This window comes from Bifidobacterium pseudolongum subsp. pseudolongum DSM 20099 (assembly GCF_000771225.1).
Lineage (GTDB): Bacteria > Actinomycetota > Actinomycetes > Actinomycetales > Bifidobacteriaceae > Bifidobacterium > Bifidobacterium pseudolongum.
In genome coordinates, this window is the sequence record NZ_JDTZ01000005.1 from 173,014 (window position 1) to 230,684 (window position 57,671).

General features: G+C 61.3%; 50 protein-coding genes and 1 pseudogene (2 of these 51 only partly in view). 27 read left to right on the forward strand and 24 right to left on the reverse strand.

What is annotated here, in order from left to right; translation table 11 throughout:
- The 4 genes in view from OU02_RS05410 to pknB are tightly spaced (each overlapping or abutting the next) and all read left to right on the forward strand, a layout consistent with a single transcriptional unit that may run on beyond the window.
- Positions 1-149 carry the final stretch of an FtsW/RodA/SpoVE family cell cycle protein gene (locus tag OU02_RS05410; RefSeq protein WP_080720549.1) on the forward strand. Its footprint begins 1,420 nt before the window's first position, so the window shows 149 of its 1,569 coding nt (coding positions 1,421-1,569); its start codon lies beyond the left edge, outside the window; its stop codon occupies positions 147-149.
- Positions 146-1,612: a peptidoglycan D,D-transpeptidase FtsI family protein gene (locus OU02_RS05415; RefSeq protein WP_033489195.1), complete on the forward strand. Its 1,467-nt coding sequence runs from the start codon at positions 146-148 to the stop codon at positions 1,610-1,612. The genes OU02_RS05410 and OU02_RS05415 overlap by 4 nt, the downstream gene beginning before the upstream one ends.
- The gene (locus tag OU02_RS05420; protein ID WP_080720548.1) at positions 1,609-2,640 is read left to right on the forward strand and encodes a serine/threonine-protein kinase; all 1,032 of its coding nucleotides are present in this window, start codon (positions 1,609-1,611) and stop codon (positions 2,638-2,640) included. Before OU02_RS05415 ends, OU02_RS05420 begins: the two co-directional genes overlap by 4 nt.
- Complete coding sequence (pknB, locus tag OU02_RS05425; protein ID WP_033489197.1) at positions 2,637-4,727, forward strand: Stk1 family PASTA domain-containing Ser/Thr kinase; 2,091 nt, start codon at positions 2,637-2,639, stop codon at positions 4,725-4,727. The genes OU02_RS05420 and pknB overlap by 4 nt, the downstream gene beginning before the upstream one ends.
- Before the next feature lie 102 nt (positions 4,728-4,829).
- Here pknB and OU02_RS05430 read toward each other — a convergent pair whose 3' ends face one another.
- Genes OU02_RS05430 through OU02_RS05440 form a run of 3 tightly spaced genes read right to left on the reverse strand, consistent with a single transcriptional unit; the run spans position 4,830 to position 7,413 of the window.
- Entirely contained in the window at positions 4,830-5,507 is a 678-nt protein-coding gene (locus OU02_RS05430; RefSeq protein ID WP_051918340.1) for an anthranilate synthase component II, read from the reverse strand.
- A 34-nt stretch (positions 5,508-5,541) separates the two neighbouring features.
- Positions 5,542-6,639: a class E sortase gene (locus OU02_RS05435; protein ID WP_033489199.1), complete on the reverse strand. Its 1,098-nt coding sequence runs from the start codon at positions 6,637-6,639 to the stop codon at positions 5,542-5,544.
- Positions 6,640-6,675: 36 nt separating this feature from the next.
- Positions 6,676-7,413, reverse strand: coding sequence for a DUF881 domain-containing protein (locus OU02_RS05440; RefSeq protein WP_033489201.1), 738 nt, complete (start codon positions 7,411-7,413; stop codon positions 6,676-6,678).
- Between the two features lie 105 nt (positions 7,414-7,518).
- Here OU02_RS05440 and crgA point away from each other — a divergent pair, with 105 nt between their 5' ends.
- Entirely contained in the window at positions 7,519-7,998 is a 480-nt protein-coding gene (gene crgA / locus OU02_RS05445; protein ID WP_033489202.1) for a cell division protein CrgA, read from the forward strand.
- Positions 7,999-8,010: 12 nt separating this feature from the next.
- On the opposite strand, the gene OU02_RS05450 is transcribed toward crgA, so the two are convergent.
- The gene (locus OU02_RS05450; protein WP_033489358.1) at positions 8,011-9,231 is read right to left on the reverse strand and encodes a THUMP-like domain-containing protein; all 1,221 of its coding nucleotides are present in this window, start codon (positions 9,229-9,231) and stop codon (positions 8,011-8,013) included.
- Between the two features lie 456 nt (positions 9,232-9,687).
- Positions 9,688-10,491, reverse strand: a complete 804-nt coding sequence (locus OU02_RS05455; RefSeq protein WP_033489204.1) for a rhomboid family intramembrane serine protease — start codon at positions 10,489-10,491, stop codon at positions 9,688-9,690.
- Between the two features lie 197 nt (positions 10,492-10,688).
- Here OU02_RS05455 and OU02_RS05460 point away from each other — a divergent pair, with 197 nt between their 5' ends.
- Together OU02_RS05460 and OU02_RS08330 are read left to right on the forward strand one after the other, a co-directional pair.
- Positions 10,689-10,916, forward strand: coding sequence for a hypothetical protein (locus tag OU02_RS05460; RefSeq protein WP_033489205.1), 228 nt, complete (start codon positions 10,689-10,691; stop codon positions 10,914-10,916).
- A 318-nt stretch (positions 10,917-11,234) separates the two neighbouring features.
- Entirely contained in the window at positions 11,235-11,981 is a 747-nt protein-coding gene (locus OU02_RS08330) for a DUF805 domain-containing protein (protein WP_051918338.1), read from the forward strand.
- 185 nt (positions 11,982-12,166) lie between these two features.
- On the opposite strand, the gene OU02_RS05470 is transcribed toward OU02_RS08330, so the two are convergent.
- Complete coding sequence (locus OU02_RS05470; RefSeq protein WP_033489206.1) at positions 12,167-14,620, reverse strand: glycogen/starch/alpha-glucan phosphorylase; 2,454 nt, start codon at positions 14,618-14,620, stop codon at positions 12,167-12,169.
- 275 nt (positions 14,621-14,895) lie between these two features.
- Here OU02_RS05470 and OU02_RS05475 point away from each other — a divergent pair, with 275 nt between their 5' ends.
- Positions 14,896-15,303 (forward strand): sterol carrier family protein, encoded by a 408-nt coding sequence (locus tag OU02_RS05475; RefSeq protein ID WP_033489208.1) that lies wholly within the window; start codon positions 14,896-14,898, stop codon positions 15,301-15,303.
- A 105-nt stretch (positions 15,304-15,408) separates the two neighbouring features.
- Here the strand turns inward: OU02_RS05475 and OU02_RS05480 are convergent, their stop codons facing one another.
- Positions 15,409-15,774, reverse strand: coding sequence for a DUF3073 domain-containing protein (locus tag OU02_RS05480; protein WP_033489209.1), 366 nt, complete (start codon positions 15,772-15,774; stop codon positions 15,409-15,411).
- A gap of 146 nt (positions 15,775-15,920) precedes the next feature.
- Here OU02_RS05480 and trpS point away from each other — a divergent pair, with 146 nt between their 5' ends.
- Positions 15,921-17,024, forward strand: coding sequence for a tryptophan--tRNA ligase (gene trpS, locus OU02_RS05485; RefSeq protein ID WP_033489210.1), 1,104 nt, complete (start codon positions 15,921-15,923; stop codon positions 17,022-17,024).
- Here trpS and OU02_RS05490 read toward each other — a convergent pair whose 3' ends face one another.
- Positions 17,025-18,764, reverse strand: a complete 1,740-nt coding sequence (locus tag OU02_RS05490; RefSeq protein ID WP_033489212.1) for a threonine/serine exporter family protein — start codon at positions 18,762-18,764, stop codon at positions 17,025-17,027.
- Between the two features lie 326 nt (positions 18,765-19,090).
- Between OU02_RS05490 and OU02_RS05495 the strand changes: the two genes are divergently transcribed.
- Together OU02_RS05495 and OU02_RS05500 are read left to right on the forward strand one after the other, a co-directional pair.
- Positions 19,091-21,847, forward strand: a complete 2,757-nt coding sequence (locus tag OU02_RS05495) for a phosphoenolpyruvate carboxylase (protein ID WP_033489213.1) — start codon at positions 19,091-19,093, stop codon at positions 21,845-21,847.
- 498 nt (positions 21,848-22,345) lie between these two features.
- A complete protein-coding gene (locus OU02_RS05500) occupies positions 22,346-23,596 on the forward strand; it encodes a Fic family protein (protein WP_033489214.1) in 1,251 nt (416 codons plus the stop codon).
- A gap of 21 nt (positions 23,597-23,617) precedes the next feature.
- On the opposite strand, the gene OU02_RS05505 is transcribed toward OU02_RS05500, so the two are convergent.
- The 4 genes from OU02_RS05505 to OU02_RS05520 form a co-directional block, all read right to left on the reverse strand.
- Positions 23,618-24,481: an aldo/keto reductase gene (locus OU02_RS05505; protein ID WP_033489215.1), complete on the reverse strand. Its 864-nt coding sequence runs from the start codon at positions 24,479-24,481 to the stop codon at positions 23,618-23,620.
- A gap of 338 nt (positions 24,482-24,819) precedes the next feature.
- Complete coding sequence (araA, locus tag OU02_RS05510) at positions 24,820-26,337, reverse strand: L-arabinose isomerase (RefSeq protein ID WP_033489216.1); 1,518 nt, start codon at positions 26,335-26,337, stop codon at positions 24,820-24,822.
- Between the two features lie 121 nt (positions 26,338-26,458).
- Positions 26,459-27,151 carry an L-ribulose-5-phosphate 4-epimerase gene (locus OU02_RS05515; RefSeq protein WP_022857911.1) on the reverse strand — a complete coding sequence of 231 codons (693 nt, stop codon included), beginning with the start codon at positions 27,149-27,151 and terminating at the stop codon, positions 26,459-26,461.
- Positions 27,152-27,203: 52 nt separating this feature from the next.
- Positions 27,204-28,823 (reverse strand): xylulokinase, encoded by a 1,620-nt coding sequence (locus tag OU02_RS05520; RefSeq protein ID WP_033489217.1) that lies wholly within the window; start codon positions 28,821-28,823, stop codon positions 27,204-27,206.
- A 306-nt stretch (positions 28,824-29,129) separates the two neighbouring features.
- On the opposite strand from OU02_RS05520, the gene arfA reads away from it, so the two are divergent.
- The gene (gene arfA / locus OU02_RS05525) at positions 29,130-30,671 is read left to right on the forward strand and encodes an arabinosylfuranosidase ArfA (RefSeq protein ID WP_033489218.1); all 1,542 of its coding nucleotides are present in this window, start codon (positions 29,130-29,132) and stop codon (positions 30,669-30,671) included.
- Positions 30,672-30,735: 64 nt separating this feature from the next.
- Here the strand turns inward: arfA and OU02_RS05530 are convergent, their stop codons facing one another.
- From OU02_RS05530 to OU02_RS05540, 3 genes and pseudogenes are all read right to left on the reverse strand, one after another.
- On the reverse strand, positions 30,736-31,071 hold the full coding sequence (locus OU02_RS05530; RefSeq protein ID WP_033489219.1) for a hypothetical protein: 336 nt from the start codon (positions 31,069-31,071) through the stop codon (positions 30,736-30,738).
- Positions 31,072-31,125: 54 nt separating this feature from the next.
- Positions 31,126-31,824 (reverse strand): annotated as a pseudogene (locus OU02_RS05535) (ATP-binding cassette domain-containing protein); the annotation flags it as partial.
- 82 nt (positions 31,825-31,906) lie between these two features.
- Positions 31,907-33,145 (reverse strand): ROK family transcriptional regulator, encoded by a 1,239-nt coding sequence (locus OU02_RS05540; protein ID WP_051918337.1) that lies wholly within the window; start codon positions 33,143-33,145, stop codon positions 31,907-31,909.
- Positions 33,146-33,366: 221 nt separating this feature from the next.
- Here OU02_RS05540 and OU02_RS05545 point away from each other — a divergent pair, with 221 nt between their 5' ends.
- The 4 genes from OU02_RS05545 to OU02_RS05560 are packed head-to-tail and all read left to right on the forward strand — an operon-like array spanning position 33,367 to position 37,608.
- On the forward strand, positions 33,367-34,539 hold the full coding sequence (locus OU02_RS05545; protein WP_033489362.1) for a substrate-binding domain-containing protein: 1,173 nt from the start codon (positions 33,367-33,369) through the stop codon (positions 34,537-34,539).
- Positions 34,540-34,569: 30 nt separating this feature from the next.
- The gene (locus OU02_RS05550) at positions 34,570-36,126 is read left to right on the forward strand and encodes a sugar ABC transporter ATP-binding protein (RefSeq protein WP_033489220.1); all 1,557 of its coding nucleotides are present in this window, start codon (positions 34,570-34,572) and stop codon (positions 36,124-36,126) included.
- Complete coding sequence (mmsB, locus tag OU02_RS05555) at positions 36,123-37,337, forward strand: multiple monosaccharide ABC transporter permease (RefSeq protein WP_033489221.1); 1,215 nt, start codon at positions 36,123-36,125, stop codon at positions 37,335-37,337. The genes OU02_RS05550 and mmsB overlap by 4 nt, the downstream gene beginning before the upstream one ends.
- A 31-nt stretch (positions 37,338-37,368) precedes the next feature.
- Positions 37,369-37,608 carry a hypothetical protein gene (locus OU02_RS05560; protein WP_033489222.1) on the forward strand — a complete coding sequence of 80 codons (240 nt, stop codon included), beginning with the start codon at positions 37,369-37,371 and terminating at the stop codon, positions 37,606-37,608.
- Between the two features lie 61 nt (positions 37,609-37,669).
- Here OU02_RS05560 and OU02_RS05565 read toward each other — a convergent pair whose 3' ends face one another.
- The gene (locus OU02_RS05565) at positions 37,670-38,782 is read right to left on the reverse strand and encodes a LacI family DNA-binding transcriptional regulator (protein ID WP_033489223.1); all 1,113 of its coding nucleotides are present in this window, start codon (positions 38,780-38,782) and stop codon (positions 37,670-37,672) included.
- A 100-nt stretch (positions 38,783-38,882) separates the two neighbouring features.
- On the opposite strand from OU02_RS05565, the gene OU02_RS05570 reads away from it, so the two are divergent.
- A complete protein-coding gene (locus OU02_RS05570; RefSeq protein WP_033489224.1) occupies positions 38,883-39,566 on the forward strand; it encodes a carbonic anhydrase in 684 nt (227 codons plus the stop codon).
- Between the two features lie 140 nt (positions 39,567-39,706).
- On the opposite strand, the gene OU02_RS05575 is transcribed toward OU02_RS05570, so the two are convergent.
- Positions 39,707-40,612, reverse strand: coding sequence for a DUF559 domain-containing protein (locus OU02_RS05575; RefSeq protein ID WP_033489225.1), 906 nt, complete (start codon positions 40,610-40,612; stop codon positions 39,707-39,709).
- Between the two features lie 254 nt (positions 40,613-40,866).
- On the opposite strand from OU02_RS05575, the gene OU02_RS05580 reads away from it, so the two are divergent.
- The 5 genes from OU02_RS05580 (at position 40,867) to OU02_RS08340 (ending at position 45,731) form a co-directional block, all read left to right on the forward strand.
- Entirely contained in the window at positions 40,867-42,201 is a 1,335-nt protein-coding gene (locus OU02_RS05580) for a hemolysin family protein (RefSeq protein ID WP_033489226.1), read from the forward strand.
- A gap of 98 nt (positions 42,202-42,299) precedes the next feature.
- Positions 42,300-42,782 carry a Dps family protein gene (locus OU02_RS05585; protein ID WP_033489227.1) on the forward strand — a complete coding sequence of 161 codons (483 nt, stop codon included), beginning with the start codon at positions 42,300-42,302 and terminating at the stop codon, positions 42,780-42,782.
- Positions 42,783-42,905: 123 nt separating this feature from the next.
- Positions 42,906-43,478 carry a hypothetical protein gene (locus OU02_RS05590; protein WP_033489228.1) on the forward strand — a complete coding sequence of 191 codons (573 nt, stop codon included), beginning with the start codon at positions 42,906-42,908 and terminating at the stop codon, positions 43,476-43,478.
- 482 nt (positions 43,479-43,960) lie between these two features.
- Positions 43,961-44,497 carry an alpha-amylase family protein gene (locus OU02_RS09240; protein ID WP_051918336.1) on the forward strand — a complete coding sequence of 179 codons (537 nt, stop codon included), beginning with the start codon at positions 43,961-43,963 and terminating at the stop codon, positions 44,495-44,497.
- A gap of 211 nt (positions 44,498-44,708) precedes the next feature.
- A complete protein-coding gene (locus OU02_RS08340; RefSeq protein WP_051918335.1) occupies positions 44,709-45,731 on the forward strand; it encodes a carbohydrate binding domain-containing protein in 1,023 nt (340 codons plus the stop codon).
- Between the two features lie 252 nt (positions 45,732-45,983).
- Here OU02_RS08340 and OU02_RS08835 read toward each other — a convergent pair whose 3' ends face one another.
- Positions 45,984-46,121 (reverse strand): hypothetical protein, encoded by a 138-nt coding sequence (locus tag OU02_RS08835; protein WP_155266378.1) that lies wholly within the window; start codon positions 46,119-46,121, stop codon positions 45,984-45,986.
- Positions 46,122-46,388: 267 nt separating this feature from the next.
- On the opposite strand from OU02_RS08835, the gene OU02_RS08560 reads away from it, so the two are divergent.
- From OU02_RS08560 to OU02_RS05615, 4 genes are all read left to right on the forward strand, one after another.
- The gene (locus OU02_RS08560; RefSeq protein ID WP_080720544.1) at positions 46,389-47,741 is read left to right on the forward strand and encodes a hypothetical protein; all 1,353 of its coding nucleotides are present in this window, start codon (positions 46,389-46,391) and stop codon (positions 47,739-47,741) included.
- A 29-nt stretch (positions 47,742-47,770) separates the two neighbouring features.
- Positions 47,771-49,894, forward strand: a complete 2,124-nt coding sequence (locus tag OU02_RS05605; RefSeq protein ID WP_033489230.1) for a coiled-coil domain-containing protein — start codon at positions 47,771-47,773, stop codon at positions 49,892-49,894.
- Positions 49,875-50,459 (forward strand): hypothetical protein, encoded by a 585-nt coding sequence (locus OU02_RS05610; RefSeq protein ID WP_033489231.1) that lies wholly within the window; start codon positions 49,875-49,877, stop codon positions 50,457-50,459. Before OU02_RS05605 ends, OU02_RS05610 begins: the two co-directional genes overlap by 20 nt.
- A 101-nt stretch (positions 50,460-50,560) precedes the next feature.
- Positions 50,561-51,697, forward strand: coding sequence for an ATP-binding protein (locus OU02_RS05615; protein WP_033489232.1), 1,137 nt, complete (start codon positions 50,561-50,563; stop codon positions 51,695-51,697).
- Positions 51,698-51,759: 62 nt separating this feature from the next.
- Here OU02_RS05615 and OU02_RS08735 read toward each other — a convergent pair whose 3' ends face one another.
- Positions 51,760-52,314 carry a hypothetical protein gene (locus OU02_RS08735; protein ID WP_152593149.1) on the reverse strand — a complete coding sequence of 185 codons (555 nt, stop codon included), beginning with the start codon at positions 52,312-52,314 and terminating at the stop codon, positions 51,760-51,762.
- 45 nt (positions 52,315-52,359) lie between these two features.
- Between OU02_RS08735 and OU02_RS05630 the strand changes: the two genes are divergently transcribed.
- A complete protein-coding gene (locus tag OU02_RS05630) occupies positions 52,360-53,022 on the forward strand; it encodes a DUF1287 domain-containing protein (RefSeq protein WP_033489235.1) in 663 nt (220 codons plus the stop codon).
- Positions 53,023-53,288: 266 nt separating this feature from the next.
- Here OU02_RS05630 and OU02_RS05635 read toward each other — a convergent pair whose 3' ends face one another.
- The 5 genes from OU02_RS05635 to OU02_RS05650 all read right to left on the reverse strand — a co-directional run.
- Positions 53,289-53,720 (reverse strand): hypothetical protein, encoded by a 432-nt coding sequence (locus tag OU02_RS05635; RefSeq protein WP_160248855.1) that lies wholly within the window; start codon positions 53,718-53,720, stop codon positions 53,289-53,291.
- A gap of 259 nt (positions 53,721-53,979) precedes the next feature.
- On the reverse strand, positions 53,980-54,237 hold the full coding sequence (locus tag OU02_RS05640) for a hypothetical protein (RefSeq protein ID WP_033489237.1): 258 nt from the start codon (positions 54,235-54,237) through the stop codon (positions 53,980-53,982).
- Positions 54,218-55,417 carry a zinc ribbon domain-containing protein gene (locus tag OU02_RS08345; RefSeq protein WP_152593150.1) on the reverse strand — a complete coding sequence of 400 codons (1,200 nt, stop codon included), beginning with the start codon at positions 55,415-55,417 and terminating at the stop codon, positions 54,218-54,220. Before OU02_RS08345 ends, OU02_RS05640 begins: the two co-directional genes overlap by 20 nt.
- A 13-nt stretch (positions 55,418-55,430) precedes the next feature.
- Positions 55,431-56,501, reverse strand: a complete 1,071-nt coding sequence (locus OU02_RS08740; protein ID WP_152593151.1) for a hypothetical protein — start codon at positions 56,499-56,501, stop codon at positions 55,431-55,433.
- Positions 56,502-56,596: 95 nt separating this feature from the next.
- A protein-coding gene (locus tag OU02_RS05650) for a DUF2075 domain-containing protein (protein ID WP_033489238.1) crosses the window boundary here: on the reverse strand, positions 56,597-57,671 show its 3' portion. It continues 1,061 nt past the right edge of the window; the window shows 1,075 of its 2,136 coding nt (coding positions 1,062-2,136); its start codon lies off the right edge, out of view; the stop codon is at positions 56,597-56,599.

Here is a 57,671-nt window from a genome sequence, read left to right on the forward strand (position 1 = left end):
ACACCGCCGACATGCCCGTCGTGCCGCTGGCCCCGCGGCATGGCGCGCACGCGGCCCCGCCGGCGCCGCCCGTGCAGGACGGCGAGGCGACCGAGGTGGTGGCGCCGCTGCGTTCCACCGACGCCACCACGGGAGGTGACGAATCATGAACAAGAGCCTGAGGCAGCTGTTCACCGCTGTGCTCGTGCTGTTCGTGGTGCTCGGCATCTCGTCGTCGATCATCATGACCGTGCAGTCGAACTCGCTTTCGCACGACGCGCGCAACACGCGTTCGCTCTACCACATGTACGGGGCGCCGCGTGGCGCGATCCTCGCCTCCGACGGCACCGTGCTCGCCAAATCGGACCCCGTCAACGACGCGTTCTCGTACCAGCGCTCGTACGCGAACGGCGCGCTCTATGCACCGGTCACCGGGTATTTCTCGGTCACGCAGAACGCCGACCGTGGCATCGAAGCCTCCGAGAACGACCTGCTGACGGGTGAATCGAACGCCCTGTTCTGGCAGCGGATCAAAGCCGTGTTCACCGGTGAGGAGAACCGCGGCGCCTCGATCGAGACGTCGATCAACACCACGTTGCAGACCGTGGCGGCGCAGGAGCTCGGCGACCAGGACGGCTCCGTCGTGGCGATCGAACCGAGCACCGGCCGCATCCTGGCCATGGTCAGCTCGCCGAGCTACGACCCCAACGCGTTGGCGACGCATGACACCGGTTCCGCGAGCAAGGCGTACACCGAACTGGTGAACGACGAGTCCAACCCGATGCTCAACCGCGCTACGAGCCAGCTCTACCCGCCCGGATCCACGTTCAAGACCGTGGTGGCGGCCGCCGCGCTCGAATCAGGCAAATACCAGCTCGATTCGCAGATCCCGGCCGGCTCCGCCTACACGCTGCCCGGCACGCAGACCGAGCTGACGAACTCGTCGTCGCTCGGCGACGGCTCGGACGGCAAGATCTCGCTCAAGAGCGCCATGGCATATTCGTCGAACACCGCGTTCGCGCAGCTCGGCGTGGCGCTCGGCGACGAGACGGTGTCGGACATGGCCAAGAAACTCGGCTTCGATTCGACGATCACGATCGACGGGTCGGATTCGACCGGCCTGCCGATGCGCGCCGTGGCTTCGCGCTTCCCGCAGAACGTGGCCGGCGACAAGCTCGCGCTCGCCTCGATCGGGCAGGGCGACACACTCGTCACCCCGCTGCAGAACGCCATGGTGGCCGCGGCGGTGGCCAACAAGGGCAAGGTCATGAAGCCCACGCTCGTGGACCGTGTGCGGTTCAGCGACCTTTCGGTGCTGCCGGACACGAAACCGCAGGTGATGAGCACGGCGTTCAGCGAAGACACCGCCAAGAAACTGACCGAGGCGATGGAGGCCGTGGTGACGGAAGGCAACCCGAACCTCGAGATCCCCGGCGTGCGCGTGGCGGCGAAGACCGGCACCGCACAGATCGGCGTCGACAACAGTTCGATCGACGGCTGGACGATCGGGTTCGCGCCGGCGGACAACCCCAAGATCGCAGTGGCGGTCGTCGTACACAATGTGGATTTATATGGATCATTTGCAGCAGGACCAATCATGACGGCAGTAATGAAGGAGGCGTTGAAGCAATGAGACTCATTGAAGGACAGCTGATTCACCGCCGTTACCGCCTTGATTCGCGGCTCGCGCAAGGCGGCATGGGCGAAGTGTGGAAAGGGTTCGACATCCAGCTCGGGCGCCCGGTGGCCATCAAGGCGTTGCGCACCGACACGACGAACCAGGAATCGAAACTGCGCAGGCTGCGTGCCGAGGCGCGCAATTCCGCGAATCTGGCGCACCCCAACATCGCTGCGCTGTTCGAGTATTACGAGCACGACGGCATCGGGTTCCTCATCATGGAATACGTGCCGAGCAAATCGCTCGCCGACCTGTTCCACGAGCTCAACGGCCCGATGGACCCCACCGAACTGCTGCCGATCCTCGTGCAGGTGGCGCGCGGCCTGTTCGTGGCGCATTCGCACGGCGTGATCCACCGCGACGTCAAGCCGGCGAACATCATGGTCTCCGAGAACGGCGAGGTCAAGATCACCGATTTCGGCGTCTCGTACTCCACGAACCAGGAGCAGATCACGCAAGACGGAATGGTCGTCGGCACCGCGCAGTACATCTCGCCCGAGCAGGCGCAGGGCAAGCACGCCACGCCGCAGTCCGACATCTATTCGCTCGGTGTGGTGGCGTACGAAGGCCTGTGCGGGCACCGCCCGTTCACCGGCGCCACGCCAGTCGACATCGCGGCCGCGCATGTGAACAACCCGGTGCCGCCGCTGCCGGCGAGCGTCGACTTCCAACTGTCGCAATTCGTGATGTCGATGCTGTCGAAGGACCCGCTCGACCGCCCGAACGACGCGCTGACTGTGGCGCGCATCCTCACGCGCATCCAGCGCCGTCTGCTCGACCAGCAGACAAGCGCTGCGGACGCGACGATGATCACGTCGAGCGCGCGCATGCCGCGCCGCGTGGTGAGCGCCCCGCACCATGACCCGCTCACGACCGACCCGGCCGGCATGCTGCCGCGCACGACCGATGAGGACCACGCACAATCACTCTTCCATTCGACTCTACGACCTGGCACACGCCTGCAAGCGAAGGAGCAGCAATGAGCAGCACAATGCCAACCACTCTTGACGGCGGTCGTTACCAGCTGGGCCAGCTCATCGGGCGGGGCGGCATGGCCGAGGTCCATGTCGCACTCGACACGCGCCTGGGCCGCACCGTGGCGATCAAGATCATGCGCCCCGACCTTGCGCACGACGAGATCTTCCTGACGCGCTTCCGCCGCGAGGCGCACTCGGTGGCGCAGATGAACAACCCGAACATCGTCAACATCTACGATTCAGGCGAAGAGGTCGTCACACTCGACAACGGCCAGACCGAGCACCTGCCCTATCTGGTGATGGAGTATGTGAGGGGCCAGACGCTGCGCGACATCATCAAGGCGAACGGCCCGCTGTCGCAGCGCGACACCGAGCATGTGATGATCGGCCTGCTCTCCGCGCTCGAGTATTCGCACCGCATGGGCATCATCCACCGCGACATCAAGCCCGGCAACATCATGATCTCCGAGCAGGGCGTGGTCAAGGTCATGGACTTCGGCATCGCCCGCGCGCTCGACGATTCGGCCACCACGATGACCAAGTCGCAGGGCGTCGTCGGCACCGCGCAATACCTCTCCCCCGAGCAGGCGCGCGGCGAAAGCGTCGACATGCGCTCCGACCTCTACTCCGCGGGCTGCGTGCTCTACGAGATGCTCACCGGCCGGCCGCCGTTCACCGGCGACTCCGCCGTGGCGATCGCCTACCAGCATGTGTCCGAAGTGGCCACCAAACCGAGTGCGATCGTGCCCGGCCTGCCGGTCATGTGGGATTCGATCTGCGCGAAGGCCATGGCCAAGGACCGCCAGAACCGCTACGCGACGGCCACGGAGTTCAAAAACGACATCCTCGCGTTCATGAACGGCGGCATGCCGGTGGCCGCCGCGTTCAACCCGCTCACCGACCTGACCAACATGAAGGCGCGCAAGCAGGCCGAAGACAACGCGAACACCGTGCCCTACACGTCGCCGGTCACCGAACCGGGCGCGCCCACGCAGGCGTTCAACCCGGTCACCGGGCAGTTCGAGCAGGTCGGCGCGCCCGCAACGGGCACGCAACTGCCGACGCGCGCGCAGCAACGCGCGGCCATGGCGCAGAAGAAGCATAAGAAGAACGTCGCGATCGCATGGTCGATCATCGGCGTGCTCGTGGTGCTCGGCCTGCTCTCCGGATTCCTCGTGTGGAACCACAAGCGCAACGAGCCGCAGTTCGTGACCGTGCCGACGTTCGGCGAAAGCACGACCGAGGCGCGCGCACGCAAGCAGCTCGAGGACCTGGGCCTGCGCGCGAGCATCAAGCAGGACACCGATTCGTCGAAGCCCGAAGGCATGTTCACCAAACAGGACCCAGCGGGCGGCAAGAGCGTGCAGAAGGGCAGCACGGTCAACGTGTGGTTCTCCACGGGCCCGCGCTCGATCAAGGTGCCCGACGTGACCGGCTATTCGCAGGACATGGCGCGCGAGGCACTCGAAGAGGCTGGGTTCGAGGTGAACCCGGCCGTGCAGACCGAAGACAGCGCCACGGTGACGAAGGATTGCGTCACGCGCACCGACCCGGCTTCGGGCACATCGCAACCCAAGGGCTCTACGATCAGCCTGTGGGTCTCGTCGGGCATGACTCGCATTCCGGACGGCATCGTCGGCCTCTCGCAGAACGACGCCGTCAAGAAACTCACCGACATGCACCTGACGACCACGGTGCTCACCGAGGCCTCCGACACCGTGCCGAGCGGTTCGGTGATCAGGCTCGACCCCGACCAGGGCGCGTCGGTCACGCAAGGCAGCGTCGTCACGATCTGGGTCTCCACCGGCAAGGAGAAGGTGCAGGTGCCAAGCCTGAACGGCATGACACTCAGCGAGGCCAAGCAGGCGCTGCAGAACGCCGGACTGACACTCAAGCTCGTCGACGGCAGCAACTCGAGCGATGACGCCACGGTGGACTCGTTCTCGCCGAACGCCGGCGAAAGCGTCGACAAGGGCTCCGAGGTCACGGTGAAGACGAAGGCGCCGGACAAACCGAGCCCAAGCCCGAGCGAAAGCAGCTCAAACAGCGGCAACGACAACAACGGCGACTCGGGCAACAACAACGGCCACTGATCCGTTGGGGCTGCCAACACTGTGATTGCGGGGCGTGTGCACACTGCACACGCCCCGCAATCACATCGGGCCGCATTCGCGGACCCCGGACGAATCCGTCTGTCAGCGCACGATCTTGGGCTGCAGGCCGATGCTGCGCTCCACTGCGCTCTCCTGGCCGCACTCAGCGAGCCAGTTGGCGAACACACGGTAGCCGTCCTGCGTCATCACCGATTCGGGGTGGAACTGCACGGCGACCATCGGCAGTTCGCGATGGCGGATGGCCTGCACGATGTGGTCGTCCACCGTCCACGCGGTCACCTCGAGCTCGCCCGTCACCGACTGCGGCTCCACGGCGAGCGAATGGTAGCGTGTGACGACCATCGGGTTCGCCACGCCCGCGAAGATCTCGTCGTCCACATGCTCCACAAGGCTCGTCTTGCCGTGCATGATCGTCGGCGCGTGGCTCACCGTGCAGCCGAACACCTCGGCGAGCGCCTGCATGCCCAGGCACACGCCGAACATCGGCTTGCGTTCGCGCGCGCACAGCCGGATCACGTCTTCGCTCACGCCGGAGTCGGCGGGCGCACCAGGGCCGGGCGAGATCAGCACGCCGTCATAGCCGTCGAGCGCGCCGTCCGCCTGCACGTCGAAGGCGTCGTTGCGCACCACGGTCACCTCGGCGCCCAAGGTCTTCAGATACCCGACAATCGTGTATACAAACGAATCGTAATTGTCTATCACAAGGATGCGCGCGGCGTCATCCGCGGCTCCGGTGGTGTGGTCGTTGGCCTGTTCCATAGCATTCATCTTAGGGCTCTCTCTTGTCTGGTCGTCAGATCGTCACGTAATTCGACATCTGTTTGAGGAACTCGATATTGCCGGCGGCCCACGGGAATCCCCACTGGAACAGCGCGCACACCGCGGCGAACACGAGCAGCAGCACGAGCAGCCAGCGCACCGGCGCGGCGCCCGGCTGGTGGCGCAGCAGCCAGCCGTAGATGTCGGCGTCGGGCAGCGGCGTGCGGCCTTCTCGGATCGCACGCAGCGCCGGCCAGCGCCATGCGACGGCGGCGGCCGCGAACACGAGCGCGTAGACGGCGAGCGCGCCCCACACGTACGGCGCGAGCGAGCCGATCGATGTGAAGAACGACTGTTTCTCGTTGTTCACGAACTGCACGGCGCCGTCGGGGCCCTCCTTGGCGAGCTCCTGCGGAATGCCGTCGGCCACCTTGGCCCAGTATGCGAGTTCGCCGAAGCTGATCCAGCGGTGCGTGGGCGTCGTGTATTTCGGCTCGCATGTGGTCATCGTGATCATGCGCTTGGTCGGCGCTTCGCCCGGGTGTTCGGGGTTCGGCCCGATCACCGAACCGTCGTCCGGGGTCACGATTGTGTAGTTCGTGTATTGGTAGACGTACCAGTAGTCCTGCGAGCGGATCACGATCGCGTCGCCCGGCTGCAGCCGGTCCACGTCGCCGAGCGGCTGGCCGTAGCCGTTGCGGTGGCCGGCGATCGCGAAATTGCCCACTTGGCCGGGCATCTGCGAGATCTCGTAATGCCCCAGCCCGTGCTGGTTGAGTTCCACGAGCGACGTGCCCTGCACCAGGTTGCGCTCCCACTGGTCGCCGAAGCGCGGAATGTACACGCGCGCCATCAGCTCGCCCGCGCGCGCGGATTCGGGTTGCACAGGCGGCTCGCCTTGCTGCGGCTGCGCGATTGTGAGCGCGCCGCCGGCGTCGGGCTGCGCCCAGGCGACCTGTTGGCGCGTCTCTTCCTGCACATGCGCGGATTCCACGCCCGTCCACCACTGCATCCATGCGACGTACAGGCCGCAGATCGCGGCGAAGGTGAGCAGGACCTCGGCGATGATTGTGACAATCGACCGCGAGACGCTGTGGCGCGGCGCGGGCGCGGATTGCTGGCTGTGTTTCATGATTCCCCTCGTGTATCTCCCTGTTGATGTACGGGACTACTCATCCACGCGCGCGTACTGCAGCGGCTGCAGCAGCAGCGGTGTGCCCGCGAATTCCAGGCGCTCTTCGTCCTTGACCTCGTACCCCAGGCCGAACGCGCCCACATACTGTTTGTAAATCTGCACGGCCTGCGAATTGTCGAGCGCGTACTTCATCAGTTCGGGCGGGCCGATCGCGGAGATCGTGAACGGCGGCGAATACTTCTTGCCCTGCAGCAGCAGCACATTGCCCGAGCAGATCACCGCGGACGTGGGCAGCAGGCGTTGCCCCATCACTTCCATCGATTCAGCGCCCCCGGCCCACAGCGCGTTGACCACGGCCTCCACATCCTGCTGGTGCACCACGTATTTGTCCCAGTCCACACTTGAGCCTGCGGTGTCGGCCACGCTTTGCCACATCGACGAATCGTTGAGCGTCACGGTGATACCGGGACCCTCCACCGCCGGGAGCATCGTGCTCGAGCCTGCGTTCTCGCTCGCCGTGGACTTGCGGCTGTCCTCCTGCGCGCTCAGGGCGCCCACCTGCGCACTGAGCTCATTGACCTCCTGCTGCAGCCTGTCGGCCTGTTTCACACGGTTCTCCACGAGTTCCGCGGCGTCGGATGAGACCGTGGTCGTGCGGTTGACGCGCATGTTGGTGACGAGCAGAAAGCCCGCGAATATGATCACCAGGAACACGGAAATACTGCCGATCAGTGTTTTCCGTGTGCCGTGCTTGGGTGTACGCTTCGCCATGCCGCCTCCGAAATATGGTGATTTTGCTCAAATGGCCGTTGTGGACTTCGCGTTTCGAGTGCAACCACTATGATAACCAGTAGCCTATTAAAGGAGATAAGACAAATGGCTGACGAAGAGCTGCACACAACACCCACGGATGGCCAGACTGAGGTTGAGGCGAGCGTGACGGTGGAGGAAGCCGAGCCAACCACTGCCGATCAGGGCAAGGGCGCGCACGACGACCACCCCACGCTGGCCGAGGCCGCCACCTATGTGGAGAACGACGAGATTCCGCTCGGCAAGATCCAGAGTGTGCTCGATTCCACGGTGGACGAATCCCAGCTGACCCCGCAGATGCGCCGCATGATGCAGCGCCAGAAGGAGAACTCCAAGCGTGTCGAAGAGAGCATCAAGGGCACCAAGGCCAACCCGAGCTGGTATGTGCCGCTGTTCTGCACGCTCATGGTGATCGGCCTCGTCTGGGCCGTGGTGTTCTACCTGACCAACAACACCTACCCGATTCCGGGCATCGGCTTCTGGAACCTCGCCATCGCGTTCGGCTTCATCCTGGTCGGGTTCCTGATGACCGTGGGCTGGCGCTGAGCGCCCCCATATTCATGTGGTTGCGGGCGGGGCTTTGTGCGCGAGGATCAGCACATGGCGCCCGCCCGCGTCCGTTGTGGCGAACAGATAGTTGCTGCCACCGTCTTTGAGTTTGAGTCTCCTGCGCAGCTGCGGCGCGGTGAGCGGGAAATTGCGCACGGTGATGTTCGCGTGCGTCACGCCTTCCAGCAGCGCTTTGAGTTCGCGCTTGCCCATGCCGCCTGTGCGTGCGATCTCGAACGCGCGCCCGGGCACCGCCCCCACCGGCTGTTCGCCCACGAACAGGTGGCTGTTCGGGCCGATCTGCGCAAGGCCGGGGCATTGCCGTTGCAGTGCGGCGAACGCACCCGCCTTCATGATCGACGCGTTCGGCTCCACCAAATAGCGCATCCGCTCGATTGACCCGGCCGGCGCGATCGACGGCCGCTGGTCCTCGGCGGTGGTGAATGTCACCGTATCGCCGTCATTGATGCAATCCACGCGCACATCATCATGCGGCGCGCGCGTGAGCATGAGTAGCAGCTCCTTGCACTCGTTGCCCGTGGAGACCACGGCCACGCGCTGCACCGCCCCGCCGAAGTCCTCGACCGTCTTGCGCCAGTCGAGCATCGGCGAGAGTTTGACCATCACCACCGGCGCCTTGGCGAGCAGTTCGCCGCGCAGGGCGAGCACGTCCGGCGTGCAGTCCTCGATCGCATAGGTGCGCGATCCGTGTGCATCGCGGCGCGCGGGGTCCACATAGATCATGCTGGCGGGCGGCATGGCGCGCAGGAACTCCACGCCGTCGGCGCACTCCACGCGCACGTTGCGCACGCCGAGCGCGTGCAGGTTGTGTGCGGCGAGCGCGCACAGCTGCGGCTGGCGTTCCACATACACCGCCTCGTCGAACTGCTGCGCGAGCGCCCAGAAATCCACGCCCAAGCCGCCCGTCAAGTCCACAAGCCGCGTGGGGTGCGGCAGGCCGGCGATGAGCTCACAGGCCAACCGGGCCTTGGTGCGCGCGGTGAACTGCGACGAGCACTGCTCCATCGGCACATGCGCGGGGTAGACCACACCGCTGCACGCCGCCCACGCGGGCAGTTTGGTACGTGCGATGCGCCGTCCGGCGATCTGGTCGAGCGCGAACGGCAGGTCGAGCCCCGGCTCGCCGCGTTTGGCGTGCAGGGCGAGGTCGTGAGGGTCCTCGCCGGCATGCGTGTCGATGAACGCGCGCGTGGTCTCGGATATGTGGATTCGCGCGATGTCGCTCGCGTGCGGCGCGGCATCACGGGGGATATGGTTCGGCATAGCACCATTGTAGGAACATCATTCCCAGCATCATTCCCAGACGAACGTCATACGGAGAGCCACATAGCATGGCGTCCGCCTGGCTGGGGCAGACGGACGCCATATACACAGGGCCAGCATGTCTTCTGACATAACGTGAAATGTGGATAACTGAATTGCCACTATATATGGGATTCACTGTATTGAGAATCCCTAATTATACTTGGAATTCCGCCGATTCTCAGTAATGTGGATAACTTCTGTCCACATTGTCCACAAGTGGAAAACCATAGAGATATCAACATTTGTGGATTATCCTGTGGATAACTTTTGCCTGAATCCTCACGATATCCCCGACTTATCCACACAGTTTTCCACATCTGTGGATAACTACATGCGTGTAATTCCTTCACATTGCATCATTCACCCCAGATTGGCGGTCCAGACCGCATTCTGCAACGCCGGATTCCCCGCGTTGCAGAATGCGAACATCACCACCATGATCCCCACGAACACACCGCCATATATGCCGATGCGCACAAGCGTCGATTTGCGCCGCAGCGCGGGCACGCCGTCGATTGTGAGCAGCGTGAGCAGACCACCCACGACGAATCCGCCCAGATGCGCCTGCCAGGCGATGTTCGGCGTGATGAGCGGCATCAGGAAGTTGATGCCCATCCAAATGAGCATCGAGCGCAGGTCCTCGCCCACCTTGCGGTAGACCACGAGACACGCGGCGAACAGACCGAACAGCGCGCCCGACGCGCCATACGACGCGGTGAGCCAGTTGAACTGGTTGCCACTCAACGCGGCCCACACCATCATGCCCATGCCGCCGCCGATGCCCGAGACGGCATACAGCACCAGATACGCCCAGTGCCCCATGAGGCGTTCGAGGAACGGCCCAACCGCCCATAATGTGAGCATGTTGAACAGGATATGGAATATCGACCGTGGTTCGTGCAGAAACATCGACGTGATGAACGTCCACGGCTCGCGGAACGCGGAAGCCGGCTGGAACATGCCGAACTGCAGCAGTCCGTTGAGCAGCTGCGGCGCCAGGAAACTCAGCAGCAGCTCCACGATCCACAGCGCGATGCACACCAGCATGATCGCAACGGTCGCCACGGGGTCGTTGTTGCGCCAGCGGGTGCAGATGGATCGCGCGGAAAACACCTGCCGCATACGGGGGGAATCGGGGAACAGACTGAAACGTTGATGTGCCATACCCGCCACCCTACCAATGCGCACAGCCCGACCGGTTCCCGCGCGCGGATGGGGTAAGCTGGAAGGCGGGTGTACATGCCAGCCGAACCCGACTTGCCATCAGCACAATGCGGTCGCACAGATGCGGCCTTGGCTTTATGATGGAGAGCAGAGTTGGCTGGGGACACCGGTCAACGCCAACATGGAAAGGAGCCGTCATGGAGAATCATAAGTCTTCAAACGGTTGGAAGTTCTTCGCGCTGCTCTTCGGCGCCCTGCTCGCCGCAGTCGTGGGCGTCTACGTCTACAAGCAGCAGAACCCAGATTACGATCCGTGGGAGGAACCGTGGGAGAACAGCTCTTCCCCCGTTGATCTGACGCTCGCGAAAGGCAAGACGGAAGACGACCGGAACAAGGCCGACGCCCCTGCCGCAGACGCCGCCTGATGGTTCGGATACTGATTGGGGTGGCGCATAGCGCCAACGCCCCAGCATGAAGGCCGCACCGCTGTGGTGCGGCCTTTCGCATTGCCCGCACATGCGGCGACAAGGACGTCGACATGCCACGGCGATGCAACCGTTTTCGGACACCGAATTGCCGCGAAAATCAGTGTGCCATATACTCAGAACCACCATATTGCTGTGTTGCGATCATCGCTGTTTGCAAACGTTAGCGGCACTGTACAACACTGACACCAAGGAGAGCCAATCAGGACCGACCCGTTTGCCACGCCTGACCCGCAAGCGCCCCAGGAGCCGACCCCCGTGTACGACTCCGCGAATCCTGCAGGCAGCGCGCCGCGGGCGCCGCAGCCGAACGAACCCGCGCCGGTTCTCTACGGTGAGTCCGTCACGTTCACGGAGACGAGCACGCCTGCACCGAACTCGTCGCCGGCGTACGGTGCGCCCGCAGACCCGTCTGCAGCGACGTTCAGCGCACCCGCGTACAGCGCGTCGGTGGATCCGAACGCCGCGGCATTCAACGCACCTGCTTACGGCGGCGCCCCTGCGGCTGAACCGCCGATCAACATGCTGTGGTATGGCATCGACTTCCTGAACGCGATCAAGCGTTTCTTCACCAAGTACGCCACGTTCTCGGGCCGCGCCTCGCGGGGTGAATTCTGGTGGGTCATGTTGTTCCTCTTCCTCGTCTCCTTCGTGTTCAACCTGCTCACCCGCGCGTCCAGCTTCTTCAACGTGCTGAGCGCGATCTGGGGCCTCGCCATACTCGTGCCGCAGATCGCGCTCGCCGTGCGCCGTGTGCACGACGCGAACCTGCCGGGCGGCTGGGTCGCGCTCCCCTACGGCATTGAGGTAGTGGGTGCCATGGTGATCTCTTTCTCGATGGTCGGCACCGTGGCGTCGGGCCTGAGCGGCAGCAGCAGCGGACTCGGCGGCGGCGTGGTTGGCATGCTGATCGGCGCACTGATCGTGCTCGGCGGCGCGGTGACCGCGATCGTGCTCTTCGCCAAGCAGAGCGATCCGCAGGGCGCACGCTTCGACCGCCGATAAGCGGCCAATCATACAATCAAGGGCGCATCCTTTGGGATGCGCTTTTTCATGCCCCATGGACCACCCACCCCACTGTACCCCGCCCATTCCCTCCTAATTACGGGCAGTGCTCGTGCCGCCACATAAGAAGACGCCCCGGGCTTACAAACCCGGGGCGTCTTTTCTCAGTCGCTAATGCGCACGGCTCACTTGAGCGGGCCAGTCATCCACACGCGCTCGAGGTAATCCTCAATGGAGCGGTCGGAGCTGAAGTAACCGGAGTTGGCGACGTTGATGATCGCCTTGCGGTTCCACTCGAGCTGATCGCCGTAGAGGGTCTCGATCTCGGACTGGATGTCGTGGTACGCCGTGAAGTCGGCGAGCGTCATGAACCAATCCTTCGTCAGCCAGTCGGAGACGAGCGGCGCGTAGGTCTCTTCGTCGCCGTCCGAGAACGCACCCTTGGCGACCATGTCGATCGCGGCCTTCAGGCGCGGGTCAGCCTCGTAGTACTTCGCCGGATCATAGCCGTCGGCGTACATCTTCTCGACCTCGTCGACGGTCATGCCGAAGAGGAAGAAGTTGTCGGCGCCAACGCGCTCGCGGATCTCGACGTTCGCGCCGTCGAGCGTGCCGACGGTGAGCGCGCCGTTGAGGGCGAACTTCATGTTGGAGGTACCGGAGGCTTCCTTGCCGGCCTGCGAGATCTGCTCGTCGAGCTCGGTCGCCGGGATCAGGTACTGGGCCACGCGGATGTTGTAGTTCCACGGGAACACGACCTTGAGCTTGCCCATGACGTCCGGATCGTTGTTGACGACCTTGGCCACGTTGTTGATGAGCTGGATCGTCATCTTGGCCAGATAGTAGCCCGGGGCCGCCTTGGCGCCGAAGATCACGGTGCGCGGGGTCACGTCTTCGATCTTGACCTTGCCGCTCTTGATGTCGGCGTAGGTGGCGATGACCTCGAGGATCTTCAGTGCCTGACGCTTGTACTCGTGGAGGCGCTTGATCATCGTGTCGAACATCGTGGTCGAGTCGATGTCGAAGCCATACTCACGCTTGGCGAAGTCGGCGAACTTGATCTTGTTGTCGTACTTGACCTGCGCGAACTTCTTCACGAACTCGTCGTCCTGGGCGAGTGGCTCGAGGTTCTTGAGCAGCTCGAGGTCCTCGAGCCACTTGTCGGTGCCGAGGCCCTCGGTGATGAGGTCCGAAAGGCCCGGGTTCGCGAGCTTCATGAAGCGGCGGGGGGTCACGCCGTTGGTCACGTTGGTGAACTTCTTCGGGAACAGGTCCGAGAAGTCGCGCAGTGTCACGTCCTTGAGCAGCTGCGAGTGCAGCTCGGCCACGCCGTTGACGTGCTCGCCGGCGTACGAAGCGAGGTACGCCATGCGCACCGACGGGTTCTCGCCGTCGGTCACGATGCGCATGCGCTCGACCTTGGCCTCGTCGTCGGTCATCTCTTCGAGTTCGTGCATGAACTGGTCGTTGATCTTGTTGATGATCTCCATGTGGCGCGGCAGCAGCTTGGAGATGAGGGCGACCGGCCAGACCTCGAGCGCCTCAGGCAGCAGCGTGTGGCAGGTGTAGTTGAAGGTCTTGGTGGTGATGTTCCACGCGGTGTCCCAATCGTAGCCGTACTCGTCGAGCAGGATGCGCATGAGCTCCGGAATGCCGATCACCGGGTGGGTGTCGTTGAGCTGGAAGCAGATCTTGTCCGGGAACGTGGTCAGGTCCGGCTTGTCCTGGTTCGGGTAGAACACGCGGATCGCGTCGTGAATCGAAGCGCTCGCGAAGAAGTACTGCTGCTCGAGACGCAGCTCCTTGCCGACCTCGGTGGAATCCTCCGGGTACAGGATCTTGGAGATGTTCTCGGCCTTGACCTGCGGCTTGACGGCGTCGAGGTACTCGGACTTGTTGAAGGTGAGCAGGTCGAACTCGTCGTAGCTGCGGGCCTGCCACAGGCGCAGCGTGTTGACACGGCCGGACTCGTAGCCCGGAACCATGTAGTCGACCGGGATGGCGCGGACCGACCAAGCCGGCTTCCACACGCGCTTGCCGTCCTCCTCGACGACCTCGCCACCGAAGCTCACGCGCTGGTCGCGCTCATAGTCGATGTGGCCCCACGGGTCTTCGTTGGCCAGCCAGTAATCCGGACGCTCGACCTGACGGCCTTCCTCATCGAATTCCTGACGGAAGATGCCGTAGCGGTACTGGATGCCGTAGCCGAATGCCGGCACACCCAGCGAAGCGAGCGAATCGATGAAGCACGCGGCGAGACGGCCGAGGCCGCCATTGCCCAGGCCCGGCTCGTACTCGGCGTCGGTCACCTGCTGCGGGTCGAAACCGAGTTCCTTGACCGCGGCTTCGAACTGCTCGGTCAGGCCGGAGTTCAGCAGCGCGTTGCGCAGCTGCTTGCCCATCAGGAACTCCGCGGACAGGTAACCAACGGCCTTGGTGTTGCCGTTGACCATGTCCTGCTGGGTCTTCATCCAGGAATCCATCAGGTGTTTGCGCACGGCGGTCGCCGCCGCGACGTACACGTCTGCCGGCTTGGCCTGTTCGGGCGTGACGCCCTGCGTGTACTTAAGCTCATTACGGATTTCGTCCGCGAACTGCGCCGCGGTTACCGAGGACTTCGGTGCCGTAAGTTCGGTCATATCTATGACTCCTCTGAACATGTCATTTTTCTGTGAACGCACACTGGAATGGACCTGCTCTTGTCTTGTTCGTTTTCCAGACGGTCACTCCCGATATGCATACGTTCTCAAACTCAAAATCATAGCATAAGCCCGCAGCAAACCCACCCCATGCGCACACCAGTCCGCATTGCGGGACGAGCGACCTTGCATTGCGCCACAATGCGCGTCATATACAACGGTACCACGCGCGCTCAGGCCCCCCAACAATCCATGCCCGCGCGCACAATGACCCCATGGCAGTCATTCGCAAAACAGACATCACCACGGGCATGCAGGCGTTCGACGACTGGTGCGCCGCCGCGCGCGCGCTCGAAGGCACCGCCCCGCGCACAGACATCGCCCCGCGGCTGCCGCGCCCTACGATGGCGCTCGCCGTACGGTACTCGCTGCACATGCTCGAACTCAAGGCCCCCGGCCCCGGCGTGGAAGTGCGCGTGGCGCCGTGGGGCGCGATCAAGATCCTTGACGGCCCGGCGAGCGATCCGCACAACCTCACCCCGCCCGATGTGATCGAACTCGACCCGGATGTCTGGCTGCGCGTAGCGGGCGGCATCACCACATGGGCAGAAGAGCGCGAAGCCGGGCATATCTCGGCGGTCGGCGAGCGCGACGACCTTTCCGCGCTGCTGCCGCTCGGGTGACGGACAACATCATATATGCATGTGGGTGTGCACGAACCACCGCTGGGTTCGTGCACACCCACATGCGCCTATATCAATCGCATCGACTCGGCCCACGGCCCCCGCTCATTGAGGGTCCGTATGGCCGGCATGCTTGAATGTGTCCGGCACTGGCATCGGAATCGGCTTGCGTGGTTTGGGGGCCGGAGTGACCGGCATCTCCCCGCTCGTGGCTTTCGCCGCCGCTTCGGCCGCCCACTTGGCGTACTCGTCGAGGTCGTCTTCGGTCTCGGTGACCTCATGCTCGGCCTCGTCCTGCTGCACACCGTGCGCATACTCGTCTTCGACGGCGGCGAACGGGTCATATGAACCGGTACCGGGCTCGTGCGCGCCCAACTCCTTGGCAAGCTCGTCATAATCCGTGTCAGTGGTCAGGTATTTGAGCTTCCTAGCTATCTTCTGCTGCTTGGCTTTCTGACGTCCGCGGCCCATCTGACCCCCTGGGATTAACTGTTTGCTATCGATTCATCACATAAGAGAGTACCACTTATTATGACTTGTGTTGTTGTCTGCTCAGATTTCTACGATGAGACCACTACGATTTCCCGTTTTTTCTTGGCATAAGGACGTTGAAGAGCATGGCTGAAGCACACGAGGCGCGACTGACCGCCGCAGGCAATGAGATGAGCGCGAGTTTCCTCGCAGCGAAGAAACGCTCGGACGAAACGCTCGCGAAACTCGAGGAGAACCCTGGCGCATTCACCATGCTCACCGGCGACCGCCCGACCGGCCGCCTGCATCTGGGCCACTTCTTCGGTTCGATCAAAGAGCGTGTGGCCATGCAGAACCGCGGCGTCAACACGAACATCATCATCGCCGACTATCAGGTGATCACCGACCGTGACACGACCGAGCATATCGACGACAATGTGCTCAACCTCGTGATCGACTACATGGCCGCCGGTATCGACCCGGAGCGCACGATGATCTTCACGCACTCCGCGATCCCCGCCGAGAACCAGCTCATGCTGCCGTTCCTCTCGCTTGTCACCGAGGCGGAGCTGCACCGCAACCCCACCGTCAAATCCGAGATGGAATCGTCGGGCCACGCGCTTACCGGCCTGCTGCTCACCTACCCGGTGCACCAGGCGTGCGACATCCTGTTCTGCAAGGCGAACGTGGTGCCGATCGGCAAAGACAACCTGCCGCACGTCGAGATCACGCGCACGATCGCGCGCCGCTTCAACGAGCGTTATGCGAAGAAGAACCCGATCTTCCCGGAGCCGGCCGCGATCCTCTCCGACGCCCCGGAGATCCCGGGCCTCGACGGCCGCAAAATGAGCAAGTCCTACGGCAACTCGATCATGCTCGGTGCCACGGCCGAAGAGACCGCCAAGCTCATCAAGAAGAGCCCAACCGATTCCGACCGCAACATCACCTTCGATCCGGAAAACCGCCCGCAGGTGGCGGCGCTGCTCACCACCGCCGGCCTCGTGACGGGGCGCGACCCCGCGGAAATCGCCGAGGAGATCGGCAACGGCGGTGGCGGCGCGCTCAAGACGTATGTGACCGAGTCCGTGAACGAGTTCCTTGCCCCGCACCGCGAGCGCCGCGCGGAACTGGCGAAAGACATGGACACGATCCGCGACATCCTGCACGACGGCAACCGCCGCGCGAACGCGATCGCGAACGAGACGCTCGACGAGGTGCGCGAGGCGATGGGTATGCGCTACGACCGCTGATCACACGTCATAGCGCCATGATTTGTCGGTGATCACACGCGCCATCGCCAAGCCGATCGGCAGGCAGATGATCACCATGAACGCGCGGAACGCCCAGTCGAGCGCGAGCAGGGTCTCGAACTGCCCAAGGTGGAACATCGCCTGGTACATATACATGCCGGGCACCATGATCACGATCGACGGCACGGTCAGGCAGATGCGCGGGTAGCCCAAATGCGGCGGCAGCAGGCGATGCCGCACCGCGGAGCGCCACGCGGACGCGAGCAGGCCGGCGAGCATCGCGCCGACGAATGCGCCGGCCTCCGGGGCCAGCCCGTAATCCACGAGTTCAAGCCGCAGGGTGTCGGTGATCATGCCGATCGTGGCCGCCACAAGGCACATGCGCTGCGGTGAATTGAACATCATCGAGAAGCCCCAGACACCGACGAACGCGAACAACGCGCGCAGGGCGCCGTTCACCCACGGGTCGAGCTGCGGGGATTCGAACCCCTGCGGGTTGAGATGCACGAGGGATGCGATCATCCACCCCGCGAGCGTGGCCATCAGGATGATGCACAACACGTACATCACCCGTTGCATGCCCGAGGGGAAATCGATCTTCGCCATGTCGAGCCCGCCCGTGATAAGCGGGAAGCCGGGGATGACGAACAGCATCGCGCCGATGTACGCCGTGTCATGCTGCAGCGCGACGGGATTGAACAGGCCGATGAGGCGCAATGTGCCCACGCACGCGAACGCGGCCACGGCCACGCACACGAAGGTCACGAAAAACTGATTGAGATGGTGCGCGAACAGACGGCGCCGCAGCCACTGGCCGAGTCCGGCACCGACGAACGCGCCGATCATGTCATACGGCGCACCGCCGAGCAGAAACACGAAGGACGCGCACGCGCACGCCGACGCAAGGCCGGAAAGCGCCGGCGAATACAACGGTTTGCGTCGTTCGATCATGTCGAGCCGATTGTGCACGTCGCGCACGGTGATCTCATGGTTCGTGTGTGTGCGCTCGCCGGCCGGCGCTTGCCGGCGACCCCGCTGGCCGCGCGGCAGATCCAGCTGTTCGGCGCGTTCGCTCGCGTCATCGCCGCGGCCGGCCGCCTTGACGAGCGCGTCGATGACGGTCTCATTGACTTCACCGCCGCCATCGGTTGAGCCATGCGCGGCGAGCGCGGCCTCGTAATCCTCGACGGCGGCGTCGGACGCGGCGGCGCGCTCCGCGACATGCGCATGGTGCCGTTCCTCCCGCAGCTGTTTCGCCATGTCCGCGGAGACCTGCGACGCATCACGCATGTCGAGATGCTGCATGAGGCCCGCGGAGACCTTCGTCTCCCTGTGGTACATCGAGCCGGTGCCAAGGTTCACGCTGAACCAGTCCGCGAAATGCTCGAGCAGCCAGATGCGCTCGGTGTTCACGCCTGTCGTCGGCAGATTGACGACCTCCGTGATGCGGTCCTTGCCGTCCGTGCATGTGGCCTGGATGTCGGTGAGATTGACGTCGGCGCGCACATGCACGTTGAGCGGGTAGGCGATGCGGTGCATCATTTCGCGCACACGGAAGCTGCCGGTGCCCGCCCCCAGGTCGAGCATGCCCACGCGCACGATCACGCTCGCCTTGGCGGCGATCCCCGCGTCGGCGATCGGTTTGTCCCAGTCGCGCTCGATGTCTTCCATGTCGAGCGGAATAGAGTGGGAATGGTATTTTCCTACGGCAGTGGCGCCGCTCTTCACTTCTTCCTGCATGGTTCCCAATGTAGTCTCTCCCCCACTTTTTGCGAGTAATGCAAAAAGTGGGTGCATGTTCACGTTCACAATGCAAATTGTGCGCGCTGTGGTCCGCACTTTTTTGGGGGTTGCCAAAAAAGTGGGAGACCCAGGCCCGCGCCAATCTCACATCATGACCCAAAAGGCGCCGGTGTAACACAACTGTCGATTCCCCGCGCATACAATGTGCGTGCAACTGAACTGAACTAGGGCTGTGGGCTCGCAACGGCCGGCCAACACAACTGCGGAGGAGCCGCAGAGGACCGACTGACCGAGCAACCCGATGTTTGGAGAAGGAGGTCTGAATGACTGATCAAGAGCAACCACTCACTCCCGCGGATACCGGCGTGGTCACGTCCGGTCTGGGCACAAAAGCCCCCGAGGAACGCAAACTCCCCGACTCGTTGAGCAACGACATGGAGTTGTGCCTGGAGATCCTGCGCGGCGTGCTCGCCGAATACGACGAATCCCTGCTCGCCACGTTCGACACCGTGCGCCAGTATGCAGTGGACGCCAGCGCCGAGCGATTCTCCGGTGTGCTCACCGACACCCACCCGGAACGCGACGATCTGGAGATGGCCGTCAAGACCATCGATGCGATGAACCTGCACGATGCGCAGCTGCTCGCCCGCGCGTTCGCCACCTATTTCCATCTGGCGAACCTGTGCGAGGAGAACTACCGCGTCTCCGTGCTGCATGAGCGCGAAGCCAAGGTGGACGACAAGCAGGCGATCGACCCCGCCAACGAAATGACGAAGGCCTACCACCAGCTGATCGCCGAGATGGGCCCCGCCCACGCCAAGGAACTGCTGGAACACCTCGAGTTTCACCCGGTCTTCACCGCGCACCCCACCGAGGCGCGCCGCAAGGCCGTGGAAGGCAAGATCCGCCGTATCGCGGAGCTGCTCAGCGTGCACAAGTACCTCGGCGGCTCCGACAAGAAAGAGAACCTGCGCCGTCTGTACAACGAGATCGACGCGCTGTTCCGCACATCCCCGATCGCACTCAAGAAGCCCACGCCCGTTGAGGAAGCGGACACGATCCTCGACATCTTCGACAACACGCTCTTCCATACGATCCCGCAGGTCTACCGCCGCTTCGACGACTGGGTCCTCGGCGATGAGGCCGGCCTCGTGGAACCGGTGTGCCCCGCGTTCTTCCACCCCGGCAGCTGGATCGGCTCCGACCGCGACGGCAACCCGAACGTCACCGCCAAGGTGAGCCGCCAGGTGGCCCGCAAGTTCAGCGACCACGTGCTCGCCGCGCTTGAAGAGGCCACACGCACCGTGGGCCGCAACATGACGATGGAGGCCGAGACCACCCCGCCGAGCGACGAGCTGCGCGCGCTGTGGAACCAGCAGAAGGAGATCAGCGAACGCCTGACAAGCAAGGCCTCGCTCATCTCGACCAAGGAGATGCACCGCGCGGTGCTGCTCGTGATGGCCGACCGCCTGCACTACACGATCAAGCGCGACCACGACCTCATGTACCACACGTGCGACGCCTTCCTGTCCGACCTGCGTGTGGTGCAGCGTTCGCTGGCCGAAGCCGGCGCCAAGCGCGCCGCGTACGGCCCCCTGCAGGACCTGATCTGGCAGACCGAGACCTTCGGCTTCCACATGGTTGAGATGGAGTTCCGCCAGCACTCCGTGGTGCACGCACGCGCACTCGATGACATCCGCGAGCACGGCCTGCACGGCGAGCGCGGCCAGCTCCAGCCGATGACGTACGAAGTGCTCGACACGTTCCGCGCGCTCGGCGCGATCCAGCGCCGCAATGGCGTCAAGGCCGCGCGCCGCTACATCATCTCGTTCACGAAGAGCGCGAAGAACGTGCGTGACGTCTACGAGCTCAACCGCCTTTCGTTCGCGAATCCGGAGGATGCGCCGGTCATCGACGTCATTCCGCTGTTCGAGCAGCTCGAGGATCTTGAGAACTCGGTGAACGTGCTCGACGAAATGATCAAGATCCCCGAGGTGCAGGCGCGTCTCAAGCAGACCGGCCGCAAACTCGAGGTCATGCTCGGCTACTCCGACTCGTCGAAGGACGCCGGCCCCACCACCGCGACGCTCGCCCTGCACTCCGCGCAGGAGCGCATCGCGAAGTGGGCGGACGAGAACGACATCGACCTGACGCTGTTCCACGGCCGCGGCGGCGCCGTCGGCCGCGGCGGTGGCCCGGCGAACCGCGCTGTGCTCGCGCAGCCGAAGGATTCGGTCAAGTGCCGCTTCAAGCTCACCGAGCAGGGCGAGGTCATCTTCGCGCGCTACGGCAACCCGGTGCTGGCGATTCGCCACGTCGAGTCCGTGGCCGCGGCCACGCTGCTGCAGTCCGCGCCGAGCGTGGAGAAGACGAACACCGAGATGACCGAGAAGTTCGCGCCGATGGCGAGCAAGCTCAACGAAGTTTCACATGAAACATACCTTGACCTGCTCAATACGCCGGACTTCGCGCCGTGGTTCTCGACCGTCACACCGCTCACCGAAATCGGCCTGCTGCCGATCGGCTCCCGCCCCGCCAAGCGCGGCTTGGGCGCGAAGTCGCTCGACGATTTGCGCACGATCCCCTGGATCTTCTCGTGGGCCCAGGCGCGCATCAATCTGGCCGCATGGTACGGCCTCGGTTCGGCGTGCGAGGCGTTCGGCGATCTGGACACGCTGCGCAAGGCGTATCAGGAATGGCCGCTGTTCTCCACGTTCATCGACAACATCGAGATGTCGCTCGCCAAGACCGACGAGCGCATCGCCAAGATGTATCTGGCGCTCGGCGACCGCGACGACCTGCGCGACAAGGTGCTCAACGAGATGGAGCTCACCCGCAAGTGGGTGCTCAAGATCGTGGGCGACGCATGGCCGCTCCAGCACCGCCATGTGCTCGGCCAGGCGATCCGCATCCGCTCGCCGTACGTCGACGCGCTTTCGGTGACGCAGGTGCTCGCACTGCGCTCGCTGCGTAAGAAGGTGGACAAGGAAGAGCTCTCGAAGAGCCAGCAGGCAGGGTTCATCTACCTGATACTCTGCACCGTTTCAGGCGTTGCCGCCGGCCTCCAGAACACCGGCTGATGCCAAGCAGCATGCAGTAGGCTGCCATCACGGTAACCATGGACGCGGTGACGGCAGCCTCCCTAACAAGGGGTGTGGGCCGGTTCTTTCGAACTGGCCCACACCCCTTGTTGATATAGCCCCTTATGCCCGAACACCCCCAACACTCCTGCCACCCGCCGCCCTCAACACCCCAGCGGATTCGCCGTTTTCGTCACTGTTTTCGCTGTTATGGTCATCTTTTTGCTTGATAGATGACCATAACAGCGAAAACAGTGACGAAAACGGCGAATCCCCCTAATGACAGCTTATATAGAAAAGAACCGCTACACACCACGTTTGGCGATACTCCACGCATCCTTATTCATACAAACTATAAATAAGCAACCTCGAAAGTGATGTTTTGCAGCGAATCGTGTGCTCTAATTTACACAAACCATCAATAAGAGCGAGCCGAACGCGCTAGAATACCTCGTATATCGCACGAAAACACTATGGAGTATCAATAAGGGGTGCCTGATGGCAGATGAATACAGGCCGCTCGCCGCGTTGTTCCACATGGACGCGTCCACAGCCGCGCCCGCCCATCTCAGAGAGCTCACCCACGCACGTCTGACCGCCGATTCCACATTCCGCACAGGAATCGCCACGAAGCTGGGCGAATTGTTCATCGGCATGCCGCGCGAGCTCACACGCCAGCTCAACGATGTGCTTGCGCGCGAAAGCTCGATCGCGGTGCTGTGGAACGGCATTCCACGCATCATGAAGCACAGCTACATCGTACATGCGATCAGCGAGGAGATCCTCTCCACCAACGACATCGAAGGCGTGCGCAGCACACGCAAAGAGGTGCAGGACGCCGTCGAGACGGCACAGCATGAAGCCGGGCACACCGCATCGAATGCGCCACACGACCCCTACCGCACGGTACGCTTCGAAGAGTTCGCCCGCCTCTACCTCGGCCTGACCGACGAACAGGCACAGCTGCCGCAGACGCTTGACGATCTACGCACGATCTACGACGACGTGGTGGGCGACGAGATCACTGACGACGACCGCCCTGACGGCGAACTATTCCGCAACGGCGACGTGGAGATCATCGGCGCAGGCGAGCGTGTCGTGCACACCGGCGCGCACAGCGAGGCACGCATCAATGAGCTGCTCACCCAGATGCTCGCCTTGATGAAGTCCGAGCGGATCCCCCAGCTGCTGGCGGCCACCGCCGCGCATTTCCTGTTCGAATACACGCATCCGTTCTACGATGGCAACGGCCGTATGGGCCGATACCTACTCGCACTGAATTTACGACCCACGCTCACGCTGCCCTCCGTGCTCTCGCTTTCGCGTACGATCGCCGACAACCGACAGCGGTACTACAAGGCGTTCAGCAGCGTGGAGAATCCACTCAACCATGGCGAGCTCACGTTCTTCGTGCAGATGCTACTCGAGTGCATCGCACAGGCGCAGACCGAGCTCATCGAACGGTTGACGCGGCAGTTGAACTGTTTGGGCAGGCTCAGCGCGCATTGCGACGACCTCGGGCGCGAACATCGACTGTCCGAGCATGCGCGGCAGACATTGTTCGCGCTCATGCAGGAGGCCGTCTTCGGCGGTCGGGACGGCATGTCACTTGATGCCGCCGCGCAACATCTCCACCTGTCCAAACAAAGCGCGCGCAAAACCGTGGAGGAACTCGAGCGGGCTGACCTGATCACATTCACCAAACGGCGTCCACTCACGTTCGCGTACACGGGCGAGCTGCCGGAATGACGGGCTTTGCCTCAGTACCGCTCACGCATACGTGAAGGTCATCGGGTCATGGCCGGCGCGCGTCGGGCCGTCGAGCGCGTCGATCTGCGCATGCTCTTCCGGTGTCAGCGCGAAACCGAACAGGTCGAGATTCTCACGCTGGCGCTCGGCATGCACCGACTTCGGGATGATGATCGTGCCGTTCTCGATGTGCCAACGCAGGATCACCTGCGCAGGCGTCACACCGTGCGCCTCGGCGATGCGCTCGACGACGCCGTTCGCCAGATCGGCGCCGCGTGCCATCGGTGAATACGCCTCCACCGCGATGTTGTGCGCGCGACAATACTCCACGACATCGCGCTGCTGCCATGTGGGGTGCAGTTCGATCTGATTGACGGTCGGGTACTCGCCTGTCTCATCGAACAACCGGTCAAGGTGCTCGGGCATGAAATTGCAGACGCCGAGCGTGCGCACACGGCCGTCTTCGCGCAATTTACGGAACGCCTCCCACGTTTCGCCGCTACGCCAGTCGAACGGCGTGGGCCAGTGGATCATGTACATGTCCACATAGTCGAGCTGCAGCAGTTCGAGCGAACGGTCGAACGCGCGCATGGCGGAATCATAGCCCTGCTCGGAATCGCGCAGTTTCGTGGTCATCCACAGTGACGCGCGCTTCTCACCGGTGTTGTAACCGGTCGCGGCGAGCGCGCGCCCCACGCCCTCCTCATTGTTGTATCCGGCGGCACCGTCGATGTGCCGATAGCCGATTTCCAGCGCCGATTCGACGACCGGTACCACACCTTCGTCGTCGATGCGCAGCACACCCAACCCAATTTGCGGGATCTTCGTGCCGTCGTGCAGGGTGATGAGGGGGATGTTCGGGATCTGGTCAGCGAGCGTGCTCATAAGTGCGCCTTTCTGTATATCTACGACCGATGCTAGCACCGCGCATACAGCTGGTGATCAAGTTCAGCAAGGTCCTACGCCCTGCACCACTTGCCACCCCTCCTACGCGCTGCCCTCTGGATTCGCTGTTTCGCTCACTGTTTTCGCCGTTATCGTCATCAATCCAGCGAAAAAGTGACCATAACGGCGAAAACAGTGACGTAAACGGCGAATCGTCAGCCGTCTACAGACGCCAGAGGCATAATCCCCGGAACCGGGCGCAGAAAACCGTGCGCCGGCATCCAATGGGCACCGGCGCATGGCAGGAGGAAGGAAAGGGGAAAGTAAGTCCTGATCAATCAGTGGCGGTTGCTGAGCTCGTGGTACATGTCTTCGATCTCGAGTTCGCGTTCGAATTCACGTGGCGTGGTCTCGGCGTCGATCGTCGCGAGTTCAACGCCGGCGATGCGCGCGAAGTCCTCCCACGCCTCACGGCCGACCGACGTGGTCATGCACGTGTGGTGCGAGCCGCCCGCGCGCAGCCAGCATTCGGCGGAGACCTCGAGGTTCGGCTCCGGCTTCCACAGCGCCCGCGCGCACGGCAGCTTGTCGAGCGAGCCGAGCGGCTCGACCACGTCGACGACGTTCATCAGCATGCGGAAGCGCGTACGCACGTCGGCGAGCGAGACGACGACCGCGTCCTGTTTCGGCGCCACGGTGAACACAAGGCGCACCGGGTCGGCCTTGCCGCCGATGCCAAGCGGGTGGATCTCCAGACGCGGCTTGGCGATGGTGCCGACGGACGGCGAGACTTCGAGCATGTGCGAGCCCATGATCATCTCATTGCCGGGCGTGAAGTTGTAGGAATAGTCTTCCATGAGCGAGGCGCCGCCGTCGAGGCCGTAGCCCATCACCGCGCCGATGCGCACGAGCACCGCGGTCTTCCAGTCGCCTTCGGCCGAGAAGCCCCAGCCGTACTCCGAGGGGAAGCGCTGCGGACCCACGCCCGGCAGCTGCGGCAGGGCGCCCAGGTCCTCGAAGTTGTCCACGCCGGCCGTGCAGTTGTTGGCGCGCATCATGTTCACCATCGCGCATTCCTCGCGCGCGGCGATGAACAGCGAATCATAGTCCTTGTCGAGCAGTTCGGGCGCGATCTCGTACTTCGCCTTGTAGTCCTCGATGAGGTCCTTGACTTGGTCTTCCTTGACCGCATTGTAGGCTGCGACGAGCTCGTTGACGGCCCACGTATTGATCGAGGCGCCGAACACGCGCTCCGCTTCGGTCTTGTCGCCTTCCGTCACGGCAACATTGCGCATGTTGTCGCCCCAGCGCATCACGTTCATCGTGTTCGAGGCCTGCCAGCCGGCGCACGCGCGCGCCCAGACGCCGATCTTGTCGGCGACGGCCGGGTCGGTGTAGTGGCCGACGACGATCTTGCGCGGAATGCCGAGACGCGTGACGATGTAGCCGTATTCGCGGTCGCCATGCGCGGCCTGATTGAGATTCATGAAGTCCATGTCGATTGTGTTCCACGGAATCTCGAAGTGGTGCTGCGTATTGAGCTGCAGCAGCGGCTTCTTCAGTGCCTCAAGACCGCGGATCCACATCTTCGCCGGGGAGAAGGTGTGCATCCAGGTGATTACACCGATGCAGTTGTCGTCCGCGGAGGCATCGACCATGAAGCGGCGCACGCCGTCCGACGATTTCAATGTCGGCTTAAGTACGAGCTTGACGGGGATCCGGCCGCTCGCGTTGAGCGCATCGACGATCTCGGTGGACTGCTGCGCCACCTGGCGCAGCGCCTCTTCGCCATACAGGTCCTGCGACCCGACGCCGAACCAGATTTCCTTGCCCTCGAATGGGTTGTCCATTGCCATGTTGATTCCTCACTTCACTGTGACATTGGGATTGATATTGGGTATTGGGGTTGTGTCGTTGATTGTGGATTGCCGCCGCGCGCCATGCACGGCTGTGGATCCGGTTGTGGATAACAATCGCTCAGTGCTGCCCGTACACGTTCTGGTAGCGGTCGTTGAGCTTGTCGATGTCTTCCTGCGGAATCGGGATGATCTCGCCCAGTTGGCGCGCGGCCCACATCGTGTGCGCCACTTCCTCCGTCATCGCCGCGGCCTTGACGGCGGCCTCGGCGTCCTTGCCGATGGTGAACGGGCCGTGGTTCTGCATCAGCACCGCCGGCGACTTGGGGTATTGCTTGAGCGTCTCCACCACGCCTTCGCCAATCGCCTCGGACCCGATCAGGCGGAACGGCCCGACCGGCACATCTCCGCCGAACTCGTCGCCCATCATCGTCAGGCCACAGGGAATGTTCTGCCCGGTGGCGGCCCACGCGGTCGCATACGTGGAGTGCGTGTGCACCACGCCGTACACGTCCGGCATATGGCGGTAGATGTAGGCGTGCGAGGCGGTGTCCGACGACGGCGACTCCGCACCGTCCACCACATTGCCGTCCAGGTCGCACACGACCATCGAGCTCGGCGTCAGGTATTCGTAGCGCAGACCGGAGGGCTTGATCACCATCAGGTCCGCGGTGCGCAGGCGCTGCGAGACGTTGCCGGCCGTCCACACGACGAGATTCCACTTGATGAGCTGTTCGTGCAGCGACGCGACCACTTCGCGCACCTGCTTGACTTCCGCGCGGACCTCCGGCCCATACTCTGCGAGCGTTGCCATTGTTGTTCCTTTCCGTATTGGCTGAATGACTGTTGGATTGACTGCTGGACGATTATTCGCCGCCGATCGGCATGCATTCGACCGCCGTGCGCTCCACCGGCAGCGCCTGCATGAACCGCGCGAAGAACATGCGGAATCCTTCCACATCGGCGGGTTGCGGGTCCTCCGTCACGGACTGCGCATTTGCAAACACCACTTCGTCGAGATAATCGGCGAGCGGCGTGTCCGCATGCCGCAGATAGCCGGCGAGCACCGCCATGCCCCACGCGCCGCCTTCCGACGCCGTCGTCATCACGCGGATCGGCGTATCGAACGCGGCGGCGAGGATGCGCTGCGCCACAACGGGCGTGGCGAAGATGCCGCCATGCCCCACGAGCGAATCGATCTGCACGCCCTCGTCATGGGTCATCACATTCATGCCGATCGTGACCGGCGAGAACGCGCCGAACAACTGCGCGCGCATGAAGTTCGCGAGGTTAAACCGCGCCTCCGGCTCACGCACGAACAGCGGGCGGCCCTCGGCGAGCCCGGCCAGGAATTCGCCGGTGCGGAACGGGTAGGCGAGCATGGCGCCGGCGTCCGGGTCCGCCTGCTCGCTGATCGCGCTGCGGAACAGCTCGCCGTACAGGTCGGCGTCGCTGACCGAACCGCCGTTGAGCTGGGAGAATTCGCGGAACAGGTTGATCCACGCGTTCAGATCCGAGGTGAAGTTGTTGGCGTGGCTCATGCCGGCCAGATCGCCGGCCGGGGTGGTGACCAGATCGACTTCCGGGCGCAGCGTGGACAGCTTGTGCTCGAGCACCACGGTGGCGAAGATCGATGTGCCGGCGGAGACATTGCCGGTGCGGCGGCGCACGGAGTTCGTGGCCACCATGCCGGTGCCCGCATCGCCTTCGGGCGGGGCGAGCGCAACGCCCGGCTGCAGCACGCCGGATGGGTCGAGCAGCGCCGCGCCCTCCGGCGTGAGCGTGCCGGCCGGCGTGCCCGCGACGAGCGGCTCGGGCAGCAGGTCCTCGAGTTTCCACGGTTGCGCGGCCACTTCGGGCAGCGCGTCGAATTGCTCGATGAACGCCCGCTCATAGGTCTTCGTCTCCGGGTCGATCGGGAACATGCCGGAGGCGTCGCCCACGCCCAGCACCTTACGGCCTGTGAGCTTCCAGTGCACGTAGCCGGCGAGCGTGGTGAAGTAGCGCACCGAACCGATGTGCGGCTCGTCGTTGAGCACCGCCTGATACAGATGCGCGATTGACCAGCGCTCGGGGATGTTGTATTGGAACAGCTGCGAAAGGCGTTCGTGAGCCTCGCTCGTGTTCGTGTTCTGCCATGTACGGAACGGCACGAGCAGCTCGCCGTCTTCGTTGAACGCCAGATACCCGTGCATCATCGCGGAGAAGCCGATTTGGCCGATGCGCACGAGCTTCTGCCCGTACTGCGCCTCCACGCAGTCGGCGACGTCGGCGTAGACGCTCTGCAGGCCGCGCCAGATCTTGTCCACGTCGTATGACCACAGGCCGTCCACGAGATGCGACTGCCAGCCGTAGTCACCGGTGGCGATGGTATTGCGCTCATCGTCGATGAGCACGGCCTTGATGCGCGTGGAGCCGAACTCAATGCCGAGGGACGTGCGCCCGCTGCTGATCTTCTCGGCCACCTGGTCTTGCGAATCCGACATCGTTCCTCCCGTATGAATGTGCACGTCGTTGTTGGCTATCTCTATGTTAGCGCTCACATACATGGAAACACGCCGAGGGACCAAAATAGCACTTGCCTTCGGTGAGCACCGGCAGGTCAACACGCCGAGCAAGTGTTGGCATTTCAGTCTTTGGCTGATCGTCGGCGCCCATCCTGCGTGTTGGGGGCCACACACGCGGTACTTTGAAATACACACACAGTAGCGGTACGGGCTTCGACGCCGAAACCCATGCCGATTGCGCGTGAACCTTCGTGTCGGGTACCGCAGAAAGGACAAAGAGGCCATATGACACAGCAGACTGAAACACATGCCAAGCTCGTGGTAGACGACGAATTCAAGGTCGGCCCGGTGCACGACCGGGTGTTCGGGTCATTCGTCGAGCATCTGGGACGCTGCGTATACACCGGCATCTACGAGCCAGGGCATCCCACCGCTGACGAGGAGGGGTTCCGGCAGGACGTAATCGACCTGGTCAAGGAACTGGGCGCCACCACCATCCGCTACCCCGGCGGCAACTTCGTCTCCGGCTACAACTGGGAAGACGGCGTGGGCCCCAAGCAGGACCGCCCCCGCCGCCTCGATCTGGCGTGGCATTCCACCGAGACGAACCAATTCGGCTTGCACGAGATGGCCTCGTGGCTGCGCAAGGCCGGTGGCAACGAGCTCATGGAAGCCGTCAACCTCGGCACCCGCGGCCTGGCCGAAGCACTCGACCTGTTGGAATACGCGAACGTCCCCGACGGCACGGCCCGGTCGAAGGAACGCATCCGCAACGGCGCCAAGGACCCATTCGACATCCGCATGTGGTGCCTGGGCAACGAGATGGACGGCCCGTGGCAAACAGGGCACAAAAGCGCCGAGGACTACGGCAAACTCGCCGCTTCGGTCGCGGCCGGCATGCGCATGATCGACCCAGGCCTTGAGCTGGTGGTCTGCGGTTCGTCGAGCCACACGATGGACACGTTCGGCAAGTGGGAAGAGACCGTGCTCGAACACACCTTCGACAAAGTGAACTTCGTCTCCGCGCACGCCTACTACTTCCCGCAGATCATGCCCGACGGCTCGCGCGACATGGCGTCGTTCCTCGCCTCCGGTGTGGACATGGACGGCTTCATCAAAGACGTCGGCGCCGCCATCGACGCCACCCGTTCGCGACTCAAAAGCGACCACAACGTGTACATCTCATTCGATGAATGGAACGTGTGGTATATGGGGGAAGAACCGAGCAAGAACCCCGAAGGCATTGGCAACTGGCCAGTAGCGCCCCGTTTGCTCGAAGACATTTATTCAGTGGCGGACGCGGTGGTGGTCGGGGACCTGCTCATCACATTGCTGCAGAACGCCGACCGTGTGCATGCCGCGTCGCTCGCCCAGCTCGTCAACGTGATCGCGCCGATCATGACCGAACCCAACGGCCCTGCATGGCGGCAGACCACCTTCTACCCGTTCTCGCTCACCGCCGCCTGGGCCAAGGGCGGCAGCGTGCTGGAACCCAAGATCGAATCCCCCCAATACCACACCGACCGCTACGGCGATGTGGCCTCCACGAACGCCGTGGCTGTGCGCGGAGCGGATGGCTCCGTCGCCGTGTTCGTCACCAACCGCTCGTTGGACGACGAATGCACATTCGACATCAAACTGCCGGAGGGCTTCACACCGCATGAGATCGAGGCCCGCACCCTCCATGACGACGACATCCTCGCCGCCAACACACTCCACGACCAACACCGCGTGGAACCATACACCAATGACTCCGCCTCAATGCACAGCGGAACCGTCTCGGTCACGCTTCCACCGGTGAGCTGGACAGCCATCCAGATACGTTGACACGCGTGCACACATCCGGTTTCACCTTGGTGGAACGCTCGTCGAAGAAGCACTGATCGGCCGGTCAGCGCTTCTTCGGCTTCGCTTTGCGCAACGGCGACTGCGGTTCGGCCGGCTTGAGCATGGGGAACTGCGCCAGCAGCCACCGCCGCACCGCCGGGACGCGGCAGATGCCCACGCCCACGGCGAGCGCCGCGATCGCGACCCACGATGCGATGTCCATGCTCAGCAGCATCAGGATCACCACAAGGCCGCATGCGAGCAGGCCGCCCAATTGCTGGTATTTGTTCTGTTCCTCGGTGATCTGCTCACGCTTGAGCGGCATCGATCCCAGGAACATGCCCAGCGCGCAGCAGCCAATGCCGACGACAATGGAGACGATGAGTTCAGTGGTGTTCATGTGTGCACCTTCCTTGGTTGGGCAGGGAACCGCACCATTGCGGCCCCACGAAAACTATTCCGCCTCGCCCGAGCGCGGCATGCGCGCCCGTGAGGCCCGTGCGCGCATGCGGGTGGCCACCGCGCCTTTGCTCACGCCCGAGATCTCCGCGATCACTTCTTCGTACGTGGTGTCGGCGGTGGCGTGCACAGCGCACACCGCACCGTGCCGCATGACGACGATGCGGTCGGCTATCGCGAACACGTTCGGCAGGTCGTGGCAGACCATGATCACGCTGCGTTCGGCCGACCGCAGCCGCACAATGTAATCGAGCACTTCGGCCGTCTGCGTCACCGAAAGCGAGGCCGTAGGCTCGTCGAGCACAATCAGACTGGGATTGTTGAGCAGTGTGCGCGCGATGGCCACGGTCTGCCGCTGGCCGCCCGAAAGCGAGGCGATGCTCTGCCCCGCGCGCACCGGTGTGGACAGTGTGTTGAGCACTTCGCGCGCCTTGGCGTACATGCCCGCGTCGTCGCGCACCGAAAGCCCTTGGCGCATCTCGCGCCCCAGGAAGATGTTCGCGGAGACGTCGAGGTTCTCGCAGAACTGCGGCTGTTGAAACGCCGACGCTATGCCCAGTTCCGCTGCCTTGGCCACGCTGTCGAGCCGCACCGTCTCGCCGCGCACCGCGATGCTGCCGGCGTCTGGCTGCACAAGCCCGGCCAGCACGTGCACGAGCGTGGATTTTCCAGCGCCGTTGTCGCCGACCACGGCCACGATCTGCCGCGTCTGCACCACAAGGTCGACGTCGCGCAGCGCCTCCACGTTCCCGTAGCGTTTCGAGACCTCGCGCAGTTCAATCAACGTTGACTGATGGCTCATTGCCTTCCCCCTGCTTGCCCTTCTGGGAACGGCCGCCATTGAGGGCCGCCCGTTCCACGTTCTCCATCGCCATGATGCCCGCTCCCAACGCCCCATTGATCTTCGGCAGTTTCGCTTCGAGCACCGCGATCGGTGTCAACGCATCGGGGAAGAGCAGCCGCTGCAACGCCTCACGGAACGGGTCGAGGAACACCTCGCCCGCCTGCGCAAGTTCGCCGCCGACCACCACGAGCTCGGGGTCGACCGAAATGCACAGCGTGGATACCACATTGCCGATGCGCACCGCGGCGTCGGCGATCACACGCCGGCAGCCGGGATCGCCCTCATTCGCCTTCAAGACCAGATCGTTGAGTGTGAGGTCCCCGTGGGTCACCGCAAGCAGCGACGTCAGCCGCTGCTCGTCCACGATCGTATTGAGGCAGCCACGGTTGCCGCATTGGCATATGGCGCCCAAGGGGTCCACCTGGATGTGGCCGATCTCGCCGGCGAGGCCGGTCACGCCGTGGTGCACCTCGCCACCGCGCACAATGCCGGAACCCACGCCGTCGCTCGCGTTCACGTACACAAAATCCTCGATGCCGCCGCCCGCACCCACGCGCGCCTCGCAGAACGCGCTCATGTTCGCGTCGTTGTCCACGATCACCGGCACGTCGAACATGCCGCGGAACACCGCGGCGATGTCCACGTCCCCCCAGCCGGGCAGCAGGCCGGGAACCGCGAGCATGCGCGTGCGTTTGTCGACCGGCGCGCCCAACGCCACGCCTATCGCGAGCAGTTCGTCGGCCCCGGCGTCCATCTGTTCAAGCGATTCGCGGATCATGCGCGCCGCGATGTCGAGCGTCGTGTCGGGCATGTGGTTGCGCGCGAGCGGGTAATGGTGCTCCATGTACGGCGTGCGCGTGTCGTCGCACAGCACGACGCGCAGGCCCCGGCGCGTGATGTGCACGCCGGCGACCAGGCCGTTGTGGCGCGCGAGCGTGACGAGTTGCGCGCGCCTCCCGTTGCGCACGGTGCCGTGCGTCTCGAGCTGGCCTTCGTCGGACAGCTGGTGCACGAGCGCGGAGATCGTGGCGGTGGAGACGCCCATGATCTCGGCGAGCTCCACCTGTGTCATCGCGCCGAACTTATGGATCGATTCCAATAGGTTGGCGCGGTTCGCCTCACGCAGCGAGCTCTGCGAGCCCAGCTTCCTCTTCGAGAATCGTCCTGCCATACACACCAGCATAAAGGGCGCGCGCGGGAAATCAGTCTTGGATACACGAAAATCATGGAAAATGTGCAGAAAATCCCCGTACTGAGTTCAGAACATGAACTCAGTATCAAAAAACACGCCGTGTTGAGTTTGACAACTTAACACAAGGGCGTATCCTGACTGTAGATCTCATCGAGATCGCGGCAGAGACGCTGTACATTCCGTCGAAGGAGATGGAGCAGATGAAACGCATCACCAAGATAGCAGCCTTCATCAGCAGTCTGGCGATATGCGCCGGTTTGAGCGCATGCGGATCCACCCGTTCCGGATTCGAGCAGACCGGTGGCACCCAGAAACTCGAGAAAGGCGCGACAATCGGCATTTCGATGCCAACCAAGTCCGAGGAACGCTGGAACAAAGACGGCAACAACCTCAAGAACAAGCTTGAGGACGCCGGCTACAACGTGGTTCTCAACTATGCGGACGACAAGCCCGCGCAGCAGAACGCGGACATCGAGAACATGGTGAACCAAGGCGCCAAGATCCTCGTCGTCGCATCCAAGGACGGCTCCGCCGTTGGCCCCGCCGTGGAGAAGGCGCGAGACGCCGGCGCCACGGTGATCGCCTACGACCGCCTGATCATGAACACCGACGCCGTGGACTACTACGCCACATTCCAGCTCGAGCAGGTGGGCAAGCTGGAGGCCGAATACCTCGTCGACCAGCTGGGCCTCAACGACGGCGAAAAGGGACCGTTCAACATGGAGCTGTTCACCGGGTCGCCCGACGACAACAACGCCAAATACTTCTTCAAGGGCGCGTGGGACATCCTGCAGCCGTACTTCGAAAAGGGCGTGCTCGTCTGCCCGTCCAACCACGGCGGCGGCGTGACCAAGGACTTCACCGTCGACGATTGGCAGAAGATCTCGGTGCAGTCGTGGAAGACCGAACAGGCGCAGAAAGATATGGAGTCGATCCTCGATTCCACCTATGCGAGCGGCAGGAAACTCGACGCGGTGCTCACCCCGTACGACGGCATTGCGCAGGGCGTGATCAACGCGATCGAGGCCAAGCGTCCGGACATGAAGCCGGGCACCGAATCCTGGCCGCCGATCACCGGACAGGACGCCATGGAGATCGCGGTGTCGAACATCGCCGCGGGCAAGCAGGGCGAGACGGTTTTCAAGAACGTGGACGAACTGGCCGACGCGGTGTACGACATGATCATCGAGATCGCCGAAGGCAAGAAGGTCACCGGCATCAACGGCGAATTCAACAACAACAACGTCGACGTGCCCTCCAAGCTGCTCGACCCGCAGAACATCACCGTTGAGAACCTCGACGACCTCGTCAAGGCGAAGTACCTCACGCAGGAACGCTTCGACAAGCTCACCAAGGGCGAGGCCATCCGCTAGCGGGCGGCGCGTCTGAGGGAAAGGATCGTCATGGCAGACAACAGCACGATTCTGACGATGAACAACATCGTCAAGACCTTCGGTCCGGTCAAAGCGCTCTCCGGCGTCAATCTGTCGGTGGAACGCGGCGAGATACATGCGATCTGCGGCGAAAACGGCGCAGGCAAGTCCACCCTGATGAACGTGCTTTCGGGCGTCTACCCGTACGGCTCGTATTCAGGCACCATCACCTTCGACGGCAAGGAGTGCAAGTACCGCACCATCAAGGATTCCGAAGCCGACGGCATCGTCATCATCCACCAGGAGCTCGCGCTCAGCCCGTTCCTTTCGATCGCCGAGAACATCTTCATCGGCAATGAACAGGCGAAGGGCGGCGTGATCAACTGGGACGAGACTCGCGCCAAGGCGGCCGAGCTGCTCAAGCGCGTGGGTCTGCCGGAGAACCCGGACACCAAGATCATGGACATCGGCGTGGGCAAGCAGCAGCTCGTGGAAATCGCCAAGGCGTTGTCGAAGAACGTCAAACTGCTGATCCTCGACGAGCCGACCGCCGCACTCAACGACGAGGACTCCGCCCACCTGCTCGACCTGGTGCGCCAGCTGCGCGACGAGCAAGGCGTGACGAGCATCATCATCAGCCACAAACTCAACGAGATCGCCGCCATCGCAGACAATGTGACAATCATCCGCGACGGCGCGACAGTGGGCACGATGTTCGTCACCCCGGAGACGCCGCTGGACCAGGACGAACTGATCCGCAAGATGGTGGGGCGCTCGCTCACCAACCTCTACCCGAAGCATGAGTCCAACGAGCCCGGCGAGGAGTACCTGCGCCTCGAGGACTGGACCGTGCACCACCCGCTCGACCAGAACCGGGTCGTGGTGGATCATGCCAACATCAACGTGCATTCCGGTGAAATCGTGGGCCTTGCGGGGCTCATGGGCGCGGGGCGCACCGAGATGGCGATGAGCCTCTTCGGGCACTCGTACGGCTCCAGGATCTCGGGCAAGGTGTTTGTCAAGGGCAAGGAAGTGAACCTGCCCAACGTGCAGTCCGCGATCAACGCGGGGCTGGCCTACGCCACCGAGGACCGCAAGGTGTACGGGCTGAACCTGCTGCAGAACATCCGAGAGAACGCCTCGCTGGCATCGCTCGAAAAGATGAGCTCGCACGGGATCATGAACGACAACATCGAGCAGCGCGAAGTCGAGGAATACCGCCGGGACTTCCGCATCAAGTGCAACAGCATCGATGTGAACGTCGGCACACTCTCCGGCGGCAACCAGCAGAAGGTTGTGCTTGCGAAATGGGTCATCTCCGACCCGGACATCCTGATTCTCGACGAGCCGACGCGAGGCATCGACGTCGGCGCGAAATACGAGATCTACGAGATCATCAACCAGCTGGCCGACGCCGGCAAGGCCGTGATCGTCATCTCGTCGGAGCTACCGGAACTCATCGGCATCTGCGACCGCATCTACACCGTCAGTCAGGGCGTCGTCACCGATGATGTGCGCAAGAACGGGTTCACCCAGGAATATCTCATGAAAGGCATGACCAAGGAGAAGGAGGTGGTTGCATCATGAGCACCGTCAATGCAGCCCCAGCAAAGAAGAAGAGCGACGGCGTCCTCGCTACGCTCGCGAACAACTCGAAGCAATACGGCATCGTCGGCGCGCTCGTCGTCATCGTGCTCGTCTTCGAATTCCTCACCAAGGGCGTGCTGCTCAAGCCCAACAGCTTCGTCTCGCTCATCCAGCAGAACGCCTACGTGATCATCCTCGCCATCGGCATGGTCATGGTCATCATCGCCACGCATATCGATTTGTCGGTCGGCTCGATCGTGGCCTTCGTCGGCGGTGTGTGCGCCATATTGATGGAACGGCAGGGCGTCAACTGGATGCTCGCGATCCTCATCTCGCTCGTCGTCGGCCTGATCATCGGCTGCTGGCAGGGCTTCTGGGTGGCCTATGTGGGCATCCCCGGCTTCATCACCACACTGGCCGGCATGCTCATCTTCCGCGGCCTCGCCACCGTGATCGTCGGTGAATCCGTGCCGATCACCTCGCCGGAGTTCCGCGGCATCGCCCGCAACTACCTGCCGCAGCTGCTTGGGTGGTGGGGTCCGTTCGACGGCTTGACCATCGTGGTCGGCATCGCATGCATCGCGCTCTTCGCATGGAGCCAGCTGCGCCGCCGCGGCAAGGTGGCCAAGGCCGGTCTCACGCCTGAGCCCATGGCGCTCACCGTGACCAAGATCGTCATCGCCACGCTGCTCATCGGCTTCGTCACCTACCTGCTGGCCCTCTCCGGCAACGCCGACCAAGGCGGCATCCCGATCATGCTCGTCATTCTGGGCGTGCTCGTCTTCGTCTACAACTTCATCCTCACCCGCACGGTGTTCGGACGTCATGTGTACGCGGTGGGCGGCAACCGCAAGGCGGCCATCCTCTCGGGCATCAACACCAAGCGCGTCGACTTCACTCTCTTCGTGCACATGGGATTCCTTTCGGCCATCGCCGCGGTCTGCGTGCTCTCGCGACTTTCCTCCGCCACCGCACAGGCCGGCATGGAATTCGAAATGGACGCCATCGCGGCCTGCTTCATCGGCGGCACGGCGGTCACCGGCGGCGTCGGCACCATCCCGGGCGCTGTGGTCGGTGCACTCGTCATGGGCGTGATCAACCAGGGCCTGTCCATCATGGGCGTCGACACCGCAGTGGTGAAGACGATCAAGGGCCTCGTGCTCCTAGGCGCTGTGGCCGTGGACATCCTCTCCAAGCGCAAGAAGAGCTGAACCACCACATCATCAACGAAAGAGGCATATCATGAACATCACATCGGCGGCACGCGCCCGGCTCTACGCACTCACCGCAGTGGCCTGCGCGATCTGGCTCGTCCAGACTTGTGTGGAGGCGAACAACGCGGGCGAGCTCTTCAGCTGGTCGAATGTCATCTTCAGCATCTGCCTCATCATCGTCACCGGGTACTGCGCGGTGAACGCGGTGCTCGGCTGGAACACGAAGGAGGCGCCACAGTCAGGCAACACAGACGAACACGCCAAATGAATATGATGCAGTGAATACCCAGTGGGGGGTCCGTGGTCCACGGACCCCCCACTTTCGCATGTCAGCACCGTGACGCCGTACGCACCGACTGCCGTATGATCAGGTCGGCGGAGACCAACCCCACGCCGTGGTGCGAAGCCGGATAGCCGGGCTCGTCGCTGTCGCCCATTAAGAAGAGCGCCTCCTTCATGGCCATCACGCCCAAATCATCGAAATCCTGGCGCACCGTGGTCAACGGCGGATACAGGTTGCTCACGCCGGGAATATCGTCGAAACCGGTCACGCTGATGTCATCGGGCACACGCACGCCATGCTCGAGCAGCGCGCGGATCACGCCGATCGCCATCACGTCGTTCGAGCACACCGCGCATGTGGGCAGGCGGCCACCGTTCGAGCCGATGTTGTCGAGGATATGGTTCATGCGGCGGTACGCGTCGGCCGACTCCCAGTCGCCGCACTGCACCGTCACCGAATTCACCTTGTTCTCCGCGCACAGTTTGTTCCAAGCCACCAGTCGCGTATGGGCGTCGCGCCACTGGTTGGGTCCGGCGAAGAACAGCACATTGCGGTGGCCGTATTTGCGGATCAGCCGCATCACGGAAGCCATGCCACCCCACTGGTCCACGCCTACAAACGAAACGCGGCGACGGTGGCGCGCGTTGAGCATGCGCATGCCTTCGCCCACGCTCACGGCACCATGCGTGGACGTGATGATCACGCACGGCTGCGTCACCTTCGCACGGCACGCCACTTGAAACATCTCATCCGTGGGGGTCAGGAAAATAAACGCGTCCACACCCTGCTGCATGAACATGCCACACAGGTCGTCAAACTCCTGCTGGGTGCACTCCGCCTCATGGACCATCGCCACCGAGACGAACATCGTGTGGGCACGGGCCGTGGCCTCGATCGAGGACAGCGCCGTCACCGGGCCATAGAAGCGCTGGCCGCCGGCGATCATGCCGATCGTGCGCGTGCGGTTCGAGGCCAGCGCGCGGGCGGAATTGCTGGGGCGGTAGCCAAGCTCCGCGATTGCGCGCTCCACCTTCCCTCGCGTGGCCGCGGAGACATTGGGGGAATCGTTGATGACGCGCGAGACGGTCTGATGACTCACGCCAGCAAGTTTCGCCACCTCAAAAATCGAGGGGCGCTTTGCCCTTTTGCGGTCGGCCATCGCCACCTCCTCGTGATTGCGCGCATCGAAAAGCGCGCTGTATTCAAAAGCTTCTATGATTTACCTTAACGCATGAGCCGCAGCAACCAGAGGAGTCACCATGACCGAAAGCACCGAAGAGACCACCGCGAACAGCACCTGGAGCCGCATGCTCGCGGGCAACCGGCGCTTCGCGGAAGGCAAGGCCGAACATCCGTGGCAAGACAAGGAGACGCGCGAATCGCTCATCGACACGCAGAACCCAGACGCCGTGGTGTTCAGCTGCTCGGATTCACGCGTGCCACCGGAGATCATTTTCGACGCGGGGCTTGGCGACATGTTCACCGTGCGCACCGCCGGCCAGATGATCGACCCCGCCGTGCTGCAATCGCTTGAGTACGCGGTGACCGGGCTGCATGTGAGCCTGCTTGTGGTGCTGGGGCACCAGCATTGCGCCGCCGTGCAGAAGGGCGCCGATGAGCTCGAGGCGCTCATCACCAAGCTTCAGGCCGAATCACAAGGCAGCACGCCGATGACACGCGAACAACTCATGGAGAACCTGGACGACGTGATCATGGCCTCCGACTCCGAATTCCTCAAAAATGCGGGGCTTTCGGTCTGGCAGGCGCAGATGGCCGGGCTCGATTCCCCCGACGAATATGAGCAGGTGCATATCGCGCGCACCATCGAGTATCTCGTGACGCACTCGGACGTGATCCGCGAAGCGCTCGCGCAGGAAAAGCTCATGATTGTGGGCGCCCGCTACCGCTTGGAATCCGGCCTTGTGGAGGTGCTCAGCTTCTAGCGGCGCGGTATTCGCGATTGCGGGGTGGGCGCCCTCCGCCACAAACCTTCATAGGCTAAAAAATATACAACACCTGATATCAGAGTGTCGCAATTAAGGATATCGATTCCCTAGGAAAGCGCCCCACAATCGAAGTTACATCAACCGGCGAGCGCCCAACGTGGTTCAACGCGGCGCCGCCCATCCATGAGCTGCCCGACCGAAAGAGGCACCCGCACGCGCACCCTCCGCCCCAACCTCAGGCTGACATGCTGCGCGACCCTCAACGCCAAGGCATGCCGGTCGCCTTCCGTGCGCATATCGGCAGCGGTCACTTGGACGACATCCCAACCCAACTCGTCGAGAAGGCGGCGTCGATGCACGTCGGCCTCCCATTGGTCCGCATGGAATTGGCCATCATATTCAATGGCGATCTTCAGATCGACATACGCCATATCCAAATACATGAAGCGGCCGGTGTGCGGGTTCACCACCGGATGGTTCACCTCCGGCACTCCCAGACCATAGCTTTCCAACACCAGACGAACACGGCTCTCCATTGAGGAATCCGTATTCTCACGCACCAGACGCAATGCACGCCTACAGGCCCGCAGCCTCCAGACCTTGACCGGGCACTCACCCAGCCGATCGAGATATGTTTCAAGGCGTTCGACCGAGGTGCGCTTGAGCCACGGATCGCGCCGCATCATGCTGTCAGCGAGCACCACAAGTTCCGCCGGACTCAATACCCGCGCCATCATCACCCACGTACATTCCGGCGATGTGCAACACACCGTATTATCCACTATCTGTGTTTGGATCACCCCCGCCCACCGCACATCACGGATGCCAGCAAGGCCATGATGCTCATTCGCGGTGGCTATCACACGTTCAAGGCGCATCCCATCGCGCCCGGGCATGCGAGGGCGTTCGATCGCCAACAATGCCAATGCCGTCATGCGGCAGAACACCGGTGGCGTGTGCATCCTAGCTTGTTGCACGGAGCATTCCTGAAGCACTTCACGGCGTATGCGCCGCAACTCCCCGCTTTGTTTCGATTCGCCCATACCCGCAACCCAAGCACAGGACCCACCTCCACGCCAACGGCCCCGCACCAATTGTGGATATGTGGATACGCGAGATCGATATCTGCGATTGTGGGGTGGGCATCCTCCGCCACAAACCTTCATAGGCTAAGAAAAATACAACACACAATGGCGCAATGTCGTATTCAAAGGCGTTGGCCTCAAGAAGGCCCACCCCACAATCGCAGATACACCCCAACCTCATAATTGCCCTGCCAATGCCCTACGCTTGAGGCATGTCTTTAGGTTTGAACATTCTGCTCATCTTCGTATTCCTCTTGCTTGGCGCGGTGTTCGCCGGCACGGAGCTTGCGCTCGTCTCGCTGCGCGGTTCCCAGATCGACCAAATGGAACAGGAAGACGCGCGCGGCGCCCGCGTCGCACAAATCGCCCGCGACCCAAATACATTCCTCTCCACCGTACAGATCGGCGTCACGCTCTCCGGCTTCCTTTCCGCATCGTTCGGCGAATCCTCGATCTCGCCGTTCATCGTACCGGTCGTGGAAGGCTGGGGCGTACCAAGCAACGTGGCCGCACCGCTGACCACCATCGTGCTCACGCTGATCATCTCGTACTGCTCGATCGTGATCTCCGAAATGGTGCCGAAGCGCATCGCCATGCAACGCAACGAACAGATCGCCCGCGCCGTGGTGCCGGCGATTTCCGCGTTCGCCAAGATCTGCAAGCCGATCATCTGGCTCATCGGCAAGAACACCAACGGCATTGTGCGCCTGCTGGGCTTCGACCCGAACGAGACCGAGTCGGAGGTTACCGACGAAGAGCTCCGCGTGCTCGTCAGCTCGAACTCGAACCTCTCCAACGACGAGCGCACCATCCTCGACGACGTGTTCGATGCCTCCGAGACGATTGTGGCCGAGGTCATGCGCCCGCGCGCCGATGTCGCGTTCCTGAACGCGAACATGCCGCTGCGCGAGGCCGCCGCGTTCGTGCGCGACATGCCCTATTCGCGCTACCCTGTCTCCGGCAAGGATTTCGACGACATTCTCGGCTTCGTGCACGTGCGCGACCTGCTCGACGTGCAGAACCCGGACGGCATGACCGTGGCCGACGTGGTGCGCGACGGCATCTCGCTGCCGGGCACTTCCAAGCTGCTGCCGAGCCTGGCGCTGCTGCGCAAACGCGGCATCCATCTGGCCACGGTCATCGACGAATACGGCGGCACCGACGGCATTGTGACGCTCGAAGACATGACCGAGGAGCTTGTGGGCGACATCCGCGACGAATACGACCTGCCCGAAGAGAGGTCGAAGGGCGCCGAACCGGCCAATGTGTTCGTCAATGGCGCCGCAAGCGTGGACGGCGGCATGACGATCGAGGACTTCGACGACCTGACCGGCATCGAACTGCCCGATGGCCCGTACGAGACGGTGGCCGGCTACTTCCTGGCCCATACCGGCAAGATGGGCGAAGTCGGCGATTCCTACACCTCGGACGACGGCTACACGATGACCGTGACCAAGGTGGACGGCCGCCGCATCGAGACGATCGAGGTGCGCAAGCAGTCCCCGAATCCGGAGCCCGCGCAAACCACCGCCAAGGCCGAAGACTGACATACCGTTAGGCTGTCAGCTCACGGTCAGGAAACTCTCCGCCGCCGCACGTAAGCTCGAGACAAGACATATATCAGTCACTACGAAAGGACACGCACATGACACTCTCATTCATCATCCCGGGGCTCGATGAGGCGACTTCGGAAAAGGTCATTGGCATTCTGCAGGAACGTCTGAGCCAGGAGCAGGAGGCGGCGCTCGTGCTCAAGCACGCGCATTGGAACGTGGCGGGCCCGAATTTCATCGCCGTGCACGAGATGCTCGACCCGCAGGTCGACGAAGTGCTCGCGATGGCCGACGAGACCGCGGAACGCATCGCCGCACTCGGCGGCTCGCCGAGCGGCCGCCCCGACGACATCGTGCGCTTCCGCACCTGGCCGAAGTTCGAACTCGAAGGCCGCCAGAACACGCTCGAATACCTGCGCGCGCTCGACGCCTACTACGATTCGTTCATCAAGGACGACCGTGAGGCGATCAAGGAGCTCGACGACCTTGACGTGATCAGCTCCAACATCGTGCAGGACCACGTGCTCAAGCTCGAGCAGTTCCAGTGGTTCATGCGTTCGCACCTGATCGACTGACCCACGATCCACAGGATTTTCCAAGGCCCTGGCGTGAACACGCCGGGGCCTTTCCCATGCGCCAGCGGTACAGTGTGAGCCAAGAGCGGGGGTTGAAGCAAGACTCGGCGAGGAGGCGGAATCATGCTTGGGAACACAGACAAAAACACGCGTGGCACAATGATGACCGTTGTCGCGGCGGTCACGGCAGGGGTGATCGCAGTGGGCGGCCTCACATGGTGGGAACTGGCGGGCAGCTCCACCATGGCGTGCGAGCAGAACACACAGAACGTCACCCTGGTGGGCGAAGTGCCGGGCACCACGCCCGCGCTGAACATGGCGCAGGCGGAAAAGCTCGCATCTTCGCGCGCCGCACTTGTGAAGCGCCTCGACGAAGCGCGCGAGGTATACAAGGAGTCAGTCGGCAACGCCACCGCTTTCGAGGCGCGCAACATGCTTGCCGCATATATCGAAGGCATGGAAGGGCTGCTCGACTACAAGCCGCAGCTCGCCGAGAATTTCGAAGGCCGTGCGCAGGAGCTGAAGACAGCGATGGACGATGTGCGCACCGGTATGGCGGGCAAGCGTACGAAAGCCAAGGAGCGCGAAGAAGCGTTGGCCAAGATGCTCGAACAGCGGAAGGCCGAAATGGAGGCGCTGCAGGAGCAAGCCGAGAAGCTCGCCAGGCAACAGGTTGCAGAGGGACTCAGCGCGTAAAGCCGTCCGCTCCTCGATTGCAATACCCGTATGCAGTGGTTGTGTCGTCCAAAGACGACACAACCACCATCTTTTTGCAAACGATGTCTTTCATAGTGGTGGTTTTACCCACGCTGCATGTTCGTTTCTTACACCTTCGGCTCGAAACATGCATTATTCGGCTGGCTCAAAACTTGGCACGCAGCGGCCCTACTCCACTGTTCCTCTTCTGACATAACGACCGAAATGCGATGACTACGTTGTCTTTAATCTAATTCGCAGAACCTTTTACGGCTGCATTTCACATAAGATTCCAAATCACTGCACAGGATGTTTCCGCAAACGGTTGCACAATGATTGCGCACCGAAGCACCATCGCTTCGCCCTAAGGAAGGCACCTGATCCGACGGCGCACCCCCCCCCCCATCCAGCGGGCAGGACCGCAGCGCCGCACCGCGCGGCGCACAACCGAAGATCCCTTCAAAGAAAAGGAGACAGCGGACATGACACCCCTGTCTAAAGGCACCGGTCTGCGCACCGGAGCCAATCGTCGCTCGACGATGAGCGGATTCATCACCAAGACAGCCGCCGGCATCGCAGCCGCAGCGACACTCATCGGCGGCCTCGCCATCGGTGCATCCAGCGCGCAGGCGACCACCACCACGAGCTACGACCGCACGCTCGGCAACGCGCAGTGCGAAGCCGCGCGCACCCAGAACGGCCTGGCCAAGGAAATGAACTATGGTTCGATCCTGCACGCGTGGATGTGGTCGTTCAACACAATGAAGGAACACATGGCCGAGATCGCGGACGCGGTCTACACGTCGATCCAGACCTCGCCGATCAGCGTCATCAAGGGCCCCATACAGGGAAAGCAGTTCACCGAGAACCGGTATTACGTCTACCAGCCGGCCGGTACCTCGATCAGCAATTCGGTCGTCGGTTCCGAAGACGACCTCAAGGCCATGACCGCCGAAGCGCACAAATACGGCATCCGCGTGATTGTGGACGCCGTGATCAGCCACTTCAGCTCCGACTGAAACGCAATCGAATCCAGCTGGAAAAACACAAGCCTATTCCACACCAAATCCGAAGGAGGATGCGGGGATAACGGCACCGCAATCAATTACGGCAATCGTTGGCAGGTGACCCACTGCCACCTGCTCGGCCTGTGGGATCTCAACACCGAGAACCAAGAAGTCGGCAACCGCATGCAAGGATTCCTCAAGCAGGCCGTGGCCGACGGCGTGGATGGTCTCCGCTACGATGCCGCCAAGCACATCGAACTGCCTGACGAGTTCGGCACGCATTCCCCCGTACTTCGACACAATCCTCGACAACGGCGCCCAATACCAGTACGGCGAGGTCCTGCAGGGCGACGCCGGTCTCAATGTGGCCGCCTACCCCGCGCTCTTTGAAAAGTACTCGAGCAACGGCGGCGCACTACGCAGCGCGCTCAACAGCAAGAATCTCAACGCCGGCAATCTGAGCAATCTGCAGGGGCAGGGAGTGCAGGACGACCAGCTCGTCACCTGGGTCGAGTCGCATGACACCTACGCAAATGGCGATAGGCAGTCCACCGGCATGACCGACTGGCAGATCCGCATGGGCTGGGGCGTCATCGGCGCCCGTGCGAGCGGCGCGGCGCTCTTCTTCAACCGCCCGGTCGGCTCCGGCGGCGCGAACGCGCAGTTCGCGGAACAGTCACAGCTCGGCGACGCCGGCGACAACGAGTGGAAGAGCCCGGAAGTCAAGTGGGTCAACAAGTTCCGCAACGCGATGGAAGGCAACGCCGAGTATCTGCGCAATTGCCAGGCCGAGAACTGCCTGATGATCGAACGGTACAAGTCCGATGGCAGCAACGCGAACGACGGCGTGGTCGTGGTCAACATGGACGGCGACAAGAACCTCGCCGGCCTCGACACCGCACTCGACGACGGCACCTACACCAATCAGGTCAACGGCGACACCATCACCGTCGCCAACAAGAAGATCACCGCAGGCTCCGTGAAGAGCGGCAAGGTGAGCGTCTTCGTCAACATCGGCACTGCGCCCGCCCCGGACCCGGATCCGACCCCGGACTCCACGACCACGGTCTACTACCCGAGCACGAAGTTCGGCGCGGACTCGACATATCTGCACTGGCGTTTCGCCGACGGCGGCACTTGGACCATGGTCCCGGACGTCAAGATGACCGCGGCGTGCAGCGGGTACGTCTCGTACGCAATCGAGAATCCGGACGGCAGGCCGATCGGGTTCGTCTTCACGAACTGATCGGGCCAGTGGGACAACAAGAACGGCGTCTCCGGGCAGAACTACACCGCGACCGGCGCGAGCGTGGTCGTGACCGACAACTCCGGCAACTACGGCACCACTGCACCGTGCACGGTGTGATGCGCGGTGTGCGCGCATAACGCCTGTGCGCGAGCGGGGCCTGCATGTCTGTTGGCATGCGGGCCCCGCTGCGTTTTGGGCACAACGTGCCGTTCGTCTTCGCTGAGGCGGACGTCCGGGGAAGCCCTCAGATTATGCCAGTACCACCAGAGCTTGTACGAGCACCTGCGGTTCAAACAACTCTTCGATGTCCTGCTGCGAGAGCGATGGGTAGGCGGGGCGGCCCGCGTCTGCTTCCGGAATCCCCTGTTGGGTCACTTTCCCCGCCATATCAGCCTCCTCTTTGATGCTTCTGAGTGCAGTATCGTAGAAAAGATGGCGAGGGGCAATGTGGGTGAGTGCGAATGTGGCTGAGAAGGAGCATTTTCCACGGCAGGGGCATGTATCAACGGCTTAACGCCAAGGATGATACTCAGCGCCACTCCAGAAAATGCTCCCGCCCAGCCGAGATGCACAGGAATGAGCGCTGATGGCGGTCGCCTGCCGACATCGCGTACAATGCAACTACACCGGCAAGGGAGATGAAGTGGGGGACTCATGGACACTGCACGACAATTCATTCCCATGACCCCGGTACGCATGGTGACCGCCGAGGAAGTGGCGCGCAAATTCCAAGGCGATATCCCCGCCGCTGCGCGATTCCACTGCCCTTCATGCGACCGGCCCGTCCACTTTCACCACGCGACCAGCGCCAGCGGCAAACCCGGTAGCCGAAGCGTGCGCGCACACTTCCGTCATGCCAAGAATGACCCCGTGGCCAGATTCTGCGAGCGGTACCAAGCAGGTATTGGCGCCGACCCACGCACCGAACCGCCGGCTTTGCCCATGTTCCTGCGGCGGAATCGAGATCGCGACTCCTCTATGTTCCATCTGGAACTTTCCGTACGCCGCCGGTCGTTTGGGCATGATCTCGAAACCGAACTGCGCGAGGATCGCGCAGCGATTACCGTGGATGGAGTCCCTTACGACCTTGCCGAACTCGTGGCCGACCGCAAACACACCATTCGCCTCGCGAACCCAACATTCCGTCTCACACACCGCATCACCGTACCGGAGCAATGGCAGCGCAATGTGGGCGCTCCCGAAAATGGCGAGCAACTGTTCATATTCACCGCAGAGTTCGGTACGCACGGAGGACGCAGGCTCACGTTCGGCGCAGCGGTGAAGTCCGGATTCGACCATTACGCCGTGGTGCATCCCAAGACCTCGCAGAAGCTGGACGAGATTTTCAACATTGCAGAAAAAGTAGGCGAAATCGAAACCGCTCGAGGCAACCTGCTCGTGGTACGCATAGTCATACTCGGGGATTCCCCCAACCGGCAGGATGCCGAATTCTGGCTTGCGGCGCACAACTTCCGCCTAACGAGTCTGGACTTTGACCCCGTACCAATATGGCCACCGCAACTGCGGTCAAATGGCATCGATGAGCCGCTCTTCTCGCACAGTCCACAGATCTATCAAACGCCGTTCATTCAGCCTGACGCTGCGCCAATGGCCGCCACACTTGACATGCACGCGATACCCCATGCGTTGCCACACTCACGGCTGGCCGCCTTTCTGGGATTCGCCCCCGTACGGCGTTTGAGTTCGCAGATCGAGGGCTCATGCTGTTTTCTCCGCGCAAGCAGGTACTTGCCGTGGAGCGCCTACATGCTTTCACACGACCACCCGTCGGGGCTCACGCTTGCGGATCCTCCTGCACTCTCACCGCTCGAGTCACCAATGGAGACCAATCCCATTGTGCCGCCATCTGCACCGATATTGCAGCAGGTGCTACGGCAGGCAATCAACAAGCATTACGACATAGCACTGGCGAGAACAAATCTTCCGGCTCGCCACGGCACGCCGCCCAGCGTCTCAATCGCCCGAATACGTTCCGCACACCGATAAAATCATCAACACATTCAGGGAGCACACAGATGGTACAGCAGTCCAACAAATACCGAAGGTCTTGGGGATTATTCATCCGGAACAACAACGGTGACGGGCAGTTTCTCCGCATCATCGATTATGTGACCGATGCTGAGGGTAATGGGCACTACAAATGGGTGGCATACGAAAACTGGTGGGAGCGCTCCAGCACTCCGCGAGCGGACAACCCTAAAACTCTCTACAATCCCAACTTCTTCCGAATCATGGCCACAGGCCTGTCGGATTTTCGGTTCCTGCAATGGACCCCGAACTATGACCGCCCTGATCGACCAACTGTAAACTTCTTCCAAAGCGGGCTCCACGCCACAGTGCCCCCGTTATATGAGGTCATCGATACACCGGCAAACAGCGCAAGGGAACTCCCGCATATGCTCGCGCGCGGCATACAGTATTCGGGCCACCCCACCGAAAAGATACTGTTTCTGTTCGCCGGAAACAACAACACATTAGAAGCCGCCGTGCTCAATCGCGAGATGGTGACAATTCAACATCGAACGCTCACGTTGAGTGCGACCGCTCCAAACACCGTCCCACACGTCAAACTGAAAAGCGGGGACATACAAACAGTCAACAGCCGTTCAGGGAAGGATGATCGTCTTGTATACGTCCAGCCAAAGTTGCCCGAGTCGACATCTCATGTGCTCATCAAACCAATGCAGCAGATGGCACGGTCATACGTGAACTGGTACATCCGCAAAGAGCAAGCGATGAACAGTAGCGAGCTCATGCGTGATGCAGGAATCATTCTGGAACGAGCATTTGAAAAATCAGAGAATCTCGAACAGTATCTGGGAATCAATCCGTCTCCCCGTGACCTTCGCGAACTTCAGATAGCACTCAAAGCGACAATCCACAGCAATACAGAGGACGTGTCGGCAATCATCTACAATCTGATGAAGCAGGACGACGCAATCATGTCTTCCTTCAGGCAACAAGCCGCTGCCGAACTCGCAGACGAGTTCAAGCAGCAAAAGCTGGAATTGCTCGAACAGCTCGACATCCTTCAAGGACAGCGGGAAACGCAGACCAAAACTGTACGACAGCTGACAGCGCAGGTGAAAGACCTCAACGAGGAACTACAGCAGAAACATCGTGAGATACGCGACGCACAGGCCGAACTCGAGCTGCAGGAAGAAGAGCGGCACAAGGCCCTGCAGGATCTCGAGGAGAATGTAGCACTGAAGATCGGCTTGCAACAAATTGCCCAGCAAAACCGCATACTGCTGGAGGAGCAAGCATCACAGCGCACACCGAATGAAGATCAACGGTTCCGCAGCGCTCCGCTGATGGAGCCGACGAAAGTACAGCAGTCCGATACCGTGCAACATGCATTGACGCAAAATCTCCAAGCATTATGCTGCATGTTCTCCAAGCAGCGCAGCAAGAACAATGAAAAACTCGCAGCCTTCGCGACGCAACTATGCCGAACATTGGATACGACACGATTGCTTGCGATCGACACGGCTCATGCCCCAGCCATAGCGAACGGACTTTCTTTCGCTCTTACCGGAGTGCCGGCACAGCATATGGGAATCCCCGTGGATTTCAGTGATTTCACGAGGCTTGAAACATTCTTGAGCAACCGCGCTTCGCCAGTGTTTGTATTGGACAACGTATTCGACACCGTCAATGAAAGCCTACTGTTCGCATTGAACAGATGCCACTCGAGCGACACGATAGTCATTCTGCCAATCGGCAGTTTCTCCAATCTACGACTGGTGGCACCGGAAGTGTGGCAACGGGTGTTTTACGTGCCGACCGAAGGTATGATCGGGCTTCCCGCTGCGCAGGAACCGGAACTCTACGAGGGCCACGAGAAGTTGATACGCAAGCACGCCGATTCGAATACAGTGATTACACAACTTTCTGCGCTACGCCCGACTGTAAAGATTGCCGCCAACGCGATGGTGACACCGGCCGAAATCATTGCGCTTGGGCACGGCAGCGACTATGCGCGGCAATGGGTCATGCCGCATCTTTGCTTGGAAACATACGCGTATCAAGGGCTGGAGTCGGCAATTGCGCTATGCCAGGACCGCTCCAACAACGCGATTGCACATAAGCTCACCACTCTGATCGACAGGATCGACCATGGTTCGCCAGCTCGTTGATGTAATGGCCCGCGATCTGGGAGTGCCACGAATACCAGGCGATGATGCGGAAGGCCATGCGTTTACAACCCGCACTGTGTTCACCGCCCTGCGATTCTGGGTGCAGGCGTGCTGCATCGACGACGGCTACGGCGGCGCGATGGGCATCACACCCGCCGCGACGGAACAGAAGGCGTTGGATTGGATTGCCCGCCTCAGTGCTGTCTACCCGTGGCTTACGGACATGTTCACCGCCACAATGATTCACCGGTACTGCTTGGCGTTGGTAAGCATTGGCGATTTGGTGCACACCGCTGACGGCACGCTGCGCTGCACGAAACCCCATGATGCTGTGGTGAGGGTCAAAGGTGGAGCGCCCCTGACCGTCCAGTTGGGACTGCGCGATTTGAGCGCACAGGATTGGAAAGGGTGTGTACTCTCTGGCGCACTTGTGTTTGCTGGAGTTGGAGAGCGGAAGGGCATGGCCGGTTTTGAGCCAGGTGCAATTGACCCGCGGCTCCCCTACCGTGACGAACTCTTGTTTCTAGCAATGTGGCCCAACAACAGGAATTATCGCTGGCGTTAAACAATAGTCGAGCGCCTTATAGTATCCAGTTGTCACCACAACACGCCGTTATACTTTTTTATACTTTTTACATTCTTTATACTTTCAGGAGGAGGTATCTGATGGCGAATCCGTTCAAACCCACTGCCGGCATGACACCACCTGTACTGATTGGCAGGGAGGGTGATCTCGAGGAATTCGAGATGGCGCTCGACAATGGAGTGGGCGATTTGGGCCGCCTCGCTTATGTGACCGGCCCCCGCGGCATCGGTAAGACCGCTTTGCTCAACGCATATGGAGATATTGCACGAGACCGGAAATGGGATGTCATCGACGAAACAGCCGATCAGGGGTTCCTTGATCGGCTCGTCGAAGCACTCACCGACACCAAAACAAAGGTACGCTCGGTAGAGCTGCCCACAGTACGCTTGGATTTAGGCGGTACCCCTGTGGGACTCTCCACCTCTTTGGGCGGAATATCGCTCGAACCCACTCAACGCGCCCTGACATTCCGCCGTGCAGCAGGCCAACGACTCGATGTGTTGGAAAAGAAGAATCGAGGCTTGTTGATCACTTTGGATGAAGTGCAGGCATCTGACATCACAGAACTTCGCGCGTTGGCCACCGGCATGCAGCACCTCATCCGTGAGCGTCGGAACGTCGCTTTCGTGTTCGCCGGCCTGCCTTCCATGGTCGAGGATGTGCTCAACGACAATGTGCTCACTTTCCTACGCCGCGCGAATCGGACCGTGCTCTCCGGCATTCCAATCCCAGAGGTGCACCATGCATTCCGAACCATCATCACCACAAACGGCAAACAGGCGTCGGACGAGGTGCTTGATACTCTTTCAGCTAGCACGCGAGGCTATCCATTCATGATTCAACTGGTTGGCTACTGGGCATGGGCATACACGAAGAACAGCAACGTCATCACGATGGAAACAACCCAAAAAGCGATTCGGCGAGCCCAACGCGGTCTGGGTGACATGGTGCATGCCCCGGAAATTGACGGCTTAAGTTCGATGCAGAAAGAATATCTGCTCGCCATGGCCCAGGATGACGGCCCATCAGCCACCGCGGAAATCGCCAAGCGTCTCGACCGAGATATTCACTACGCGAATGTGTACCGCACCCAATTGATCAAAGAAGACGTCATCTATTCGCCTGCATGGGGTCAGGTGGATTTCAAACTGCCCTACATGCGCGACTATCTACGCGAACATGGAGCCTACCACTTCCTGCACAGCGGCACAGAGTGAACTACTCCAATCTACAGCTCCGGCAACTACGGCACCATCGCCTCGTGTGCGGGTAGCGTACGCTACAGCAGCAGATCGCCGTGCGTGTTCACCGACAGGAACGTGACACGCTCCGCACCATTCCTCGTGAAGTGCAGACGGTACTGGCCGTGCACATTGCACCGGTAGATGGTGTTGCCGTGCGCATCCTTGCGCCCGGGATTGTCGCCGCCCCTGCCCGCGCGCAGCTGATGCTGCCGCAGCCCGTTGACGAACTCAAGTAATTCAAACGGGTCATTGATGATTGTGTCGTCATATGCATTTGCATTGGTATTTACATTGCCTATGTTGGCCCCTTCGCCGCCCACTCCCCAGTAATGGCTTTCAGCAAAGCAGTGCGAAATGGGAAGCATGTGGGCGGGGCCCGGTGGCCGGGACGCCACGCCCGCCACTCCACCGCCTTTCATGCAATCGCGGTGGTGATTCTTCTGTGTTTCACCATGTTCCACGTGGAACTTTCCGCTCGCCGGCTTGTTGACGCGACGGCCCTCGACCTGACGTGCCGCGTCGGCCGGGCGACGACGCGGAACATGACGAGATATTACGTTAGATTGTTTTACAAGACGAAAGGGGGACAAGAATGACCACTATCGTTGATGCAGCTGATTATATCTTGAATAAATATGGCACACCAGATATCTAGAATCATCACGATAGGCGCGCTCATCGTCGCCTGTACGTTGGCATCGGCATGCGGGAGCACAGTAGGAGCCGCAGACGAAGACAGGCCGGCGCAACAGTCAGCGCCAAGCATCGCCCCATACACCAGCTCAGTCGACAAGGACGGCGACGGCGTCGACGACCAAAGCGACATTCTGCAGAACGCGCACGCCTATATCGCCACAAAACCGGCATACAAAAGCGAGTATTACGCGACCGGCTACCCGAACGACGGGTACGGCGTGTGCACCGACGTCGTAGGCGCCGCCCTGCGCGGAGCAGGATATGATCTGATGACGCTCGTGCATGAAGACATACTCGCCCACCCCGAGCGTTATGAGGTTGACACTCCTGATGCCAATATCGATTTCCGCCGTGTCCCCGTACTCAACGCGTACTTCGCCGCGCATGCGATCAATCTCACGACAGACACCACAGACGTGGGCGCATGGCAGGGCGGAGACATCGTCGTCTACAGCAATCACATCGGCATTGCCTCCGACACGCGCAACTCAAACGGACTGCCCTTGCTCATCCACCACGTGAGCGCGAAGCAAAAGCAGTACGAGGAGGATGTGCTTGGCACGTTTCCACAGGAGCTGGTCGGGCACTACCGGATCAGTTGAGCGCGGAGGCGGGATGGAGCAGCCGCTTCATTGCGCTTCTGCTTCCGTTTTGCATGCGTCGCAAAAGAGCAAGATCACATGGTCAGCTATCTGTCTCGCCGGTGGCCGCCAATGCACGCGCGTCGGCGTATGCGAAATAACGAGCGCGCACCGCGAAGTACGCAGGGTAGAGCATGGAGAGAAGCGCCGCGAAAAAGTACGCGTAGCATTCGATCCGCCCGACGCTCCAAAACGGTTCAGGAAGCAAAAGGCCGCCATGGGCCCAGTCAGGCAAGTACATACAGCACGACCGCCGACAGTCCCACAATCAGCGCGGAAGTGACGACAATCGTGGTGCGGCGCGAGACTGCGGATTCGCGGGCATCGAGGCAGGCGAGCAGAAGACGGTAGATGGCGTAGGCGAAGACGACCCAGAGCAGGATCGATCCGAGGCAGAAGACGAGCGAACGCGCGTACTCCCCCGGAGTGGCGGGGCACGGGTCCATGAATGAGCAACCCGGTGGAATATCGGGGGCGTTGTCGGTGGCCGTCATCCACATGACAAACACCAGGAGAAGAACCACCGGAACGTCGAGCAGGAAGATGATGCCGAGCACCCATGTGCCCCAAGCCGGAGGCTGGCGGAAACGGCGCGAGACTGCTGATTCGGCGCTTGGAGACATGCGCGGAGACGCATCTGGACATGACTGCTGGGTCAATGTTTCCTCCCACTGAGCGCAGCGGTTGTGCTCCATTGTAAGTAAAGCGTCGAATGGCGCGAAACCGACCAATCGACTAGTCAAAGCGCATTCCCGTCGGTGTGTACACGTTTATGATGCACATCTCGCCATCTTTGGGCATCTCGAACGTCCAAAGATGGCGAGATAGGTCAGCGCGTGTTGGCTCACTTGACGCGAGCGCCCTGCAGCCGGTGATAGTCTGCGATTGTCGGGGAAAACCAAAAGGACGCCGGCGAAATTACTTCTTAATCACCCTCATCGCCGATGACACGACTTTCGGACCGTACTTCACGGCAGCACTCCCTACCATCGCAGCAACGCCGAGGATCACCGCTCGTTTGCCTTCCACCTTAGCCTCACAATGCTTGCAGATGCCCTTTGCATCAGTGGCTGGCAGCTTCTTCCCACACTTGGAGCACTGCGGCTGCTTGTCGCTGGATTCGCTGGAGTCGCCGGTTTCAGTCTGCTTACGCGTATCACGCTTCCTGATTTTCATGTATTTCCTCACTCGTGACGACTTCGTCTTCATCAGATACTGTTACCGATTCTATCTGGGGCACGATGCCAGCGGTAATCGCTTCCTGTTTCCACGCAGCAGTGCTGGACACCAGTTCCTGGAATTGATCAATGACCGCCTCTCCCCCAGCCTCATTGGCAAGATAACTGTTGATTGACAATAAAGTGTCGGGATTATCGAGCTGTTGGGCGTGCACGAAGTCGGTGAACTGCACGAGACTCTGCTCGGCTGCATCATACTGATTCAATTCAACGTGGCCTTCGCATTCGATGCGGACCATATTGGCGATGGACACGAGATCCTGCATCGCTTCCGTAGCGAGACGCTCATTCTCTCCCGTGATTGTGAGCTTGACTTTTCGGGCCTTTTCCACAGCACCGGTTTTACTTCCAGCAGCCACTCCCAGTGCGAGGCTACGCTGTGCAAAGTTACGCATGAGTGTGCATTTCGCGTCGGTCGCCGTGGCCATGGCAAGACGCAGGTAGTCATTGCGGGCGCGACCTCGCGGAATCATGTGCGCTTGCGCCCATTTATCCCACGCGCTATCCGCAATGGCCAACCGGTCATTCTGCAAATCGATTTGCAAGCTCTGGATGGATTCCTTCAGCCCTTTGATTTCTTCGAGCACTGATGCGATGGCGACCTGCGTTTGGAGGTGCTGCAGGGATTGCAACATATCCGGACTGAGATCGACTTCCTTGAGTCTGAATTGTTTGGCGAAACTGCCATCCAGATTATATGCAGTCGGAAGTATCCCACTGCCATCCTTGGCTTCCTTGAGTACGATTTTGCCTTCGTCGATAAGCCGCGCATAGTATTCCGGAATATCAGCGACCCACTGTTTATTCGGTTCATGAGCAGCCTGCTGCTGCACCCATTCCGCCAATGCAGGCAGTAGCGTGACGACTTGTTTCCAATTGCCGAATATGTTCCAAATACTCGCGTTATTCTCGGCCGCCACATCCATCAGTTCGACGTTACTGCGCTCCGCCATCGGATCCCAACGTTCGACTGCCATCTTGAACGTCGGCACGACCTCGCGCGTGATCTGTTCACTGATGGGGCGCGATGGATCATCGCCCACATATCCGCATTCCACACACAAACGCGCCCTACTCGAAATCTGGGTGCCGCACTCAGGACACATGATCATGCTCATCGCCATCTCCGCCTTACGAAACGTGGTAATTGCTATCTGTAATTATGACAGCATAGTTATCTTGCGCTGGCGTGTCGGTACTCCAATCGCCTATATCACGGAATGCAAGGCCTATCATTTTGGCATTCAATGGAACTTGGAAGGGGTACGTCACTTTCGTTTTTGTCCCTGGTTGCAATTCGGCATTACAAGCAGGGTTGCCCTCAACATCGTACAAATCATCAATTGGCGTGTATTGCTGATTATCAGAATTCAAGGCAATAATTTCATACGGATATCCGCAGGTGATATCTAAAGGCTTTTTCGTATTATTGGTAACCTCTACAGTAGCAACCCAGAATTTAGTATCTGCATCCGGATTTTTGGGGGCAAACTTGCCATTACTACATCCGTCCCCGCAAGAATCAAAGCTGATAGACGGCTTCTCCCCCGACTCAAGTAATTTCATAGTGATGCCACCATTGGAGATTTCCTCATTAGGTCTACCCTCAGTATCACCAGAAGTTCCAGAATCACCCCCGGCACCTTGTCCAGCATCACGCCCCAAAGCCGACTCCAGCTGTGCCTTCACCGAATTCAAAGAGGTGTTCAATCTCTCAATTTCTGTGTCTTTTGCCGCTACAACTTCCTTCAAGGTATGTTCAGCATGCATCTGCGTAAATCCCCATCCCAGAGTAACGCCCAAAACCAAAGCAGTAAATCCGCTTATTACCGGAATCCACCATGCGAGTTTTTTCGTTTGTCCTGAAGGCGTGTCTGATACCGACATATTTGATATGCCAGATACGGGATTGATATGTCCAGTAACATTATGGTCCATTGATCGCAATGCTTGGTCAAAGGCTTGTGCTTCCGAATATTGATGAGAATCCACAGAAAATGGAATGCGGCCGGTTGGATTACCTTCCGATGGAGGTGTTACCAATACCACTTGCCCAGAAACATCACCTTGTGGCTCCTTCAGCTCAATGCGGTATATGCATGAAACGGGTAGAACAAATGGATTCTGCCCATCAATAGCAACTCTCACGCTATTGCCATTACTTTGCACAACTCCTTCGTGCGCATGAAATATGAACTCCATCACTCTATCTCCTCAAATAATCCCGTCTCTTGATTACTAATCATAGACCACGAAAAGTGAAGAATTTGAGTTCCCGCTGAAAGAATTTAATTCACTTACCTCCGTTCACGCTGCCGACGCAACAACTCCTCACGCAACGCGGGATCAACGGCGAAGATATATAACCCGTGCACTCCGCGGGTCAGCAGCACATTGAGCTCATTACGGAGATTTTCCACCGCATAGCTGCGCTTGCTACCACGTTTTTCGACAGCCTTCGAACTGGCACTCGCCTTGGGATTGAACTCTATGCAATGTTTTTCTCGATTGTATGTGACTGAAGGGCCCAAAATCACACCTGCGTAGTTGAGATCAAATCCTTGGATGGTGAATGTCGAGCCGATTTCATCAATCGTGTGGGGTTTCTCGGCCCACGCGGGCTTGACGATTCCCGACGCCTTTCGCTCCTCCACCGTGTCGGGAATCTGGTAATTCCACGGATGATAGAAATAGTCATCATCATTGGCTTGCTCACCGCGGGCATGGCCAGCGGGCGCACCCACATGCCACCGCAAGCCATCCCGATACATCTCCACACTCCATTGTCCGCCGAAATCTTGGGTGTCAGGATTCTCTCCTTTCCCCTTATACGGCCAGTCATATGTTGCGAGCACACGCGAGAGGCCCTTCCCCTCTGCTCCATCAGCCTGCAATTTCGCTTTTGCGCGGATAGCATCCATGAGCGCCACCGGCGAATCAAACACACGCAAATCAAACGGTTCATAAATCCATTCAGACTGCCCTCGTTCGGCCGCCCGTGGATTGCACTTGCCATGGTCCACTGGCAACGGTCCGATTTCACCTTCTTGAATCAGCTTTTCCAACCATTCCACGGTAGACGGATTGGCCGCGATTCTGAATTGATGATGTAATTGAATCCGAGCATGTCGTATAGGCAGATCATCCATATTGCCCTCAACGAATCGCACAGCATCCAATCCCCCAATTGACGCATCACGCGCCTTCGGGAAGAACCGCTCCATATCCTCATCAGTCCACCGCTGCCGGCTTTCAAGAATCTGCCCTGGATCGAAGATTGCCACCACAACTTTGGCACGGCGAAGCACATCAGTGAGCATGTTGGATCCGCTGTATCCCTGATTGCCCTGCGTATGCAGCAGATGCGCCTCA

Bases quoted from the DNA above. Each gene is read 5' to 3' on its own strand.
- OU02_RS05415 (WP_033489195.1), top strand. From the start codon at position 146: ATGAACAAGAGCCTGAGGCAGCTGTTCACCGCTGTGCTCGTGCTGTTC.
- OU02_RS05420 (WP_080720548.1), top strand. From the start codon at position 1,609: ATGAGACTCATTGAAGGACAGCTGATTCACCGCCGTTACCGCCTTGAT.
- pknB (WP_033489197.1), top strand. From the start codon at position 2,637: ATGAGCAGCACAATGCCAACCACTCTTGACGGCGGTCGTTACCAGCTG.
- OU02_RS05430 (WP_051918340.1), bottom strand. From the start codon at position 5,507: ATGGAACAGGCCAACGACCACACCACCGGAGCCGCGGATGACGCCGCG.
- OU02_RS05435 (WP_033489199.1), bottom strand. From the start codon at position 6,639: ATGAAACACAGCCAGCAATCCGCGCCCGCGCCGCGCCACAGCGTCTCG.
- OU02_RS05440 (WP_033489201.1), bottom strand. From the start codon at position 7,413: ATGGCGAAGCGTACACCCAAGCACGGCACACGGAAAACACTGATCGGC.
- crgA (WP_033489202.1), top strand. From the start codon at position 7,519: ATGGCTGACGAAGAGCTGCACACAACACCCACGGATGGCCAGACTGAG.
- OU02_RS05455 (WP_033489204.1), bottom strand. From the start codon at position 10,491: ATGGCACATCAACGTTTCAGTCTGTTCCCCGATTCCCCCCGTATGCGG.
- OU02_RS05460 (WP_033489205.1), top strand. From the start codon at position 10,689: ATGGAGAATCATAAGTCTTCAAACGGTTGGAAGTTCTTCGCGCTGCTC.
- OU02_RS05470 (WP_033489206.1), bottom strand. From the start codon at position 14,620: ATGACCGAACTTACGGCACCGAAGTCCTCGGTAACCGCGGCGCAGTTC.
- OU02_RS05475 (WP_033489208.1), top strand. From the start codon at position 14,896: ATGGCAGTCATTCGCAAAACAGACATCACCACGGGCATGCAGGCGTTC.
- OU02_RS05480 (WP_033489209.1), bottom strand. From the start codon at position 15,774: ATGGGCCGCGGACGTCAGAAAGCCAAGCAGCAGAAGATAGCTAGGAAG.
- trpS (WP_033489210.1), top strand. From the start codon at position 15,921: ATGGCTGAAGCACACGAGGCGCGACTGACCGCCGCAGGCAATGAGATG.
- OU02_RS05490 (WP_033489212.1), bottom strand. From the start codon at position 18,764: ATGCAGGAAGAAGTGAAGAGCGGCGCCACTGCCGTAGGAAAATACCAT.
- OU02_RS05495 (WP_033489213.1), top strand. From the start codon at position 19,091: ATGACTGATCAAGAGCAACCACTCACTCCCGCGGATACCGGCGTGGTC.
- OU02_RS05500 (WP_033489214.1), top strand. From the start codon at position 22,346: ATGGCAGATGAATACAGGCCGCTCGCCGCGTTGTTCCACATGGACGCG.
- OU02_RS05505 (WP_033489215.1), bottom strand. From the start codon at position 24,481: ATGAGCACGCTCGCTGACCAGATCCCGAACATCCCCCTCATCACCCTG.
- araA (WP_033489216.1), bottom strand. From the start codon at position 26,337: ATGGCAATGGACAACCCATTCGAGGGCAAGGAAATCTGGTTCGGCGTC.
- OU02_RS05515 (WP_022857911.1), bottom strand. From the start codon at position 27,151: ATGGCAACGCTCGCAGAGTATGGGCCGGAGGTCCGCGCGGAAGTCAAG.
- OU02_RS05520 (WP_033489217.1), bottom strand. From the start codon at position 28,823: ATGTCGGATTCGCAAGACCAGGTGGCCGAGAAGATCAGCAGCGGGCGC.
- arfA (WP_033489218.1), top strand. From the start codon at position 29,130: ATGACACAGCAGACTGAAACACATGCCAAGCTCGTGGTAGACGACGAA.
- OU02_RS05530 (WP_033489219.1), bottom strand. From the start codon at position 31,071: ATGAACACCACTGAACTCATCGTCTCCATTGTCGTCGGCATTGGCTGC.
- OU02_RS05540 (WP_051918337.1), bottom strand. From the start codon at position 33,145: ATGGCAGGACGATTCTCGAAGAGGAAGCTGGGCTCGCAGAGCTCGCTG.
- OU02_RS05545 (WP_033489362.1), top strand. From the start codon at position 33,367: ATGAAACGCATCACCAAGATAGCAGCCTTCATCAGCAGTCTGGCGATA.
- OU02_RS05550 (WP_033489220.1), top strand. From the start codon at position 34,570: ATGGCAGACAACAGCACGATTCTGACGATGAACAACATCGTCAAGACC.
- mmsB (WP_033489221.1), top strand. From the start codon at position 36,123: ATGAGCACCGTCAATGCAGCCCCAGCAAAGAAGAAGAGCGACGGCGTC.
- OU02_RS05560 (WP_033489222.1), top strand. From the start codon at position 37,369: ATGAACATCACATCGGCGGCACGCGCCCGGCTCTACGCACTCACCGCA.
- OU02_RS05565 (WP_033489223.1), bottom strand. From the start codon at position 38,782: ATGGCCGACCGCAAAAGGGCAAAGCGCCCCTCGATTTTTGAGGTGGCG.
- OU02_RS05570 (WP_033489224.1), top strand. From the start codon at position 38,883: ATGACCGAAAGCACCGAAGAGACCACCGCGAACAGCACCTGGAGCCGC.
- OU02_RS05575 (WP_033489225.1), bottom strand. From the start codon at position 40,612: ATGGGCGAATCGAAACAAAGCGGGGAGTTGCGGCGCATACGCCGTGAA.
- OU02_RS05580 (WP_033489226.1), top strand. From the start codon at position 40,867: ATGTCTTTAGGTTTGAACATTCTGCTCATCTTCGTATTCCTCTTGCTT.
- OU02_RS05585 (WP_033489227.1), top strand. From the start codon at position 42,300: ATGACACTCTCATTCATCATCCCGGGGCTCGATGAGGCGACTTCGGAA.
- OU02_RS05590 (WP_033489228.1), top strand. From the start codon at position 42,906: ATGCTTGGGAACACAGACAAAAACACGCGTGGCACAATGATGACCGTT.
- OU02_RS09240 (WP_051918336.1), top strand. From the start codon at position 43,961: ATGACACCCCTGTCTAAAGGCACCGGTCTGCGCACCGGAGCCAATCGT.
- OU02_RS08340 (WP_051918335.1), top strand. From the start codon at position 44,709: ATGGTCTCCGCTACGATGCCGCCAAGCACATCGAACTGCCTGACGAGT.
- OU02_RS08835 (WP_155266378.1), bottom strand. From the start codon at position 46,121: ATGGCGGGGAAAGTGACCCAACAGGGGATTCCGGAAGCAGACGCGGGC.
- OU02_RS08560 (WP_080720544.1), top strand. From the start codon at position 46,389: ATGGACACTGCACGACAATTCATTCCCATGACCCCGGTACGCATGGTG.
- OU02_RS05605 (WP_033489230.1), top strand. From the start codon at position 47,771: ATGGTACAGCAGTCCAACAAATACCGAAGGTCTTGGGGATTATTCATC.
- OU02_RS05610 (WP_033489231.1), top strand. From the start codon at position 49,875: ATGGTTCGCCAGCTCGTTGATGTAATGGCCCGCGATCTGGGAGTGCCA.
- OU02_RS05615 (WP_033489232.1), top strand. From the start codon at position 50,561: ATGGCGAATCCGTTCAAACCCACTGCCGGCATGACACCACCTGTACTG.
- OU02_RS05630 (WP_033489235.1), top strand. From the start codon at position 52,360: ATGGCACACCAGATATCTAGAATCATCACGATAGGCGCGCTCATCGTC.
- OU02_RS05640 (WP_033489237.1), bottom strand. From the start codon at position 54,237: ATGAAAATCAGGAAGCGTGATACGCGTAAGCAGACTGAAACCGGCGAC.
- OU02_RS08345 (WP_152593150.1), bottom strand. From the start codon at position 55,417: ATGAGCATGATCATGTGTCCTGAGTGCGGCACCCAGATTTCGAGTAGG.
- OU02_RS08740 (WP_152593151.1), bottom strand. From the start codon at position 56,501: ATGGAGTTCATATTTCATGCGCACGAAGGAGTTGTGCAAAGTAATGGC.